Source organism: Kribbella sindirgiensis (assembly GCF_004331435.1).
Taxonomy (GTDB): Bacteria; Actinomycetota; Actinomycetes; order Propionibacteriales; family Kribbellaceae; genus Kribbella; species Kribbella sindirgiensis.
Genome location: NZ_SJKA01000021.1, coordinates 1 through 56072 on the forward strand (window position 1 = coordinate 1; position 56072 = coordinate 56072).

Annotated in this window: 55 protein-coding genes and 1 tRNA gene (1 of these 56 running past the window's edge); 24 read left to right on the top strand and 32 right to left on the bottom strand. The window is 68.0% G+C overall.

Annotation, left to right across the window (positions count from 1 at the left end; translation table 11 throughout):
• The first annotated feature begins 208 nt into the window (after positions 1-208).
• Positions 209-1075: an MBL fold metallo-hydrolase gene (locus E0H50_RS36570; RefSeq protein WP_165547425.1), complete on the top strand. Its 867-nt coding sequence runs from the start codon at positions 209-211 to the stop codon at positions 1073-1075.
• 563 nt (positions 1076-1638) lie between these two features.
• On the opposite strand, the gene E0H50_RS36575 is transcribed toward E0H50_RS36570, so the two are convergent.
• Complete coding sequence (locus E0H50_RS36575; RefSeq protein ID WP_131295609.1) at positions 1639-4659, bottom strand: PQQ-dependent sugar dehydrogenase; 3021 nt, start codon at positions 4657-4659, stop codon at positions 1639-1641.
• Between the two features lie 172 nt (positions 4660-4831).
• Here E0H50_RS36575 and E0H50_RS36580 point away from each other — a divergent pair, with 172 nt between their 5' ends.
• Together E0H50_RS36580 and E0H50_RS36585 are read left to right on the top strand one after the other, a co-directional pair.
• Positions 4832-5731, top strand: a complete 900-nt coding sequence (locus tag E0H50_RS36580) for a GIY-YIG nuclease family protein (RefSeq protein WP_131295610.1) — start codon at positions 4832-4834, stop codon at positions 5729-5731.
• A gap of 9 nt (positions 5732-5740) precedes the next feature.
• On the top strand, positions 5741-6373 hold the full coding sequence (locus tag E0H50_RS36585; protein WP_131295611.1) for a SecDF P1 head subdomain-containing protein: 633 nt from the start codon (positions 5741-5743) through the stop codon (positions 6371-6373).
• 10 nt (positions 6374-6383) lie between these two features.
• On the opposite strand, the gene E0H50_RS36590 is transcribed toward E0H50_RS36585, so the two are convergent.
• From E0H50_RS36590 to E0H50_RS36600, 3 genes are all read right to left on the bottom strand, one after another.
• Positions 6384-7124 carry a TrmH family RNA methyltransferase gene (locus E0H50_RS36590; RefSeq protein WP_131295612.1) on the bottom strand — a complete coding sequence of 247 codons (741 nt, stop codon included), beginning with the start codon at positions 7122-7124 and terminating at the stop codon, positions 6384-6386.
• A 29-nt stretch (positions 7125-7153) separates the two neighbouring features.
• Positions 7154-7450 (bottom strand): DUF4287 domain-containing protein, encoded by a 297-nt coding sequence (locus E0H50_RS36595; RefSeq protein WP_131295613.1) that lies wholly within the window; start codon positions 7448-7450, stop codon positions 7154-7156.
• A gap of 69 nt (positions 7451-7519) precedes the next feature.
• A complete protein-coding gene (locus E0H50_RS36600) occupies positions 7520-8890 on the bottom strand; it encodes a pyridoxal phosphate-dependent decarboxylase family protein (RefSeq protein ID WP_131295614.1) in 1371 nt (456 codons plus the stop codon).
• A 46-nt stretch (positions 8891-8936) separates the two neighbouring features.
• Here E0H50_RS36600 and E0H50_RS36605 point away from each other — a divergent pair, with 46 nt between their 5' ends.
• The gene (locus tag E0H50_RS36605) at positions 8937-10106 is read left to right on the top strand and encodes an MFS transporter (RefSeq protein ID WP_131295615.1); all 1170 of its coding nucleotides are present in this window, start codon (positions 8937-8939) and stop codon (positions 10104-10106) included.
• Here the strand turns inward: E0H50_RS36605 and E0H50_RS36610 are convergent.
• Positions 10036-11244: an MFS transporter gene (locus E0H50_RS36610; RefSeq protein WP_337590391.1), complete on the bottom strand. Its 1209-nt coding sequence runs from the start codon at positions 11242-11244 to the stop codon at positions 10036-10038. The two genes, E0H50_RS36605 and E0H50_RS36610, sit on opposite strands and share 71 nt — an antisense overlap.
• A gap of 27 nt (positions 11245-11271) precedes the next feature.
• Between E0H50_RS36610 and E0H50_RS36615 the strand changes: the two genes are divergently transcribed.
• The 5 genes from E0H50_RS36615 (at position 11272) to E0H50_RS36635 (ending at position 14301) form a co-directional block, all read left to right on the top strand.
• Positions 11272-11344: transfer RNA gene (locus E0H50_RS36615), tRNA-Thr, on the top strand.
• Positions 11345-11480: 136 nt separating this feature from the next.
• Positions 11481-12383: a 1-aminocyclopropane-1-carboxylate deaminase/D-cysteine desulfhydrase gene (locus E0H50_RS36620; protein WP_131295616.1), complete on the top strand. Its 903-nt coding sequence runs from the start codon at positions 11481-11483 to the stop codon at positions 12381-12383.
• Between the two features lie 65 nt (positions 12384-12448).
• Positions 12449-12727 (top strand): hypothetical protein, encoded by a 279-nt coding sequence (locus E0H50_RS36625; protein ID WP_131295617.1) that lies wholly within the window; start codon positions 12449-12451, stop codon positions 12725-12727.
• Between the two features lie 22 nt (positions 12728-12749).
• A complete protein-coding gene (locus E0H50_RS36630) occupies positions 12750-13604 on the top strand; it encodes a hypothetical protein (RefSeq protein ID WP_131295618.1) in 855 nt (284 codons plus the stop codon).
• Positions 13597-14301, top strand: coding sequence for a hypothetical protein (locus E0H50_RS36635; RefSeq protein WP_131295619.1), 705 nt, complete (start codon positions 13597-13599; stop codon positions 14299-14301). Before E0H50_RS36630 ends, E0H50_RS36635 begins: the two co-directional genes overlap by 8 nt.
• Here the strand turns inward: E0H50_RS36635 and E0H50_RS36640 are convergent.
• Complete coding sequence (locus tag E0H50_RS36640; protein ID WP_131295620.1) at positions 14273-14464, bottom strand: helix-turn-helix domain-containing protein; 192 nt, start codon at positions 14462-14464, stop codon at positions 14273-14275. The genes E0H50_RS36635 and E0H50_RS36640 overlap by 29 nt on opposite strands.
• Positions 14465-14493: 29 nt before the next feature.
• Positions 14494-14754, bottom strand: coding sequence for a hypothetical protein (locus tag E0H50_RS36645; RefSeq protein WP_131295621.1), 261 nt, complete (start codon positions 14752-14754; stop codon positions 14494-14496).
• A gap of 255 nt (positions 14755-15009) precedes the next feature.
• On the opposite strand from E0H50_RS36645, the gene E0H50_RS36650 reads away from it, so the two are divergent.
• The 3 genes from E0H50_RS36650 (at position 15010) to E0H50_RS36660 (ending at position 16507) form a co-directional block, all read left to right on the top strand.
• On the top strand, positions 15010-15279 hold the full coding sequence (locus tag E0H50_RS36650) for a hypothetical protein (protein WP_131295622.1): 270 nt from the start codon (positions 15010-15012) through the stop codon (positions 15277-15279).
• Positions 15280-15495: 216 nt separating this feature from the next.
• On the top strand, positions 15496-15954 hold the full coding sequence (locus tag E0H50_RS36655) for a helix-turn-helix domain-containing protein (RefSeq protein ID WP_131295623.1): 459 nt from the start codon (positions 15496-15498) through the stop codon (positions 15952-15954).
• 1 nt (position 15955) lies between these two features.
• A complete protein-coding gene (locus tag E0H50_RS36660) occupies positions 15956-16507 on the top strand; it encodes a PIN domain-containing protein (RefSeq protein ID WP_131295624.1) in 552 nt (183 codons plus the stop codon).
• A gap of 366 nt (positions 16508-16873) precedes the next feature.
• Here the strand turns inward: E0H50_RS36660 and pflA are convergent, their stop codons facing one another.
• The 3 genes from pflA to E0H50_RS36675 form a co-directional block, all read right to left on the bottom strand.
• Positions 16874-17647, bottom strand: a complete 774-nt coding sequence (gene pflA / locus E0H50_RS36665; protein WP_131295625.1) for a pyruvate formate-lyase-activating protein — start codon at positions 17645-17647, stop codon at positions 16874-16876.
• Positions 17648-17649: 2 nt separating this feature from the next.
• Positions 17650-19908, bottom strand: coding sequence for a formate C-acetyltransferase (pflB, locus tag E0H50_RS36670; RefSeq protein ID WP_131295626.1), 2259 nt, complete (start codon positions 19906-19908; stop codon positions 17650-17652).
• 95 nt (positions 19909-20003) lie between these two features.
• Entirely contained in the window at positions 20004-20759 is a 756-nt protein-coding gene (locus E0H50_RS36675; RefSeq protein ID WP_131295628.1) for a ribosome hibernation promotion factor, read from the bottom strand.
• Positions 20760-20925: 166 nt separating this feature from the next.
• Between E0H50_RS36675 and E0H50_RS36680 the strand changes: the two genes are divergently transcribed.
• Positions 20926-21186 (top strand): hypothetical protein, encoded by a 261-nt coding sequence (locus E0H50_RS36680; protein WP_131295630.1) that lies wholly within the window; start codon positions 20926-20928, stop codon positions 21184-21186.
• A gap of 3 nt (positions 21187-21189) precedes the next feature.
• On the opposite strand, the gene E0H50_RS36685 is transcribed toward E0H50_RS36680, so the two are convergent.
• On the bottom strand, positions 21190-22776 hold the full coding sequence (locus tag E0H50_RS36685) for an ABC transporter permease (protein ID WP_131295632.1): 1587 nt from the start codon (positions 22774-22776) through the stop codon (positions 21190-21192).
• The gene (locus E0H50_RS36690; RefSeq protein WP_131295634.1) at positions 22773-23666 is read right to left on the bottom strand and encodes an ABC transporter ATP-binding protein; all 894 of its coding nucleotides are present in this window, start codon (positions 23664-23666) and stop codon (positions 22773-22775) included. The genes E0H50_RS36685 and E0H50_RS36690 overlap by 4 nt, the downstream gene beginning before the upstream one ends.
• A gap of 280 nt (positions 23667-23946) precedes the next feature.
• Here E0H50_RS36690 and E0H50_RS36695 point away from each other — a divergent pair, with 280 nt between their 5' ends.
• Both E0H50_RS36695 and E0H50_RS36700 read left to right on the top strand, forming a co-directional pair.
• Positions 23947-24633, top strand: a complete 687-nt coding sequence (locus E0H50_RS36695) for a hypothetical protein (RefSeq protein ID WP_131295636.1) — start codon at positions 23947-23949, stop codon at positions 24631-24633.
• 89 nt (positions 24634-24722) lie between these two features.
• Complete coding sequence (locus E0H50_RS36700; protein ID WP_238151615.1) at positions 24723-26060, top strand: serine/threonine-protein kinase; 1338 nt, start codon at positions 24723-24725, stop codon at positions 26058-26060.
• Positions 26061-26139: 79 nt separating this feature from the next.
• On the opposite strand, the gene E0H50_RS36705 is transcribed toward E0H50_RS36700, so the two are convergent.
• From E0H50_RS36705 to E0H50_RS36725, 5 genes are all read right to left on the bottom strand, one after another.
• On the bottom strand, positions 26140-26481 hold the full coding sequence (locus E0H50_RS36705) for a hypothetical protein (protein ID WP_131295638.1): 342 nt from the start codon (positions 26479-26481) through the stop codon (positions 26140-26142).
• Positions 26482-26610: 129 nt separating this feature from the next.
• Positions 26611-27435 (bottom strand): alpha/beta fold hydrolase, encoded by an 825-nt coding sequence (locus E0H50_RS36710; RefSeq protein ID WP_131295641.1) that lies wholly within the window; start codon positions 27433-27435, stop codon positions 26611-26613.
• 55 nt (positions 27436-27490) lie between these two features.
• Positions 27491-29845, bottom strand: coding sequence for an ABC transporter permease (locus E0H50_RS36715; RefSeq protein WP_131295643.1), 2355 nt, complete (start codon positions 29843-29845; stop codon positions 27491-27493).
• A gap of 74 nt (positions 29846-29919) precedes the next feature.
• Positions 29920-30684 carry an ABC transporter ATP-binding protein gene (locus tag E0H50_RS36720; protein ID WP_131295645.1) on the bottom strand — a complete coding sequence of 255 codons (765 nt, stop codon included), beginning with the start codon at positions 30682-30684 and terminating at the stop codon, positions 29920-29922.
• A gap of 75 nt (positions 30685-30759) precedes the next feature.
• A complete protein-coding gene (locus tag E0H50_RS36725) occupies positions 30760-31257 on the bottom strand; it encodes a nitroreductase family deazaflavin-dependent oxidoreductase (RefSeq protein WP_202868494.1) in 498 nt (165 codons plus the stop codon).
• Positions 31258-31474: 217 nt separating this feature from the next.
• Here E0H50_RS36725 and E0H50_RS36730 point away from each other — a divergent pair, with 217 nt between their 5' ends.
• Positions 31475-32383, top strand: coding sequence for a universal stress protein (locus E0H50_RS36730; protein ID WP_165547426.1), 909 nt, complete (start codon positions 31475-31477; stop codon positions 32381-32383).
• 110 nt (positions 32384-32493) lie between these two features.
• Here the strand turns inward: E0H50_RS36730 and E0H50_RS36735 are convergent, their stop codons facing one another.
• Genes E0H50_RS36735 through E0H50_RS36760 form a run of 6 tightly spaced genes read right to left on the bottom strand, consistent with a single transcriptional unit; the run spans position 32494 to position 39935 of the window.
• Positions 32494-34626, bottom strand: a complete 2133-nt coding sequence (locus E0H50_RS36735; RefSeq protein ID WP_131295649.1) for a glycoside hydrolase family 31 protein — start codon at positions 34624-34626, stop codon at positions 32494-32496.
• A 1-nt stretch (position 34627) separates the two neighbouring features.
• Complete coding sequence (locus tag E0H50_RS36740) at positions 34628-35728, bottom strand: glycoside hydrolase family 15 protein (RefSeq protein ID WP_131295651.1); 1101 nt, start codon at positions 35726-35728, stop codon at positions 34628-34630.
• The gene (locus E0H50_RS36745; RefSeq protein ID WP_131295653.1) at positions 35728-36978 is read right to left on the bottom strand and encodes an ABC transporter substrate-binding protein; all 1251 of its coding nucleotides are present in this window, start codon (positions 36976-36978) and stop codon (positions 35728-35730) included. Before E0H50_RS36745 ends, E0H50_RS36740 begins: the two co-directional genes overlap by 1 nt.
• A 14-nt stretch (positions 36979-36992) precedes the next feature.
• A complete protein-coding gene (locus E0H50_RS36750) occupies positions 36993-37796 on the bottom strand; it encodes a carbohydrate ABC transporter permease (protein ID WP_131295654.1) in 804 nt (267 codons plus the stop codon).
• Positions 37789-38739 (bottom strand): carbohydrate ABC transporter permease, encoded by a 951-nt coding sequence (locus E0H50_RS36755; protein ID WP_131295656.1) that lies wholly within the window; start codon positions 38737-38739, stop codon positions 37789-37791. Before E0H50_RS36755 ends, E0H50_RS36750 begins: the two co-directional genes overlap by 8 nt.
• The gene (locus E0H50_RS36760) at positions 38736-39935 is read right to left on the bottom strand and encodes an ROK family transcriptional regulator (RefSeq protein ID WP_238151608.1); all 1200 of its coding nucleotides are present in this window, start codon (positions 39933-39935) and stop codon (positions 38736-38738) included. The genes E0H50_RS36755 and E0H50_RS36760 overlap by 4 nt, the downstream gene beginning before the upstream one ends.
• A 216-nt stretch (positions 39936-40151) precedes the next feature.
• On the opposite strand from E0H50_RS36760, the gene E0H50_RS36765 reads away from it, so the two are divergent.
• Together E0H50_RS36765 and E0H50_RS36770 are read left to right on the top strand one after the other, a co-directional pair.
• Complete coding sequence (locus tag E0H50_RS36765; RefSeq protein WP_202868495.1) at positions 40152-41261, top strand: peptidase MATCAP family protein; 1110 nt, start codon at positions 40152-40154, stop codon at positions 41259-41261.
• A complete protein-coding gene (locus tag E0H50_RS36770) occupies positions 41258-42256 on the top strand; it encodes an ATP-grasp domain-containing protein (protein WP_131295658.1) in 999 nt (332 codons plus the stop codon). The genes E0H50_RS36765 and E0H50_RS36770 overlap by 4 nt, the downstream gene beginning before the upstream one ends.
• A gap of 7 nt (positions 42257-42263) precedes the next feature.
• Here E0H50_RS36770 and E0H50_RS36775 read toward each other — a convergent pair whose 3' ends face one another.
• Genes E0H50_RS36775 through E0H50_RS36800 form a run of 6 tightly spaced genes read right to left on the bottom strand, consistent with a single transcriptional unit; the run spans position 42264 to position 48798 of the window.
• Positions 42264-43022 carry an SDR family NAD(P)-dependent oxidoreductase gene (locus E0H50_RS36775; protein WP_131295661.1) on the bottom strand — a complete coding sequence of 253 codons (759 nt, stop codon included), beginning with the start codon at positions 43020-43022 and terminating at the stop codon, positions 42264-42266.
• Entirely contained in the window at positions 43019-44461 is a 1443-nt protein-coding gene (locus E0H50_RS36780) for an ABC transporter substrate-binding protein (protein ID WP_131295663.1), read from the bottom strand. The genes E0H50_RS36775 and E0H50_RS36780 overlap by 4 nt, the downstream gene beginning before the upstream one ends.
• A gap of 9 nt (positions 44462-44470) precedes the next feature.
• Positions 44471-45340: a carbohydrate ABC transporter permease gene (locus E0H50_RS36785; protein ID WP_131295665.1), complete on the bottom strand. Its 870-nt coding sequence runs from the start codon at positions 45338-45340 to the stop codon at positions 44471-44473.
• Positions 45337-46242, bottom strand: coding sequence for a carbohydrate ABC transporter permease (locus E0H50_RS36790; RefSeq protein ID WP_131295667.1), 906 nt, complete (start codon positions 46240-46242; stop codon positions 45337-45339). Before E0H50_RS36790 ends, E0H50_RS36785 begins: the two co-directional genes overlap by 4 nt.
• A gap of 7 nt (positions 46243-46249) precedes the next feature.
• Positions 46250-47074 (bottom strand): aldo/keto reductase, encoded by an 825-nt coding sequence (locus E0H50_RS36795; protein WP_202868501.1) that lies wholly within the window; start codon positions 47072-47074, stop codon positions 46250-46252.
• A gap of 5 nt (positions 47075-47079) precedes the next feature.
• The gene (locus E0H50_RS36800; RefSeq protein WP_131295671.1) at positions 47080-48798 is read right to left on the bottom strand and encodes a GH39 family glycosyl hydrolase; all 1719 of its coding nucleotides are present in this window, start codon (positions 48796-48798) and stop codon (positions 47080-47082) included.
• A gap of 158 nt (positions 48799-48956) precedes the next feature.
• Between E0H50_RS36800 and E0H50_RS36805 the strand changes: the two genes are divergently transcribed.
• Positions 48957-49637 carry a GntR family transcriptional regulator gene (locus tag E0H50_RS36805; RefSeq protein WP_202868496.1) on the top strand — a complete coding sequence of 227 codons (681 nt, stop codon included), beginning with the start codon at positions 48957-48959 and terminating at the stop codon, positions 49635-49637.
• A gap of 83 nt (positions 49638-49720) precedes the next feature.
• On the opposite strand, the gene E0H50_RS36810 is transcribed toward E0H50_RS36805, so the two are convergent.
• Together E0H50_RS36810 and E0H50_RS36815 are read right to left on the bottom strand one after the other, a co-directional pair.
• A complete protein-coding gene (locus E0H50_RS36810; RefSeq protein WP_131295672.1) occupies positions 49721-50536 on the bottom strand; it encodes a slipin family protein in 816 nt (271 codons plus the stop codon).
• A gap of 354 nt (positions 50537-50890) precedes the next feature.
• Positions 50891-51778: a dienelactone hydrolase family protein gene (locus E0H50_RS36815; RefSeq protein ID WP_337590392.1), complete on the bottom strand. Its 888-nt coding sequence runs from the start codon at positions 51776-51778 to the stop codon at positions 50891-50893.
• On the opposite strand from E0H50_RS36815, the gene E0H50_RS44325 reads away from it, so the two are divergent.
• Positions 51672-52286, top strand: a complete 615-nt coding sequence (locus E0H50_RS44325; RefSeq protein WP_131295674.1) for a TetR/AcrR family transcriptional regulator — start codon at positions 51672-51674, stop codon at positions 52284-52286. The genes E0H50_RS36815 and E0H50_RS44325 overlap by 107 nt on opposite strands.
• Before the next feature lie 199 nt (positions 52287-52485).
• On the opposite strand, the gene E0H50_RS36825 is transcribed toward E0H50_RS44325, so the two are convergent.
• Complete coding sequence (locus tag E0H50_RS36825; protein ID WP_131295676.1) at positions 52486-52794, bottom strand: hypothetical protein; 309 nt, start codon at positions 52792-52794, stop codon at positions 52486-52488.
• A 139-nt stretch (positions 52795-52933) separates the two neighbouring features.
• Between E0H50_RS36825 and E0H50_RS36830 the strand changes: the two genes are divergently transcribed.
• The 4 genes from E0H50_RS36830 to E0H50_RS36845 all read left to right on the top strand — a co-directional run.
• On the top strand, positions 52934-53263 hold the full coding sequence (locus E0H50_RS36830; protein WP_131295678.1) for a cupin domain-containing protein: 330 nt from the start codon (positions 52934-52936) through the stop codon (positions 53261-53263).
• Between the two features lie 307 nt (positions 53264-53570).
• The gene (locus E0H50_RS36835) at positions 53571-54209 is read left to right on the top strand and encodes an aspartate/glutamate racemase family protein (RefSeq protein WP_131295680.1); all 639 of its coding nucleotides are present in this window, start codon (positions 53571-53573) and stop codon (positions 54207-54209) included.
• 118 nt (positions 54210-54327) lie between these two features.
• Positions 54328-55794: a sulfatase-like hydrolase/transferase gene (locus E0H50_RS36840; RefSeq protein WP_131295681.1), complete on the top strand. Its 1467-nt coding sequence runs from the start codon at positions 54328-54330 to the stop codon at positions 55792-55794.
• Positions 55791-56072 carry the beginning of an extracellular solute-binding protein gene (locus E0H50_RS36845; protein ID WP_131295683.1) on the top strand. The gene runs 978 nt beyond the window's last position, so the window shows 282 of its 1260 coding nt (coding positions 1-282); it begins with the start codon at positions 55791-55793; its stop codon lies beyond the right edge, outside the window. The genes E0H50_RS36840 and E0H50_RS36845 overlap by 4 nt, the downstream gene beginning before the upstream one ends.

Here is a 56072-nt window from a genome sequence, read left to right on the forward strand (position 1 = left end):
ACTCAACAAGTCCAGCACCACCCGCCGCCGCGCCTGCGACAACCTCTCCGCCACAACACCCTCCAAACTCAGGCGTTGCGACAATCCCCTGAAGCTGCCTACACGGAGTGACCATTTCTATCCCCACCACGACCGTTCACCGCACACCTGCACCCCGCCGGGGGCAGGTGACAGGGTCTGGGCGGCGTACAGGTGGGAGGGTGGGGTGATGATCTATCGGTTCTCGGTTGGGCGGTTGGAGTGTGTGGTGGTGAGCGACGGTCAGCCGGGGCCGCCGTTCGAGCCGCCGTTGGAGGAGTTCTTCACACCTGAGTCCGGCGTACCTGACGACGTACTGCGGGATGCGAGTCACGGCCGCTCGACGCTGACTTGCGGATACAACTGCCTGTTCGTGAGCACCCCGGACGGGACGGCGGTGATCGACACGGGGTTGGGGGCGAGTTTCCTCGGGTACGGCGAGTACATCGAGCCGCTCGTCGGGCAACTGGACGGCGGCATGGCCTCCGCCGGACTGTCGCGGGCCGACCTGGCCGCGGTCGTGTTCACGCATCTCCACCAGGATCATTCGCGCGGCGCGATCTGGTCGGGTGAGCTGACCTTCCCCGCGGCGACCGCGTTCGCGCACGCGTCGGAGGTCGCGTTCTGGTCCGGCTCCGTCGACCTCCCATCGGCGCAGCCACACCTCGAGGCCGCTCGGGAAACCATCCGGCTGTTCGGTGACAAGCTACGGCCGTTCGAGTACGACGCCGAGATCCTGCCCGGCGTCCACGCCCTCTCCGCGCCCGGCCACACCCCTGGGCACTCCGCCATCCTCCTGCAGTCCCAGGGCGAACGCCTGCTCTGCGTCGGCGACACGTTCTATGACCCGCTCCAACTCACCAACCCGGCCTGGGCCACCCCATGGGATCTGGACGCGCCCGCCTCGATCAGCACCCGCCGCCAACTGCTGTCCCGCGCCGCCGACGAACAACTCCTGATCCACGCCTACCACCTCCCGTTCCCCGGCCTCGGCCACGTCCAACGCAACGGCTCCGCCTACACCTGGCACCCCGTCGACGTACCTGACAACGGGTAGCCCTCCCGCGCCCCCAACCACCTGACACCCACGCCGACGCCCGCGTCCCACACCTGGCACGCGCACCACCACACCTCGCACCACCACACCTCGCTCCCAGCACTTCGGCGGCGGCTCCGGCGCGCCATACCGACAGGTTGCCGAGGGCGGGAGACAGGTACTGGGCGCCGCGGACAAGAAATACCAGGTCCTGGCCCACGACAATCTGTCTCATGCCCCCGCAACTCACCCACACCTACGGCAGGGCAGCTGGATGATCCCCCAGAGTTGATGGGGCGGTCGGTCACGGTGGAGCCGAGCAGCGAGAGCCGAACGCCCCGCGCCCCGTCCGCCTGGCGCCGCTGTGTTCGCTCTCCTGGTGTGCCACTACCCGTTGGTCGGTACATGCTGCCGGCAACCAGACCCGCACCCGCCGCGCAAGCCTCGCCGGGGATGTCGGCCCGATGGGTGGGTACGGGCGAAACAACCGCTAGTGGAGGCAGGTGCGGAGGGAGGTGATCAGGCGGGTGGCGCGGGGATCGCCGCGGCCGAGCATTCGGTTGGCGGCCGGGGCGACGATCGAATTACGGGAGGACCCATTTCTGGTTGAGGGCGCTGTTGCAGGTGTTGAGGATCAGCTTGGTGCCGTTGGCGGACGAGCCACCGGTCGCGTCGAGGCAGAGGTTCGCCGCGGCGTTGACGAAGGCGCCGTTCGGTTGGGGGATCCAACGTTGACCAGGTGAGTTGTCGCAGGTCCACAACACCGCGGGCGTGTTGAGAGCGGTGGCGCGCGCGGACAAGCACTTGCCCATCGTGCGGATGGTGCCGTCGACCGTCGACGGTGTCCACTGCTGGTTGACGGAGCCCTTGCAGGTGTAGAGCGTCGTCGGCGTACCGTCCGCGGTCAACGCCTGGTAGACGTCGATGCACTTGCCGCCGATCCCGGTCGCGGGCCCGGTGTCCTGGAACACCCCGAACTCCCAGAACGAGTAGTAGCTCCCGGCAACAGCCCGCTTCGTCATGACGAGCCGGACGTACCGCGCGTAGTTCGCCGTGAACTTGATGTTGTCCGTCCCGCCGTCGCCGCCCACGCTCGACGCCACCGTCTTCCAGGTGCGCCCGCTCCCCGAAACCTGGATCTGGAACGACTTCGCGTACGCCGTGGACAGCCAGTTCGTCATCACCCGGTTGACGACCTGCACCGACCCGAGGTCGACCTGGAACCACTGCGGATCCGACCGCGCGCTCGACCACGCCGTACTCATCGAACCGTCCACGGCCTTCGACGCCTCACGCCCGGCCAGATAGACGCTCGAGGCAACAGCCGGCCGGCCTCGGGCGAGGTTACGTTTCAGGCCGAAGGCGGCCGTGTACGTCTTCGGCGTCGCCGGTGCGACGAGGTTGTGGTCACGTGGCCCGCCGTCGGACCACAGGCCGAACCGGTACAGCAGGTTCGCCGCGTTCGGCGTCGGATCCGTCGCCACCGAGACGCTCGAACCGATGATCGTTGTCACGCCGAGCGGACTCGTCCCGCTCTTGTCGGAGACCGTCACCGGCAAACCGGCCGGCGTCGTCGCGTACGTCGTCTTCACCGTCTTCGGGTCCAGCCGCACGCTCTTCGAATCGGTCAGCCCCTGCGCGTCCCGCGCCGTCAGCTTCAGCTCCAGGTACGACGGATACTCGTGATCCGGCGCCGTGAACGAGCCGCTCGCCGCCCCGGTCAGCGAGGTGATCGTATGCGTGTGGCAATCGCTCGGGCAGTGGTGCATGATCAGCGACCACGTCAACGCGGACGGCGGCAATGTACCTTGCTCGGGATCCGTCGCTGACCCGGAGAAGTTGATGGCATCGCCAACCTTCCAGGTCAGCGCCGGACCAGGTGCCGTGATCGTCGCGGTCGGCGCCGTGTTCGCGACATTGATCTGTGTGGTCGTCGTACTGCTCGTCTTCCCGTCGGACACCCGCAATCGCGCGGTGACGGTCCCGGTGGTGGTGTACGTGTGCTGCGCAGTCGCGGCCGTCGAGTCGTCGTACACGCCGTCACCGTCGAGATCCCACGCGTACGTGAGCGGATCACCGTCGGCGTCGTTGGACGCGGTCCCGTCGAACGTCACCGTCAACGGCGTCGGTCCGCTGGACGGGTCGGCCTGGATGACGGCGGTCGGCGGGTTGTTCGTGCCGTTGTAGACGTAGCGCAGGATCCGGCCGCCGTCGTAGTCGACCGTGAAGAGGTCGCCACCAGGACCCGACTGCAGGCGAGTCGCGCCGTATCCGGAGGCGAAGAGCTGGATGTTCGCGGGATCCGGGAGCCCGTTGCTGCCCTTCATCATCGCCCACACGCACTTGCGGCTGTAGTCGCTGAAGAACAACGCCCCGTCGTACGCCGCCGGGTAGTTGCCGCCCTTGTAGAACGAGAGGCCGGAGATCGACGAGCTGCCGCTGGTGCAGGTGTTGGCGATCTTGTCCGCGTGCCGGTAGGCGTAGTACGGCGCCGCGACCGCGGACGAGCCCGCGGCGTACAGGTTCTCGCAGATGTTCAGGTTCGCGCCGTCGTACCCGGGCTGGCGGGCGGCGCCCTCGTAGCACGGCCAGCCGAAGTTGGTGACGCCCGCGGTCGGTACGACGACGCGGTCGATCTCCTCCCACGTCGAGTAACCGACGTCGCCGATCCACAGCTCGTTCGTCCCCGGCCGGAAGGTGAACCGCATCGGGTTCCGCAGGCCGTCGGCGACGATCCGGCGGGCGTTCAGGTCGGCGCTGCTGATCAAGGGGTTGTTCGGCGCGGCCTGTCCGGTCTCGGGATCGATGCGGATGATCGAGCCGTCCAGCGTGGCCGGATCGCCCGCGGTCCGCAGGTCCTGGGCACGCAGCGCGCCGCCTTCGGCAGTGGGCGGGGTCAGTGTCGCGCCGACCGGCGCCTGACCGTCGGCACACGGATTGTCAGGCGTCGTATCGGATGCGGTGTAGCCGTCCTGCCCGTAGTCGACGTAGTTGAAGCTCGCGCCGTCGCCACCGCCGGCGTACAGGTACCCGTCCGGGCCGAATTCGATCGAGCCGATCGAGTGGCTCGGGTACTGCTGGCACCAGTCCTCGACGAGCACCTGCTCCGCGCCGTTCGCGTTCAGCACCGAGACCCGGGCGCTGACCTGGCAGCCGTCAGCGGTCGGGCCGGGCGGCGACGGGCACGGGTCGGCGTCGGTGTCCGGCGTACCCCACTTCGGCGTCGGCCCGCCGATCAGGCCGTCGTGCGTGTACAGGACGTAGATCCGTGGATCCGTCGGGAAGTCCGGATGCAGCGCCAGGCCGAGAAGTCCGCGGTCCCAGTAGTTGTGCACCTCGGTCCGCAGGTCGGCGTACACACTCGGTGTCGGATCGTCGAGCGAGTCGAAGACCTTGATCAGGCCGCTCTTCTCGGCGACGAACACCCGGCCGTCCGGCGAGAACGCGACGTTCGTCGGACTGTTCAATCCGGTGAACACCACCTGTTCACCGAAACCGGTGGGCGTGACAGCAGCGCGTGCCGGCGTGATCGCGACCAGCGGCAGCAGCAGTACGACGCACAACGTGGACAGCGCGCAGCGCAGCCACCGGGCAGGAATCCTCACAAAAGCCCCCCAGGCCAGAAATCCGGTACCCGTCCCCTCACAACCCCCTGCGGGCACTCGGACCGCGTCAGGATGACCTCCACCGGTGACGCGGCGCAAGACCCGGCCAGCATTCGTTTCAAACAATCCACCGCGCGGTCACTCCACCGATCGGACCGGGCACACTGGGCTGATGATCCGCACTGTCCGGGAGTTGCCGACGGGGCCCGGTGTCTATCGTTTCCGGGACGAGGCCGGGAAGGTGCTGTACATCGGGCGGGCGCGCAATCTGCGCCGTCGCGTGCAGTCGTACTGGGTGAACCTCGGCGACCGTCCGCATCTGCGGCGGATGGTACGGCGGATCGCCCGCGTGGAAGGTGTCTGGTGCGACTCCGACCACGAAGCGGCATGGCTCGAACGCAATCTGCTCGAACAGTCCAAGCCGCGCTGGAACCGGATGGAGGGCGGCGCGGAGGTCGTCGGGTACATCCGGCTCGCCGACGGATCCAAGCCCGGCTTGCGTTTCGAGCACACGGTCAGCGGCGGCGGGCCGTACTTCGGGCCCTACCTCGGCGGGTTGCGGATCCGGCAGGCGATCTCGGGGCTGCATCGCGTGCTGCCGCTGCAGTACACGGTCGCGGGGGACGGGTCGGCGGAGGAGTTCGGACGGTTGTTCGGCATCGGGCCGGCGGATCGGGAGGCGTTGGCGCAGACGGCGATCGCTGTGCTTTCTCGTGACCCGGCCGCGGTGGCGGCGTTGCGCGATGCCTTGGTCCTGCGGCGAGATCGGGCCGCGGGGGAGCTGCGGTACGAGTTCGCGGCCAAGGTGCAGGGGGAGATCGAGGCGCTCGAGTGGATCTGTTCCGAGCAGAAGGTGAGTTGGCTCGAGCCGCGGGACGCGGACGTGTACGGGTGGGCGGACGGCGTACTCGTGCGGTTCGAGGTGCGAGGCGGTCGGATGTCCACGTGGACGCAGCGCGCGGTGGGCGAGGCGACGGCGCGGTCGCGGGTGGCCGCGACGCCTGAGCTGTGGCGACCGTTCGCCCGGCGCAACGCCGAACTGGCCGCGCGTCTGCTCAAGGTGACTTCCTGACTACCTAGCATGTTCTTTCATGACACAGCCGCCGAACCAGCCTTATCCGGGGCCGCCGCCGTATGCGCCGGGTCCGCCGAAGCGGTCGCGGGGCCGGTGCTCATCGTCGGCGGTCTCGTGCTGCTGCTCGTCGTACTGATCGTCACCGGTCTCGTCCTGATCATGAATCGCGGTGACGGCAAACCGGCTGCTGTGTCCGAGTCGACCCCACCGGCCCGAACCAAACCGTCCGATCCCAAGGCCGTCGAGTTCCGCCGCGTACTCACCTCGAAGCCCGGCCGCTGCGCGACCCCGTCGCCGGCCGGTACGGCGTGTGACGACCAGGGCAACCTCTACACGCTGGGCAAGGTCGAGCTCGACGGCAGCAACGTGTCCGAGGTGAAGGCCGGATACGACCCGGCCCGGGGCACCTCCTGGTACGTGAACCTCACCCTCGACGCCCAGGGCGCCAAGCTCTTCGGCCAGCTGACGGGCAGCATCGCCAAGCAGCAGCCCCCGGCGAATCAGTTGGCGATCGTCATCCACGGCGAGGTGGCCGCCGCCCCGGCCGTTCAGTCCGAGATCACCGGCGGCCAGGTCCAGATCTCCGGCGGCTACACCCGCGCCACCGCCGAAGCCCTCGCCAAGAAGATCACCGGCTGACTTGTTCGGATCAGCGGTTGGTGACCTCGAAGGCGACCACCGCGGCGGCGACCGCGACGTTCAGGGACTCGACGCCTGAGTGCAGGGGGATCTGCAGGTCGGAGTCGGTGGCGACCGTAATGCCGTTGGTCTCGCCGCCGAGTACGTAGACGGCGCGGGGGGCGAGCTCGGTCTTGAACAGCGAGTCCTGCGATCGGGCGGACAGCCCGTACACGTGGTACCCGGCGGTCCGCAGTACGTCGACTGCCGCCTTCGCCGTCGACGTGTTCACGATCGGCGCCTGGAACGCGACGCCGGCCGACGCCTTGATGACGAGCGGCCCGACGTGCGGCGTACCGGCCCGGGGGAGGATCACGCCGTCGAACCCGGCGCCGGTCGCGGTCCGCAGAATCATTCCGACGTTTCCCGGATTGGTCACGCCGTCGAGCAGGAAAACGTTGGTCGGCCGTTTTCCGCGAGCCCGCACGAACTCCTCCAGCGGGGTCATCCGGGGCGCGTCCACGTCCGCGACGACGCCCTGGTCGTGCTTACCGTTTCCGGCCAGCCACTTCACCCGGCTGGCGGTCGCCCGCTCGACCGGCGTCCCGTACCGCTCGGCCGCCCGCAGGATCTCCTGCATCGAGTGACCGGTCGCGTTGTCGGCGAGCACGACCTTCGCCACCGACAGGCTCGGGTCGTGCAGCGCCTCCAGTACGGGTTTGCGCCCGTAGACGGTGATCCACTTGTCACGAGGCGATTTCTTCGAATCCACCCGCCTACCGTAGCGCCGGGTTCGTCGGCCTACCGTAACGCCGGGTTCGTTGCTTTCCCGTCCAGCCAGAGCATGTTGCTCGGGTCCGCGTGCGGGCCGGTGCTGCCGACGTGCTTGTCGCTGATCTGCGCGCCGTTCTTGATCACCTGCACCAGCGCCATCCCGTGACCGCGGCCGAGGTCGTAGTCCGCCTTCAGCCAGTCGAGGATCGTGCCGGCCTTCACGTCGGCCGAGCCATATCCGCGCTGGTGGGCCTCGTCGACCAGTGCCCGCGGGGTCTTTCCGGTCTTTTCCTCGATCTTGTCCAAGTACGCCTGGAGCGACATCGTTTCCTCCTGGGGTGGTTTCCGTACACCCCTGCGTCGGGCGGCTCGTGCGGAAATCGACACCGACGATCAGGAAACTTTCCGCAACACCGCGAGCACAGTTTCCGCCGCGCGGTCGATGTCGGCCGGTCCGGTGGTCCAGTTGGAGACCGAGATGCGCATCGCGGCCCGGCCTTGCCAGGTGGTGCCCGACATCCAGCAGGTGCCCTCCTCCTGGACCTCCGCGACCACGCGCCGGGTGAGCGCGTCGTCATCCCCGAAGCGGACCAGGACCTGGTTGAGGACCACGTCGTTCAGCACCCGTACGTCGTTGGCCGCCAAGATGCCGGCGAACCGTTGCGCCATCGCGTGGCAGCGGTCGACGATCTCGGCGATCCCAGTACGGCCGAGCGCCCGAATCGCGGCGTACACCGGAATGCCCCGGGCCCGCCGCGAGAACTCCGGGTTGAAGTCGAGCGGGTCGCGTTCGCCGTTCTCGTCCTGGATCAGGTACGCGGCGCGGATCGACATCGCGGCGCGATGGGCCTCGGGATGCGCGCACAGGACGAGGCCCGAGTCGTACGGCACGTTGAGCCACTTGTGCGCGTCGGTCGCCCACGAGTCGGCCAGCTCGATTCCGTCGACCAGCCCGCTCAGCTGCGAGCTGACCGCCGCCCAGAGGCCGAAGGCGGCGTCGACGTGGACCCAGGCCTGCTGCGCGAGCTCGCAGATCTCGGTCATGGGGTCAATTGCTCCGGTGTTCACGTTGCCGACCTGGGCACAGACGATCTGCGGCCCGTCGTCGGCCAGTGCCTCGGCGAGGGCGTCCGGGCGCATCCGGCCCTGTTCGTCGACCGCGATCGGCACGATGCAGCTCGTCCCCAGTCCCAGGAACCGCAGCGCCCGGTCGATCGTGTCGTGCCGCTCCGCCCCGGCCAGCACGCGGATCGGAGGCGCGCCGATCAGGCCGTCCCGTTCGACATCCCACCCGGCACGCTGCAGTACCTCGTGCCGCGCGGCCGCCAACCCGGTGAAGTTCGCCATCTGCGCACCGGTCACGAAACCCACCGACGTACCGCGCGGCAGCCCGAAGAGCTCGACCAGCCAGCCCGCGGTGACGTCCTCGACCACGGCGGCCGCCGGCGATGCGGCGTACAGACCGGCGTTCTGGTCCCATGCAGTCGTGAGCCAGTCCGCGGCCAGCGACGCCGGCGTGGCGCCGCCGAACACGAACCCGAAGAACCGCCCGCTCCCGCTCGGCAGCAGCCCGTCCTCGACCCCCTCCGCGAGCCGCACGACTACGTCCCGCGGGTCCGTCGGCCCGCTCGGCAGCGGCCCGCCGAGCCTCTCGTGAAGGTCCTTGGAGCTCGCCCGCGGCCCGACCCGCCGCTCCGGAAGCCCTTGCAGGTACGCCGTCGCCCGCTCGTACGCCTCGCTGAGCGGCCCCTCCCAATCAACCATGCCTCTTTTGTACGCCTGAGAGGTCGGCTGGCCGTACAGTGCGCCCATGCAAATCCGGAGCCGGTGGTCGGCGATCGTCGGCTATTCCCTGGTCGGCGCGGCGACCCAGCTGGTCTGGCTGAACTTCGCGGGCGTCACCACTGTCGCCGCGTCCCGGTACGGCGTGTCCGAGAGCGCGATCGGGTGGCTCGCCCAGGTCTTCCCGCTGCTGTACGTCGTCCTCGCGATCCCGTGCGGCCTCGTGCTGGACCGCTGGTTCCGCGGCGGGCTGCTCGCGGGCGCCGTACTGACTGCTCTGGGCGCCGTCGTGCGGCTGATCGGCGACGACTTCGGTTGGCTGCTCGCGGGGCAGATCCTCGCGTCGATCGCGCAACCACTGGTCCTGAACGCCGTCACCGGCATCACCGGCCGCTACCTTTCCGAGAAGGATCGCCCGACAGGCATCGCCATCGGCACGGCCAGCATCTTCGCCGGCATGGTCATCGCCTTCCTCCTCTCCGCCGTCTTCACCACGTCCGCGTCCATCCCCGCCATGCTCGCCCTCAGCGCCACCTTCTGCGTACTGGCAGCAATCGTCCTCGCCATCGCCGTCCGCGGGCCGCTCGAACCCCACACCAGCCCCGACCGTGGTGCGTTGGCAGCCGCGTGGGGCGACCCGTTGATCCGTCGCCTGTGCGTGCTCGCGATCTTCCCGTTCGGCGTTTTCGTTGCCATGAGCACCTTCGCCCAGGCGCTCCTCGAACCAGCCGGCGTCGGCGGCGGAACCGCGAGCACGATTCTCCTGCTCCAGGTCATCGCGGGCGTCGTCGGCAGCGCGACCATCCCGATCCTCGTCGTCCGCCGACGCGCCGAGTCCGGCCTCCTCGTCACCAGTCTCACCGTCACCGCCGCAGCCTGTGTCCTCCTCGCCCTCGCCCCGGGCGCGGTCGTCGGCTTCGTCGCGATCACGGTGATCGGCCTGGTGCTACTCCCTGCCCTCCCGATCGTGCTCGAACTCGTCGAGCGCCGTACCGGAGAAGCCGAAGGCACCGCGGCCGGCTTGATCTGGATGGCCGGCAACCTCGGCGGCCTGGTCGTGGCGGTCGTCGTCGGCCTGCTCGTCGATCACCCGCTGGCGGCGTTCCTCGTGTTGGCCGCGATCGCGCTCATCGCCGTACCGGGGGCTCGCGCTCTTCGCGCCCCGATCGCCGCAGTGCGATCGCAGTCGCAGCTGTAGCGACCAATCCACCCACGCCCGCGGTGACGAACGTCGTACGGGCGTCGGTGCGCTGGAGGAGCAGGCCGCCGAGCACGTACGACATCCCGGCCGCGAGCCCGATCGCGCCGTACAGATTGCCGAACACGCGACTGCGCAGCTGCGGCGGTACGACGCGTTGCAGGTACGTGTTGACGCCGACGTCGATGCCCGCGATCCCGAGCCCGCGGATCACCTGCAGCGCGAGCGCCGCCCAGATCGCCCACGCGAGGCCGGTGACCAGGTTGCCCGCGCTGCTCACCGCGAACCCGAGGAGGATGAGGACCGGCATCGTCAGCCGGCCCGCGTACCGCGCCAGGATCGCGAAGCCGACGATCAGCCCGATGCCCACCCCGGCGTACAACGTCGCCGCCGCCGAATCGCTCCCGCGCAACTCGTCCTTCGCGAGGAACACCATCGCGACGTCGTCCACCCCGTTGAACGCGACGGTGGCGAAGAACCCGATCCCGATGACGCGGATCTGGGCCGTTCTGAGGATGTACCCGAGCCCGTCCCGCGCGTCCTTGAGCACACTGTGGCCGGTCGCCTCGGTCGGCGGGATCTTCGGCAGCCTGGCGAGCAGACCAGCGGACACGAAGAACGTCGCCGCGTCGACCAGCAGAATCCCGCGTACGTCGGTGACCAGGAACAACCCCGCCGCGACGATCGGACCGACCGCCTCCAACCCGCTCGTCCCCGCCCCGAGCGCCGAGTTCGCCGCCTCGAGCTGATCGTCCCGCACCAACGCCGGCATGGCGCTCCGCGAAGCCGCCTGAAACACCTGCGCCGTAACACTCCGAACCGCCACCATCACCAGCAACACTTCGAGTGGCGGCAGAACGAGGGCCATGGCGACCGTCAGCGCGCCCTGGACGAGATCGCACCCCACCATCACCCGCCGGAGATCGAACCGGTCGCCCACTACCCCCGCGAACGCCCCGAACAACCCCGGCACAAAGTCCCCCGCCAGCAACAGCAACGCGACCGCGATGGCCGCCCCGGTCGATGCCTGCACATAAAGCAGCAACGCCACCAACCCCAGCGAGTCCCCCAACACAGAGACCGCCCGAGCCCCCCAAAGAGCCCCAAACGCCCCCGACCCCCGCAGCACCCCCCACACAATCCTCTAGTATGTATCCGCACACCGGCCGGTGTGGCGCAACTGGCAGCGCACCGCTCTTGTAAAGCGGGGGTTACGGGTTCGAATCCCGTCACCGGCTCTCTGACCTGGGCATATACCCTCGGGCATGCTCCTGGAGGTCTGGGCATGGCCGAGCTGGTCGGCGACCTCTCGCGGCGTCTGCCCGGCGCCCTCGAGAATCGTGGCGGTCGTCGGTGCCGTGTCATGCTGGCGTGGTGGAGGATGGGCTGCTTGCGGAGCTGCGGTTGCCGTCGCCGGTTGTTGAGATCGACGATGACCGGCTGACCGCTGCGGGGGTGCGGGTTCTGCTGAAGCGGGATGATCTGATTCATCCGGAAGTGCCCGGCAACAAATGGCGGAAGTTGAGGTACAACGTCGCGACTGCTCGGGAGTTGGGGTTCGAGACGCTGTTGACGTTTGGCGGGGCGTATTCGAATCACCTTCGGGCGACTGCGGCGGTCGGGTCGTACTGCGGCTTCAGCACGATCGGTGTGGTCCGGGGTGAGGAGCATCTGCCGCTCAACTCGTCGCTGCGGTACGCCGTCTCGCGCGGTATGCGGCTGATGTACATGGACCGTACGACGTACCGGGCGAAGGCCACGGACGTTGTGCTCGAGGCGCTGCGTGAGGAGTTCGGCGACTTCTATCTGATTCCTGAGGGTGGTAGCAACGCGGACGCGGTCCGGGGATGTGCAGAGTTGCCGGCGGAGCTGGATGCCTCGGTCGACGTTGTGTTCTGTGCGGCCGGTACCGGCGGAACGCTCGCAGGTGTGGCCGCCGGTGTGCGGACTGACCAGGTCGTGATCGGCGTTCCGGTCTTGAAGGGTGGCGCATTCCTTGAGGGCGAGATCGCTGGGCTGCAAGAGCAGGTGTACGGCGCTCGGAGAGGGTCGTGGCGGCTCGAATGTGACTACCACTTTGGTGGCTACGCGAAGCGGACGCCTGAGCTCGGCGAGTTCATCGACGACTTCGAAGTGCGGCACGGGCTGAGACTGGACTGGGTGTACGAAGCGAAGATGATGTACGCAGTGTTCGACCAGGTGGCTCGCAACGCGTTCCCGAGAGGTACGACGATTGTTGCCTTGATCAGCGGATCTGGCGAGGTTCCAGAGATCTGACGGTCAGCCTTCGAGCCAGTCGAGGCGCCAGTCGCGGATTCAAGATCTGGGGGTAGGAAATGACGTTGGGTGAAGTCATCGAACGGCTCGCAGAATTCAACCGCGAACATACGATCTACGCGGCCAAGCCATGGACGGTCGATTCGGAAGCCCGCGTCCAACAGGATCCGCATTCGACAGCTCCGTTAGACGGATTGGACTACCTCCTGGACGTCTACACCGCACTGGATGTCATCGAGGTTTGGAGCGAACATCGAGATGGAGCGCGCCCGACCATCGCTGAGCGATGCGCGGCTGTGGTGTGTTACGCGAATCATGACGACTACTTGATTCCGGACCAGTAAGACATGTGCCCCAACATGAGTCATGGCGCACGTAGCTTCGCGGCATTGGAGTTGGCTGAGCGGGGCATGGATCACGGCGCGCGCGCCGGGCGTGGGGGATGCCGAGAGAGTTCTGGCGGAGCAGCATGTAGATATGGCGGCGAGGGATTTGGTGTTCGGGGTGGGGGACAGGGTTCGGACGTGGGGACGGTTCGTGGCCGGGGCGGACGGTGACTGGTTGGACTTGGCCCGCGTGCATGATTTGACGTGGAAAGCACCGGGCTGGAAGTCAGATCGGTCGGTTCGGTTGATCGGGGCAGATGGCGAGGCAGTCGCTGCCGGCATCGCAGCGAACCGAGGTCTGGGCGTCTCGGTGGTTGGAATCTGGGGCGACGAGAGCATCGAGGTCGAGGTCCTGTCGGCTGAGATCCCTGCTCGGGAGGCGGGTGCAGTTCGAAGGGACCCGCCGTGCCCGCCGCCGCCCGGTGGCTGGCGGCACGACGTGGTCGAGCTGGACGTTGACCTCCGCGACCGCGAGTCGTCCGGACCGATCGTCCACCTGGCGATCTTCCGATCCTCCCCGGAGCAGGAAGTGTTGGTCGTCGCTGCCACCGATGTGGACGCGGTGATCCGGCAGCTGTCGCCGAAACTGCCACGGCAGTTATGCGTGGTGCCCAGCCGGTTCACCCGCGCTCAGATCAACGAGGTGTACGACGTCCTGCACGCCCACTGGCGAGACTGGCGCCTGGAATCGTTCGGCACCGGCTCGGATGAGCAGGCTCAACCGTTCATCGCGGCGATGATGTTCCGGGTCACCGCTGAGATGGCTGAATGGGCCGACGCACTGCCCGAGGGCCTGGTCCGCCTCGAACCGACGCTGAGCCCGGCCCATGGATAACAGCCATTACGAGGCGTTTCTCGCCTATACCGACTACGACCCCGAGTACGTCGAGGCCGAGCAGTATCTCGCGAAAGCGCTACAGGTCGACCTTGACGACGACGAGCACTTCGGCGACGACTGGGTCATCGAGCCAGCAGACTGGATGCTCGCGCGATGCCGAGCGGTCGTGGAGTCTCAGCCGAAACCCGACGTACTCGACGCGCTCGTTCTCGGGCTGCACGGTTCCTATCAACGGAAGGCCGTGCACGACCTGCTGACCGCCATCGCGCGCCAAGCCGTCACGCTGTGGCGGGCAGGCGACCAAGGCCTCAGAGTCCGCGACCTGATCCGTGACACCGCACATGCCTACAAGTACGGGACCAGAGCGACGGATCTCGACTTTGTCCTGGAATTCTGCGACGAACCCACCTTCGCGGCAGAAGGCGACGACCACGAGGATCTCCGCGCGTACTGGTTCGACTCCTTGATCAAGATCAAGCAGCCGACCGTCGCCGAGTTCGCGCGCGCCATCGCGCGCACCGATCTCGGCCGCTGGGAAGACTACCGCATCACCGGCGCTCTGCGCATTATCGGCAGAGTCTGGGAACCTGGCGACGCCGAACTCTGTTCCCAGATCGCCAGCGACTACCCAGACGCCGAAATTCGCCGCGACGCGAAACGTATCCTCAAGCGCCACGGCACCTTAGGGAGCTAGGCAGCGTCGCCCGTACAGCGATCCGGTACGCCGTCGCGCGCGAAACGCCGTACTTCGCGGCGAGTTCGTCGGCCGGCGTCCCGGCGGAGAACTCGCCGGCCAGATTGTCTTCGAGCTGGGGCGTGAGCTTGCGGGGCCGGGAGCGCGGTCTTGCCGGACTCATGGGCCGACGCGACCGCTCCTGCTTGTAGATCAGCTCGACTTGACCGAGGACAGCAGCGACGCCTTGGCCATCTCGGTGGCCGGTCTGGGTTTGCGGGTGTCGAATGGGATCGGCCCGCCGACCACGTTTACGTGGATCCCGGCGTCGGTGAGGTCGGTGAACAGCTGGAGCTCGGACAGGACGACGACGTCGCCAGCCCGCAGCCGCAGCCGGCCCTGCCGGGATGCCGTAGCTGGTGAGGGTGTGGACCTGGCGGTGCAGGTCCTGCTTCTTGGTCGAGACGCGGGCATACCCCACTCGATCCCCGTACCGACTGGCTCGCTGTCGCTGTCGGGAGTCGACACTGCCGCCGCTTCGGCGAGGGTGTTGAGAAACGATCGATTCGCAACACGATCGTCGCCACGTGAGCCTCAGCGACTACGTCGCGGACATCAGTCCGCAGATCTGTATTCACCGGTCACTTAGGCGCTCCGAATGGAAGAGGGTTCGACCACGCCGCGGGAGTCGGGGAACGAGAGTCGTTCTCGGGCTGTGAGGGGGTCCGCATGAAGCGCGTCATCGGAGTTTTCGTCGCCGGAATCGGGCTGTTCCTCCTGCTTCCGTTCGCGGCGTACACCACCGCCGGGGACTACGTGATCCTGGCGCCCCAGGCGACGCTGTCCGAGGGAGGCAGAAGCGCCACCGCGGCGTACACGATCATCAACCTGACGGATCGCACGTCAGGTGAACCCAAACTCACGACGAATGACCCGAACGCCGACACCGACACGAAAGCCGCCAGGCGTGGGCTTGTAATTAGTGTCAGCATGGTTTGAACCTGAGGTAAGGCAGCTGATCGGCGCGGTGCCGATACGCCCGTATGCCGGCGTCAAGGTTACCTTGACGCTGCTACGGTGCGTGATGCCATAGACACTGGGTGACAGTTCAGGCTCACCCAGGCCACGCAGGGTTGCGGTTGCTGCGTTTATTGCGGATACTTCAGTTGTCGACCACCGATGAGCACCGGCGATCGATCACAGGAGGAGTTAGTTATGAGCCCCGCAGAACTAGCCGCCGCGCGGCCAGACGCCGCCCAGGTTCATTCCGCAGATATCGCCATGCGGCGAGTCAAGCGCTACTTGGCCAGTCACGCCGAGGAGAGCGATATTCGCGTGGTGGTCGGCGGCGATCCTGACGACACCTTGGCTGTTCCGCGGAGCGCTATGGAGCTTCTGGCCAAGATCCTTGCGCACATGGCCGCCGGCCAAGCCGTCTCGGTGGTCCCTGCCCACGCTGAGCTGACAACCCAACAGGCGGCATCCATGCTGAACGTCTCTCGGCCCTACCTTATTGGCCTCTTGGATGCCGGAGCAATCGAGTATCGCAAGGTGGGGACGCATCGCCGTGTACGAGCCGATTCCCTGATGGACTATAAGCGCAAGGACGATCATGAGCGTCGCGAGGTCGCCGATGAGCTGACTGCGCTCAACCGGGACATGGGCCTGTACTGACGTGTCGTTCATCGTCGTATACGACGCCAACGTTCTCTATCCCAACAGCCTGCGCGATCTGCTAATCCGGGTCGCGCAGGCTGGTCTTGTTGAGGCGAAGTGGACCGACGAGATCCTCGACGAGACTTTCCGGAACCTCAAGCTCAACAGGACCGATCTCGATCCCGCTAAGCTCGATCGCACGCGTGAGTTGATGAACCGAGCTATCCGGGATGTCCTGGTCACTGACTACGAACCTCTCACTGAGATCCTGGACCTACCGGATCCCGATGACCGGCATGTCCTCGCCGCAGCGATCAAGGCCCGTGCGCAAATGATCGTGACAGACAATCTAAAGGATTTTCCCCAGGAGAAGCTGGCGCCGTGGAACGTCGAAGCTCGAAGCGCTGACGACTTCGTGCTCGATCTCATCGACCTGAATCAGCAGGCGGTCTACGCCCAGGTGCAGCGGATGGCCGACGCCTGGCAGAACCCCCCAGGCAGCGTCGATGATGTTCTCACGTCCCTCGAGCATGTCGGTCTGCTCGGAAGCGTCGCCACTCTACGTGCCTGATCGCTCGGTCGAACTTGCAGACCGCAGCTGATCGAGACTGCCGATGGGGTGATCCCGCGCCCGACCGGGCACCTGGGTCTCCGGCACGCGCAGGTGGCACTCCGGGGGATGGGTGCTCCAGCGCTTGCCAGCAGCACCGCCATCCGGCGCCCGGTTGGCACCGACGGTCTCGTAAGAGGCCCGGCTCGGCGGACACCCGCAACTCGGATATGCGGGTACCCATCAACGACTACGACCACGCGATCGCCAACGTTGATGCCTCTGACGCCGCACGTCGAGTCATATGGCGGCAAGTCGGGCCCAAACCGTGATCGACGTCCGGGTCTTTTCGCCGCCACTGCCTCTTGGTGCAGTCGAACCCTCTGGTCAGGTGACGGTGAGGCCGCGGGTTGCGAAGTGGTGGCGGGCGGCGGCGGTTTGTTCGGGGGTGGGTGTGGGGTGGCCGGTGAGCGGGAAGGTGAGGCCGAGCTCCTGGTACTTCGGGATCGCCAGGGTGTGGAAGGGGAGTACGTCGACCCGCTCCACGGTCCCCAGGCCGGCGACGAAGTCCGCCAGCGGCGCGAGGTTCCCGGGTGCGTCGTTGAGACCGGGGACGAGGACGAACCGGATCCAGATCCGGCGCTCGAGGCCGGCCAGTCTCCGGGCGAACCGGAGCGTCGGAGCGACGTCACCGCCTCCGGTCACCTGCGCGTACGTCGCGGGTACGAACGACTTGATGTCGAGCAGCACCAGATCGGTGTCGAGCAGCAGGTCGTCGGTCGCCCTGGCGCCGAGCGCCCCGGACGTGTCGAGGACGGTTGACACGCCGTCCTCCTGGCAGGCCTTGAAGACGGCCGCGGTGAACTTCGGCTGCAGCAGTGGCTCACCACCGGAGACGGTGAGCCCGCCGCCGGTCCGGTCGAGGATTCTCCGGTACCGCTGCACCTTCTGCATGACCTCGGGCACCGTCGTCCGCGCGCCGTCGCGCTCGGACCAGGTATCGGGATTCTGGCAGTACAGGCACCGCAACGGGCAGCCCGCGAGGAACAGAACCAGCCTGGTTCCGGGCCCGTCCACCCCGGTGGACAGGTCCCAGGAATGCACCGCTCCGGAGCACGTCGCGCCGGCCGTGGCGGTGGCCGGCGCGACATCCAGGCCCATCGTCAGAGCCCGGCGTGGAAGGTTCGGTTCACGACGTCCAGTTGCTGTTCGCGGGTCAGCCTGACGAAGTTGACGGCGTACCCGGACACGCGAACGGTGAGCGAAGGGTACTTGTCCGGATGTTCCATTGCGTCGAGCAACGTCTCGCGATTCAGCACGTTGACGTTCAGGTGGAACCCGCCGACGTCCATGTAGCTGTCCAGGACGCCGGCCAGGTTGGCGATCTGCTCGGATCGCGTCCGCCCGAGTCCGGCCGGTGTGATCGACGACGTGAGCGAGATGCCGTCGCGCGCGTCGTCGTACGGCAGCTTGGCGACGCTGAGCGCGGCGGTGAGCATCCCGTGGTGGTCGCGGCCGTTCATCGGATTCGCTCCGGGTGCGAACGGTTCGCCCGCCCGTCGGCCGTCCGGGGTGTTACCGGTGTTCTTGCCGTAGACAACGTTCGAGGTGATGGTCAGGACGGACTGGGTCGGCTCGGCGCCGCGGTAGGTGTGCTGGGCGCGGACCTTGGCCATGAACGTCTGCACCAGGTGTACGGCGATGTCGTCCACGCGGTCGTCGTCGTTGCCGAAGGTGGGAAAGTCCCCTTCGGTGACATAGTCCACCACCAGGCCGCGGTCGTCCCGGACCGGCCGGACCTTCGCGTGCTTGATCGCGGACAACGAGTCCGCCGTGACCGACAGGCCGGCGATGCCGCACGCCATGGTCCGGTGCACCGGGTAGTGGTGCAGCGCCATCTCGAGTCGTTCGTAGGCGTACTTGTCGTGCATGTAGTGGATGACGTTGAGCGCGTCGACGTAGGTTCGCGCGAGCCAGTCCATCATGGTGCCGAGACGGTCGAGTACGTCGTCGTACCGCAGGACCTCGCCGGTGACCGGTCGGGCAGCGGTGGCGATCTGCGCACCGCTGATCTCGTCGCGGCCGCCGTTGATCGCGTACAGCAGCGCCTTGGCGAGGTTCACCCGGGCACCGAAGTACTGCATCGCCTCGCCGACCGGCGCGGCCGAGACGCAGCAGGCGATCGCGGCGTCGTCGCCGTACCGCGACCGCAGCAGCTCGTCGCTCTCGTACTGGATCGAGCTGGTGTCGAGCGAGACCTGGGCAGCGAATTCCTTGAACCCGGCCGGCAGCTCCGGTGACCACAGCACGGTCAGGTTCGGTTCGGGCGCGGGGCCGAGGTTGTACAGCGTCTGCAGGAACCGGAAGGAGCTGCGGGTGACCAGCGGCCGGCCGTCCGCGCCGATTCCCCCGATGCTTTCGGTCACCCAGGTCGGGTCGCCGGAGAACAGGGCGTCGTACTGCGGGGTCCGCAGGAACCGGATGATCCGGAGTTTCACCACGAGCTGGTCGACGAGCTCCTGCGCTTCGCTCTCGTCGATGACGCCGGCGTCCAGGTCGCGTTGCAGGTAGATGTCCAGGAACGTCGACGTCCGCCCGAGCGACATCGCGGCGCCGTTCTGTTCCTTGGTGGCGGCGAGGTAGGCCAGGTACAGCCACTGGACGGCCTCGCGTGCGGTGGCCGCGGGGCGCATCACGTCGAAACCGTAGGAGGCGGCCATCTCGGCCAGTTCCCGCAGCGCCCTGATCTGCTCCGACAGCTCCTCGCGGTCCCGGATCACGTCGGCGGTCGAGCGCCGCTCGTCGAGCGCGGCCTTGATCTGCTCGCGTTCCCCGATCAGCCGTGCGACGCCGTACAGCGGGACGCGGCGGTAGTCGCCGATGATCCGGCCGCGGCCGTACCCGTCGGGCAGACCGGTGATGATCGCCGCCTTGCGGGCCGCGCGGATCTGCGGGGTGTACGCGTCGAACACACCGTCGTTGTGGGTCTTGCGGTAGGTGCTGAAGATCCGCCGTACCGATGGATCGAGCTCACGGCCGTACGCCTGCAGGCTGTCCTCCACCATCCGCAACCCGCCGTACGGCATGATCGCCCGCCGGAGCGGGGCGTCGGTCTGCAGACCGACGATCACCTCGGCGTCGCGGTCGATGTAGCCCGGCTGGTGGCTGGTGATCGTCGAGGGCGTGACCGCGTCGACGTCCAGAATGCCGCGCTCGCGCTCGGCCGGGAACAACGCGGACACGGTGGACCACACCCGCAGCGTCCGGTCGGTGGCCGGCAGCAGGAAAGAGCTGTCACCCAGGTACGGGGTGAAGTTGTGCCGAATGAAATCGGGTACGTCGATGTGCTCCCGCCACCTGCTCCCTCCGAAGGACCGCCACGCCTCGTCTGTCCTGGGCTGTTGCTCGATGGTGTCAGTCATGACCTCTCACCCGTTGTCGTCAGCTGTCGGATTCAGACTCCGCGACAGCGACCCACCGCCCGTAGAGCCGAAAGACCCACCGTCGCGTCCATCGGTCACCAGCCGCGCCCCGGGAGCGTCGTCGAGGTCGACGACGGCAGGATCAGGCCGAGCCGGGAGTCGTGGCGCACGTAGAGGACATGGCCACGGCGCCGGTCCGGGTCGCGGTAGAACACGAACGGTTCGTGCCCGGCACGGAGGCGTTCCCTGGCTTCCGCGAGGGTGAGCACCGGGACGCCGGTGGGGCCGAGCACGGCGTATCCGTCGTCGTCCGTGCGGTACGTCAGCGCGTCCGCGCCGTCGGTCCCGGTGAAGAGGTAGAAGTTGTGGTCGAGCAGGTCCATCTCATAGGCCGCCTCGTCGGGCGTCAGCGGTTCGAGGGCGAAGGTCTTGCGCCGGATCACCGGGCGATCGCCGGAGACCGGTCGTGGCGGTTCCGGTGCGCCGCCGTGCCGCCATTCGTGCTCGGTGGCGACGGCAAGCCATCGGTGCCGCGTGCGGGTCCGGGCACGGAGCTGGATCAGTTGGCGCTGCAGGCGGTCCACGACGAGATCGGCTGCCTCCTGGAGTTCGGTGGCGTCGACGCGGGCGCGCACCGGCGTACCGTTCACGTCGACGGACACCTCGGCGCGGGCGGGGTGCTCGAGCGCCGGGTTCGGCTCGTAGGTGAGCGTGACGTGTACGTGCAGGACCCGGGCGGAGACCTTCGCGAGCACCTGCTCGATCCGTCGGAGCGCGTAGGCGGCGGCGCCGCGTGGAACGGTACCCCGCGCCGTGTACTGGATCGGGACATCGTTCGGTTGCGTGGTCATTCGAACCCTCCTGAGAGTTGGCTGCCACTACCAGCCTCCGTCTCGGACGCATCCACAGAAGGGTCCTGTGTCACTCGGGAACCGGACCTTCACCCGGGACAGGGCCCGGTGTTTCGGGACTTTGGACCCTGACCTGACGGTCGGGAGACGGCGTTCCATAGCTGGCGTGAGAACTCTCGTGGACCCCAAGGACACCGTCGCACTGCAGACCCGCCTGCGGCACCTCGCGGAGCAGTTGTCGCTCGAGTACGCCGGTTCTGTCGCGCCCGGCCGGGTGCTTCGGCTGGTGTTCACGACCGGGCACCGTCTGCGTCGCCAGGGTTACGGCTGTGAAGACCTCCTGCGCGTCACCAAGTCCAGCGTTCGCGCCGACCTGACCACGCTCATCGGCGCCGGCCTGTCGGCACGCAGCCTCGCCACCGCCTGACTGTCAGTAACCGAAGTCGCGGCGCGCCAGGCCTGCGAAGCCGGCGGTGAGTACCGCGGCGGCGAGCGCGCTCATGATGAGGAGCGGCGGTGCGGTGACGGTGTCGAGCGGGGCCTGCGGGAGGTGGACGAAGGGCGACGCCTGCCGGCTCCAGTCGGGCAGGTTGAAGGAATCGGCGAACATGGCGACCACCGCGCAGTACCCGACGAAGGTCCAGGCGACCGAGGCCGCGGCGCGGGGAAGCCATCCGATGGCCAGGACGGCGACCGCGACGAGAAGCCATACCGCGGGTAGTTGGACGAGAGCGACGCCGGCCAGGCGGAGGGCCTGGGCTGGGTCGGAGATCGCGATGCCGTAGGCGAGTCCGTGCCCAAGTCCGGCCGCGGCGACAGCCACCGCGCTTCCTGCGAGCGTGACGGTGACGTGGCCGCCGAGCCACGCCCGGCGGCTGACCCGGGTCGCAAGCACCGGTTCGGCGCGTCCGGACGTCTCCTCGTGCCGGGCCCGCATCGCTCCGGCCACTGCTGACGCTCCGGCGAGCAGCGCGCTGATCAGGATCACCAGAGCGAGGTACGAGTTGACGACCTCGGCCGCACCTCCGGGCAGGTACTGCGCGATCTCCGGGTTGTCGGCGACGTACTCCTCGACGGAGTCGGCGAACGAGCCGTAGGCGATGCCGAGCACCAGCAGCCCCGCGGTCCAGCCGATGATCGAGCCGCGCTGGAGGCGCCAACCGAGCCCGATCGGCGATCGCAACGCCCACGAAGCGGTCGCGCGGCCCGGCCGGTAGGGCAACAGGCCGTCGCCGAAGTCACGCCGGTCCAGCAGGATCAGGGCGACGCGCACGAGTACGGCGCCGGCCGCGAGCGGGAGCACCAGCGGCCACCACCGGTCGCCCGCGTACGGGAAGGTGCGTTGTCCCCAGCCGATCGGGGACAGCCACGACCAGACCGGGTTGCCGATGTCACCGGCCGCGCGCAGCACGAACGCCGTACCGATCGCGATGCCGACAGCGCCGTACACCGACCGGGGATTCTCGAACACCTGCACCGCCACCGCGGTCATCGCGGCGAAGGCGATCCCGGCACCGGCGGCCGCGGCGCCGAGCAGGACCGATCCGGCCACCGGCAACCCGGTGCCGGCGGCGGCCCCGAAGACCACGATCGCGACGGCGAGGTCGGCGATGCCTGCCACGCACAGCGCGGCGACCAGGGGAGCGTGGCGGCCCGTCCGGGTCGATCTGATCAGCTCTCCGCGGCCGGTCTCCTCGTCGGTACGGGTGTGCCGGCCGACCAGGAACATGTTCATCAGGCCGACGAGGATCGCGAGGAACCCGAAGATCTCGAAGACGACCTCGCCGCCGATCGTGTCGAGCAGCCGCTCGGGCCCGCTCATCGCGAGCAGCGCGGCGTTGCCGGTCATGGTCGCCCGCAGCTTGGCGAGAGCTTCCGGGGTGCCGTACAGGTCCTGGCTGCCGACCGACTGGTAGCCGACCAGCAGTCCGGAGCCGATCAGCCACCAGGGGAGGCCGCGACGCTCCTGCCGCAGCATGAAGCGCACCAAGATGCCTGCGCCCGCGGTGGTGGTCACGACTTGTCCGCGCCGTCGTAGTGGCGCAGGAACAGTTCCTCCAGGGTCGGCGGCGTGCTGGTGAGGCTTCGTACGCCGAGGCCGGACAGGTGCCGCACCGCCTCGTCCAGGTGCGCGGTGTCCACGTCGAACACCGCGTGCCTGCCGTCGACGGTGAGGTCGTGAATGCCGGTCAGCCCGGTGATGCCGTCCAGCGGGCGGAAGGTCTCGACCGAGATCGACGTCCGGGTCAGGTGCCGGAGTTCGGTCAACGTGCCGGACTCGACGATCCTGCCGAGCCGGATGATGCTGACCCGGTCGCACAGCGCCTCGACCTCGGCGAGGATGTGACTGGACAACAGAACGGTCCGGCCCTCGGCCTTCACCTCCTCGATGCACCGCTGGAACTCCGCCTCCATCAGCGGATCCAGGCCGGACGTCGGCTCGTCCAGCAGCAGCAACTCGGCGTCGGACGTCAGCGCGGCGATCAGGCCGACCTTCTGCCGGTTGCCCTTGGAATAGGTCGAGGCCTTCTTCCGCGGGTCGAGGTCGAACCGCTCCAGGAGGTCGTCACGGCGGCGCCGGTCGAGCCCGCCGCGTAACCGGGCCATCAGATCGATCACCTCGCCTCCGGTGATCGCCGGCCACAAGGTGACGTCGCCCGGCACGTACGCGAGCCGCGCGCGCAGTGCGACGCCGTCGGCCCACGGATCGCCGCCGAGGAGACGGACCGTCCCGGCGTCGGCGCGCAGCAACCCGAGCAGAACCCGGATCGTGGTGGTCTTACCCGAGCCGTTCGGTCCGAGGAAGCCGTGGACCTCGCCGGTTCGTACGTCGAGGTCGAGCTCGTCCAGGGCCCTGGTCGTCCCGAAGGTCTTGACCAGACCGGTCAGCGAGATCGCGGACGTCATCGGTGTCGTCCCACACAACGCGGCATCGGGGCCTCCCCAGTCGGTGAACAGCCGTCCAGTACGACGATCCGCGGCGCCCCGGGCACCGGCAAGGGCGCTTGGTCCCGATCCCGCCGGGACCTTCGGGTCCCGGGCCCGCCGCCGACCCGCCGGCCGGCGCCCCGATCCGGAGCCGGTCGGCCCTGCTCCGGATTCGTCGACCGCGCGAAGCTCGGGGCGAGATATCGATCGGCTCCGGCGGGTGCGACCGGCACGCGCGGGGCCCGGGGGGAGACAGACCATGACCATCCCGAAGTACCCAGGTTCAGGTACCGGTTCGCCTGCCGGTAGCACTGGTCCGGGCGGACCGCCGAACCCGCGAAAGGCGTGGCCGTTCGTCGCGGTCGCACTCGCGGCGGTGGCCCTGCTCGCCGTGTTCGTGGGGGCCGCACTCACCGTCGGCGGCGACGGTCCGAGGCCCGGGCCGACACCGACGACGGTCGGCCCGACGTACTCGCACTCTCCCGATCCGGCTGTACCCAGCGGGGAGATCTGGCAATGGGCGCTGGGCCGCAACCTGTGGACGGATCCCGGCCTCGCGGCGTACGCCGAGGACCTCGGCACCGACTGGGGTGATCCGGGGACCGACGCCAACGTTCACTCGCGAGGGTTCCAACTCACCGCCGACAGTTCGGGCACTGTCACAGCCGTGACTCTCTACAACGACGAATCCGCGCTCGGCTACCCAGCCGGGGAGACCAGCTTCAGCGCCTACCAGGGTTCGCTGCCGATGGGTCTGACCTGGAACACGACGGCAACCGACCTCGGCGTCGTCTACGGCGCGGCAAACCAGACCGGCGGCTACGGAACCGAGATCGCCTTCACCTACGTCACTCCTGGCGGCGAGCAGGTCAGGCTCTCCTTCGCCGCCCGCCACGAGCGGGACCTCCCGGGCTCACCGATCCACAGCATCACCGTGAGCCGCTGACGAACGAAGCTCGGCGCTCTTTCGCCCAGGTCAGGTGTGGGTTGATCTGGGGGATAGCCTGGCGGTCGGGTCATGGAGTGCGGTTGCCGGTGGAACGGCAGGGGTACGGGAGTGGGATGCTGGTCGCGGAGCGGTACCGGTTGGGCGCGTCCTTGGGGCGGGGCGGCATGGGGGAGGTCTACCGGGCGACGGACGAGACGCTGGGGCGCGAGGTCGCGGTCAAGCTGATGCTCCGGTCGGGGGAGAACACCTCGGCGGTGGAGCGGTTCCAGCGGGAGGCGCGGGCCGCCGCGCGGCTGACCGATCCGCACATCGTGGCCGTGTACGACTTCGGGCAGTACGACGGCACGTTCTACCTGGTGATGGAGCTCGTCGAGGGCCGGTCGGTCGCGGCGGAGCTGGCCGAGAGCGGCTCGCTGCCGTGGGAGCGCGCGATCACGATCGTCGAGCAGGCCGCGGCCGGGCTTGCCGCCGCGCACGCGCAGAACGTCGTACACCGTGACATCAAGCCCAGCAACCTGCTGGTCGCGGCCGACGGCACCGTGAAGGTCGCGGACTTCGGGATCGCCCATCTGCCCGGGGCCGAGACCAAGGAGCTGACGGTCACCGGGGAGATCCTCGGTAGCCCGCACTACCTGTCGCCCGAGCGCGCCAGAGGTCTGCACGGCGGCCCGGAGTCGGACGTGTACGCGCTGGGCTGCGTGCTGTACCAGTTGGTCACCGGGCGTCCGCCGTTCGTCGGCGACCACCCGACCGCGGTGCTCTACCAGCACGTCGACACACCACCGATCCCGCCCGCTCAGCTCCGTCCGGAGCTGGCCGGCGCCTACGACGGCGTACTGCTGCGGATGCTCGCAAAGGCGCCAGACGACCGTCCGACGGCTGAACAACTCACGGTCATGTCCCTCGCGGCAGAGCTGTTTCCCACGGTCCCGCTCCCCGCCGAACCACCGGACGAGCCGGGCACCGTCCCACTGGTCGTTCAGCCGGCCGGCCGCAGAAAATCGCTCCTGATCGCCGCCGCTGCCGTACTCGTCCTGGCCGGCGCGATCGCGGCCGGCATCGTCCTGCGCAACGCCGGAGACAACCTGCCGCCCACTGTCGACGTCGGCCCACGCCCTAGTACCAGCGCCCCGGCCCCTGCACCGACGACCGCACCAACCGCCACCGAGCCCACGCAGGGCGGCGAAACGACGCGGATCACCCCGTCCACCACACCTTCGGACACCCCGAGCCCCACCCCGACCACACCCACACCAACTCCCACGCCGACACCCACACCAACACCAACACCGACGCCTTCCCCGACCCCAACCAAGACGTCGACGTCCCCCACCCCGTCGTCGACACCGACATCGACTCCCTCCCCCTCGCCGACCCCGAAGACCACCAACACCCCCTCACCGTCATCCACCCCGACCCCGTAATCGCCAGCGGTGGCCGGGACGTGTTCGTCTCGGTCCTTGGCGGCGCGGTTTGCGATGGTGACTACAGCTGGGCCGAGCATCAGGGACAGGGCGGCGACGGCGCAGGCGAGCGCGAAGTCGTCCGCCGCCTTCCTCGGGCCTGTACGGCGTCCGCCGCCAGATACAGCGCGCCTGTCGCGAGGGCCGGGCCGCTGACAACCGACAACGATCCGAGCCCTGGGATGCCGCTCAGCCCGATCGCGGCAGCGGTGAGTGCGCCGAGCATGACCGTGGTCCACGCGATCCGCTGCCAGGCGACGATCGACAGGCCGATCAGTGGCACGAGCCACGTGGCGGTCAGACCCGCCGCGGGCCAACCACCGGGGTCCGCGAACGCTTCGGCGGCGATCCACAGGGCCCCGACGACCGTGAAGACCGCCATCAGCACGAACCCTGATCGCCGCAGGAACCGCGCCACCATTCACCTCCGGCCGGTCTGCCAGAGCGGAAAGCCACCACCGCACCGGGCCGTCGGAAGACTCTTGACGGGCTGGACGGCGCGGCTCTGCGTTCAGGTCTGGGCCGGGTCGTCGTCGGTGCGGTCGCTGTCGAGGAAGGTGCGGATGTCGTGCGCGATCCGGCGGCTCTGGACACCCAGGTGGCCCTTGCGGGGATAGATCAGGGTGGTGCCGCGCGGGATCAGTTCGGCGGTGTGCTCCAGCAGTTCACGGCCGTAACAGGCGTCGCGGGCGCCACCGACGACGAGTGTCGGTGCCGTGATCTCGGTCAGGCGATCACGAAGGTCGAAGGCGTCCTCGGCCTCGAGTGTCGTCAGCAGGTCGGTGTCGGGGCGGCCGAGGGCGAACGGCCCGAGGAACCAGCCCAGCATCCGCACGACCCGGCGGGTGGTGCGGTGTGCACCGATGATCGACATCATCGCGGCGGACGCCGCGCGGAGCCGGCCGGCTCGCAGGGCGTCCGCGGTCTCGCGCTGACAGCTGTGCCCGAACGGTCCCAGCCGATAGGCGGCCGAGACGACGACCAGGCGGCGTACGACCTCGGGATGATCGGCAGCCAGTTGCAGTGCCACGCTTCCGCCGGTGGACACCCCGACGACGTCCACCGGCTGACCGAACCGCTGGTGCATCACCCTCGCGTAGTCGCGGGCGAGGTCGGCCATCGAAGTGCCGGGAGACAGCCCGCAACGCCGGTTGAGCCACCACACCTCGCGGCCGTGCGCGAGCAGTGCACACTGGCCGCGCTGAAAGCGGAGGTCCAGGCCGTGAGGCGGCCGATGGTGCGCGGTCAGCCCTGGCAGGAACACCAATGGCGGCCCGTCGCCGATGCGCAGGCACGCCATCGCGTCGGCGACCTCGACGTCGTGACCGTGGCGCATGGACTGTCACCTCCTGTCGGGTTCGGGAGGCAGCTTCGACCGCTCGGCGGGCCTGTCATTCGACGACTCGTAGGGCGGCGGGGATGTCCATTCGCTGCTGGCGCCGGAGACCGAGCAGGGGAGCGAGCGCGACGATCGACGTGCCGAGGAGAAGGACGGCGACGACGGTCGTGGTCGAGAGAGTCGGTCGGACCATCAGGTCGGGGGTGACCTCGCCGAGGCCGGAGGTGATGTACCTGAGTGCGGCATACCCGCCGGCGATCCCGGCGAGCGTTCCGAGCAGGCCGATGACCGCGTTCTCGCCGACCGCGATGCCCATCACGACCCGTGGCGGGAGACCGAACGCGAACATCGTGGCATGCTCGCGGGTGCGTTCGTCCGCGGTGATGCCGGCCGTGTTGAACGCGATCAGCAGAGCGAGCAGCAGGGTGGCTATCTCGATCACGCGAAGGATGCCGGTGAACTGGGCGAGGGCGTTGTCCAGGACGTCGGCGAAGGCGGCGGCCGAATCGACGGAGGAGACCCCCGGCTGCCCGAAGACGGCGCGTTCGAGCTCGTCGACGCTCCCCGCGGGCATCACGAGGACCTGGTTGGCGGTGCCGGTCAACCCGAACTGTCCGGCGCCGGCGACGTCGAGATAGGCGAACGTCCGCCAGGGGTCGGGATGGAGTGCGCGGACCGGAATCCGGCTCGTGACGAGGCGGAAGCCGTCGGCGGACCGGACCGGGTGCCGAAGCTCGACCACGTTGCCAGGGGCCAGACCGAGGTCCTGGGCCGCCTTCTCGGACAACACGATCCCGGTCTTCGGGCCGCGGTCGCCGAGCAGCGTCGGGGTCCAGATCTTGTTGGTGAAGTCAACGACCTGGACGACCGACTCGATGTCGGCGCCTTGACCGAGCAGCGTCGCCGGCACCGCCAGTTGAGGCTGCGACGCGGCGACGGCAGGTTCCTCGCGGAGCGCTCGCAGCGGCGCGGAGTTCAGCGGATAGTAGGTGTCGAGGGTGACGACGAGGCGCCCGGGGCTGCTGTGGCCGACTTCGTCGGTATGCGCGTCTCCGGCAGCGGTGAAGGTGTCCAGGAGACCCAGGACTGCGACCAGAGAAGTCATGGCGGCGGCGATGCCGAGGGCCGTGAACACCGTTCGGCGGGGCGTGCGGAGCACGTTGCGCAAAGCCATCGACAGGTAGGTGCGTCCGGGGAGCCGTGTCCTGGAGAGCAAGGTCAGCAGGCGTCCTGCCGGCCGCGCCGACTTGTACGCACCGGTGCGAATCGCCTCCACGGGATGCATGCGTACCGCTCGCACGGTGGGGACGACCGCGGCGATCACCGGGAGGACGAGTCCGAGTGCGGCGGCCTGAGCGAAGCGGCCGACCTGGAAGCTGGTGACCCAGATCGGCAGCGGAAGCAGATCGGCCATGACGTCGCCCATCGCCCTGCCGATGAGCCAGCCGACACCGATCCCTGTCAACACTCCGACGACGGCGATCTGGACGCCGACGAGCATCGGCCGGACCGCGAGCAGTCGCGGTGGCACGCCGAGCGCCATCCCGACGCCGATCTCCCGGCGCTGTGACTCGATCATCCGGCTGATCAGGTTGAAGGTGGCGAACGCCGCACCGAACAAGATCAGGAACGCGAAGACGTTCCAGGTGGTCTGGTCGTTCTGGGCGTCCTCGTACAGTGCTCGGTGAACGGGATCCTCGGCGCGAGTGCTGACCGTTCCGCCGACCGGCGCGAGGGCGGCGGTCAACTGCCGGCGTACGGCCTCCTGATCGGTGCCGGGCCGAACCCGCACGACGAGGTCGTTGACCTGGCCGACGTGCCCGGTCACTCGCTGCGCCACGGTGATCGGCGCGAACACGACCGCGTAGCCGGTCTCGCCGAGCACCATCCCGCTGCGGCCGGTCACCTGGAAGTACTCGGGGGTGTAGCCCGTCCCGACGTACTCGAGGGTCGTGCCGGTGCTGAGCCGGAGCTTGCCGTTGGGCGGCAGCCCGTGGCCGGAGGCGAACTTGGCCTCGAGTACGGCGATGTCGAGGGCGGGATCACCGGCCGCGAGGCCCTGACCGTGCTCGACGTGCAACGCGTCGACCGGCGAAACCCCCGACGGCATGCCGACAACCTCACCAGGAAGGAGCAGTTGGTCCGTGCCGGTCGACGCATCCACCAGAGTCGGTGCGATCAGGCGCTCGACGGCCACATCGACCACGGGTGCGTCCGGTATACCTTCGACTGCTCGGAGCAGCGATCCCTGCGGAACGAACGCGCCCGCGGGCAGCTTGACCCGCAGATCGTGCATCCGAAGGCTCGCGTAGCTGCGGTCGTTCGACTCGAGCCGCCACGCCGTCGTGCCGCCGAGGCCGGCGTAGGCGCCGGTGCCGAGCGCGATGACCAGAGCCAGCGCTGTCACCAGGAGCCAGCGCCGGCGCAGGTCACGCCATGACCAGACGACCCAAAGGCGAAGCGATCCGGTGGGCATGACGACTACCAGCGGAGGTCGGCGGTACGGCTCTTGCCGCCGACGGGTGGGCCGTCGCTGACGATGCGGCCGCTCGACAACTCGATCACCCGATCGGCGACCCGGGACAACTCGCGGTTGTGTGTCACCACGAGCACGGTCTTGCCTGCCTCCGCCTGTTCCTGGAGCAGTTCGAGGATCTGTACGCCGGTTCGGAAGTCGAGCTCACCTGTCGGCTCGTCGGCCAGCAGGATCGGGTTGTCGGTGGCCAACGCCCTGGCGATCGCGACCCGTTGCTGTTCACCACCGGACAGTTGGTGCGGGAAGTGATGCAGGCGATCGGCCAGACCGACGCGTGACAGGCCGTCCCGGGCGATGTCCGCGGCCGCCGGACGGGCCGCGACGTCGGCGCCGAACTGTACGTTCTCCAGGGCGGTCAGCCCCGGGAACAGGTTGAACGTCTGGAAGATGAAGCTCACGGAACGGCGCCTCAGTGCGAACTGCTCACGCCGTGACGACCTGGTCATGTCACGTCCGTTGAGAGCGACTCTGCCGTCGGTCGGCGTGTCGAGCAGACCGATCATGTTGAGCAGCGTGGTCTTGCCGCTGCCCGAAGGGCCGAGCACCACCACGAAAGCGGCCTCGTCGACATGCAGATTCACCTCCGTCAACGCGGTCACTGTGCTGTCACCGACGACGTACCGCTTGGCCACGTCGTCGAGATCGACCCTCGTCCCCGTCGACAGGTCAGGGGACGACGCTCGCAAGTGGGTGGCGATGTCCTGGTCCATCTGTTCACCGTCCCAGCCCGGGACGGTCGGCGGCAGTGACCAAAGTCCTTCGGGAGCAGGGACCGTGGCGGTTGCCTACTGGTCGGGGGTGACGCGGAAGACCGGATAGTCCGCCGCGATCCGCTCGAACTCGGTCAGCGGGGCCGTGCGGTCGACCGGCAGATGGGCTCGCGCGCCGGGGGCGAGTTCCAGATATCGCTGCAGGATCGCTGCCCGGGCGGCCGGTTCGACCTCCACGAGACGGACCGTCTCACGATGACCGGCGCGAAGTACGGCCCGTCCTCCGGCGGCGCGGACGTTGCGCACCCAGTTCGTGTGATCGCCGAGCATGCAGACCAGGTACCGCTCGCCGTCGTACCGCGTCAGCACCAGCGGGAACGAGATCGTCCTGCCTGTACGCCGCCCGACGACCTCCAGCGTGACGGCCTGCTTGGGCGCCGCGATCCGGTACGCGTACTGGACGGCCCCGATCCGGTTCAGCACGCGCGCAAGCCGGTTCGGCCGGCCACCCCGGTACATCCACCGGTCGAGCCGGTGCAGTACTCCCACGGACTGGGTCTCGGCGCGCTTCATGACTCCTCCGCTGCGGTGCATAGGTCATTCGAGATGTACGTGGCGGCGTCGTCTTCAGCTCAGCGCGATCAGCGCGGTGTCCACAGGGCTGATCGGCCCCCTGGCTCGGGACCAACGGCCGATGCAGGCCACAGGGCGGATCCCGGGACTTTGGTCCCTGTCCCCGGGCGCCGGAGCGCGCTGTGCTGGAGGTGCAGACGGACGGGAGTTGATCGTCATGGACGAGATCGTTGTCGGCGTCGACGCTGCCTGGCGCCGAGCCGGAGCGCTTGACTGGGCCTTGCGGGAGGCCGGGCGGCGGCGCATGCCGCTGCGTGCGGTGCATGTGATGGACGATCGCAGGGCGCTCGTCGCGCCGGTGCGGATCGACGGTCAGGTGATCATGGCGTCGCCGATCCCGAAGGTGGACCGGCGGGTGGTCGACGAGGTCGAGGAGTACCTCGCGGCCGTCGGTCAGGGCCTGGAGTTGGACGCCGATGTCGTGATCGGTGCGCCGGACCGGCGGCTGGCCGACCTCAGCACCGATGCCGGGCTGACAGTGGTCGGCCGGCGTGGTGTGGGCGGCTTCACCCGGCTGCTGATCGGGTCGACCTCGGAGTACGTCGTGCACCACGGCGACGGCCCGATCGTCGTCGTACCCGAAGGATGGCAGCGGGACCGCCACGCACACGCGCCGGTCGTCGTGGGCCTGGACAGCGACGACGAGAACGTCGCCGCGCTGGAGTTCGCGTTCGAGATGGCCGCGCTGCACGGGGCGCCGCTGTGGATGGTGCTCGCCTGGGACATTCCCGCGGCGTACACCTGGGACATCGCGTCCGCCGGCGAGCTGCGCGAGGACTGGGAGCACCTGGCGCAGGACCGGCTGGACAGCATCGCGGACCAGTGGCAGCACAAGTATCCCGACGTCCACCTGCTCCGGAAATTGCGGCAGTCCCACGCCGCGGCCACCTTGCTCGACACCGCGGAGTCGACCTCGGCGCAGCTGATCGTGCTCGGCGGCCGGCGCCATCGGTTGCCCGCCCTGATGCTCGGGTCCGTGGCGCGTGGCGTCCTGCATCACGCGACGGTGCCGGTCGCGGTGGTCCACGAGCGGCCGGCGCCCGGACGCGCTCGGCCCACCACCTGACCAAAGGGGGACGAGGCGCGGCGACGCGGGAGTTGTACGGTGCCGTCGCGGACAACTTGCATCCCGGTCACTCACGTCGGTGAAACCGGCTCGCGCGGTGTGGCAGCAGGTCACGCCAGTACGCCGGGCCTGCGGCTGTAGACCGGGATGATGTCGATCGGCACGTCGCGGGTGACCATGCCGCTCTTGACGGGCTCGTTGGTCCAGACGTCGTACCAGGTCCCTTCGGGCAGATAGGTCGTCCAGGTAGTGACGCCGGGTTCGAGGACCGGGTTGACCAGGAGATCGTCGCCCAGCTGGTACTGGTACGGGTGGTGCCAGATCTCCGGGTCGTCGGCGTGGTCGAAGAACAGCGGCCGGAGCAGGGGCCGGTCCGTGGTGACGGCGCGACCGGCCTGTGCTGCCAGGTACGGGACGAGCTTCTCCCGGAGTACGGCGTACGCGCGGAACACCGGCACGACCCGGTCGTCACCTGTGGTCTCGGCGACGTGCCACGGCGTCCGGTCGCGCAACGGTCGTTGATGGTGGTTGAACTCCGAGTGGTACTGCATGATGGGCAGGAACGTCGACGCCGCGGTCGCCCGCAGGTAGAGCTCGGCGTCGGGCACCGGTCCGGAGAAGCCGGCCAGGTCCCAGCCCCAGTAGACGATGCCGCACGACGCCGCGGTCAGGCCTGCGGTGATCGACGACCGGAACGCCTCCCAGGTGGAGTCCTCGTCGCCGGCCCAGAAGATGCCGTGCGCCTGCGAGCCGGTGAAGCCCGCGCGCGAGAACGTGACCGGCGCCTTGCCGGCCGACCGGAGCAGGTCGCCGAACGCGCGCGCGTAGTGCACCGGGAACAGGTTGTTGCCGTCGTCCCCACGCCGCCCGTCGGCGTACCGCAGGTCGTGGCCCCAGGCGTGCTCGCCGCCGTCGGTCTTGAAGCCGTCGACGTCGAGGTCCTCGACCAGGTACCGGCGCTTCTCGGTCCACCAGTCCCGCGTGCGCTGCACGGACAGGTCGGGCATCAGCGCCTTCGGGAACCACCAGCCGCGGTTGTGGTACGCCGTACCGTCCGCCTCCAGCACGGCGTGACCCTCGCGGACCATGGCGGCGGCGTCCGCGGCGACCTGACCGGTGCCGAACTCGCTCTTCTGCAGGGGTATCTGCCAGAGGATCACCTTGATGTCGCGACGGTGCAGATCGTCGATCATCGCGCGCGGGTCCGGCCAGGCGCCGTCGGGCGGGTAGCCGAAGTCCGAGGCCTTGTGCGCGCTGCCGTCCGGCGTCACCTCGTACTGCGCGTCGCGCCAGATCGTGATGCCTTCCTCGTCGCTCCACGCCTCGATCACCACGGTCCCGACCGGGATACCCAGCTCGCGGTGCTTGTCCATCCGGGCCGTCACGAGGTCCTGCGTGTTCCACTCGTTGCCGGAGGCCCACAATCGGAACACCCAGTCCGGCAGCTCCTCCGCCCGGCCGACCTCGTCCAGGAACGCACTCAGTACCTCGGTCGGCGGTCCTTCGTAGATGCCGAGGTCGACGACCGGTTCGTGGCCGAGGGCAACTTCCACCGTGAGGCCGGTGTCGTCGGAGGAGAACCACGTACGGCGTGAGGTGCGCACGTGGAAACCCCAGCCGCCGTTGACCACGTGTGCGAACGGCATCGGAAGGTAGGTGCGGCCGTGCGCGCCCTGTGCCTTGTACTGTTCGAAGACGACGGCGTCCAGGTCCCGGCCGCGCTGGTCCAGATGGTCGTAGCGCTCGCCGAAACCGACCAGATGATCGGTCGGCCGCAGAGGCAGTCTGAACCGCGCCCGGTGCACGCCTGCGGCCGACACCAACCACTCCACAGCGCTGACGCGATCACCGCCACCCAGCACCTCGCCACCCGCGGCCGTCCACTCGGCGGGCGCGACTTCGAACCATCCGCTCGTCTCGGTGCCCGCACGGAAGCGGTAGCGGACCGGTTCGGTGATCGGCGGGGTGACGACGGACCAGCTGTCGTCGGAGCCCAGCGCCTTCGCCTGGGCCTCGCTCAGGTGGCCCTCACCGCCTGCAAGTGCTGCCGCGTCGGCCGCGGTCGCCTGGGCCGGTGTCAGCTCGAGTGTCGTCGTACCCCATTCGCAAACGACCGACGTGACGTCGGGGGAGGCGACGACGCCGAGCCGGACCGGCTCGCCGACGAGCGGAAGGACCGGGACGCGCTGGTCCGGGGAGCTGGCGTACGGGTGCTCGATGCCGTACGGGCGATGGGTGATCATGTCAGGCCTTCTCGGAGAGGATGCCGAGTTCGTCGGCGAGGATGAGGTACATGCCGTGCGACCACAGCAGCGGAGTGGCAACGGTGCCCCAGCGCGCGATCCACTCGTCGCGCGAGCCGGGGTGCAGCAGGTGGTGGGGCACCTGCTCAGGCAGATCGCCGTCCGGCGTCGCCTGATCGGCGATCCAGCGCAGCAGCCGCCACGCCCCGGCGGAGTCGCCGGCAGCGGCGAGGTTCCAGCCGAGCAGCGCGGACAGCAGGAGCCACTGCCCACCGCCGTAGAACACGTCGGCGGTGAACCGGTGCACCCCGCCGTCGGCGTCGAGATCACGGGCGACGGCCGCGAGCGTCGCCGTACCGGCTGCTCCCGACACCAGACCGAACGGTACGACGCAGGCGGGCAGGGACCCGTCGACGGCCGCCGTCCCCAGCCACTTGGTCAGGTGCCCGTCGTGCATGCCCTCGGCAACGACCAGGGAACGGATACGTTCGGCGACGTCCCGGACGGCGACCTGCGTGTACGGCGCGATCGCGGCGAGTCCACCGTGGATCGCGCCGAGTGTCGACACGTGCCGCTGCTCGACGTGCTCCTCCCACCAGTCGTAACACGGCCGGTCCCAGAACGTGACCAGGTAGTCGACGGCGACGTCGATCCCGCCACGCCAGCGTTCGAGGTCGAGCCCGTGCCGGGCCGCGTGCGTGACGACCGACCACAGCCACGTCCCGTAGCCGTCGGTCTGGAAGTCCCACCACGGGTCCGACCCGTCCGCGCCGTCGAACGTGAAGCGGGTCGGCAGCATCGCCGAATCCGGAGGGGTCTCGGCCCGGGTGACGGCCGCGCGCAGGTCGTCCACCTGCGCGCGACGGCTCCGGAGTACCCGGTCGACCCAGTCGTGGAAGCGATCCGCCGACGGCACGTCGCCGTACCGTGAGATCCCCTCCGCGGTGAACGACCCGTCCCGCAACCACGCATATCCCTTGTACGCCGAGAAGGTGGGCGCAGCCGGATACGCCCCACCGGCATCCTGGTACTTGGTGATGACCGCATGACTGTACTCGGCCAGCTCACGCAGCCTGCTCAGATCCACGACCTCCGGCGCCATCACTTCTTGAGCAAGCCGTTCACCTTGGACTGGGCGTCGGCCAGTGCCTTCGCCACCGTCTTCCGGCCGGCGGCCGCGGAACCGAGTTCCTGGGTGACCGCGTCCTGCATCTCCTGCTGGCGCTCGATCACCGGCGGCAGGATCGGCTCCTCCAGTGCGGTGAAGACCGCCTCCCGGTTGGCCGGCTTCGGCTGGTCGAGGTACGCCTTCAGCTTGCTCTCGTCGGCGACCGGCGGCAGTTCCCACGAGGACGCGAGCCGGGTCTTCGTGGTCTCGTCGGACGAGGACAGGTAGGTGATCCACTTCTGCGCCGCGGCGGCGTTCTTCGAGGCGGCGTTCACCACCAGCCCGTTCGCGAACATCGCCGACGCCTTCTTGGTGTTGCCCGGCTCGACCACGACGTCCCAGTCGAACTTCGCGTCGTCCAGTGCGGAGAACATCCAGATGCCGGTGTGCCACATCGCGAGCTTCCCGGACTTGAACAGCTTGGAGTCGAAGTCCGGCGTACCGGCGCCGTCGGCCTCGGTCGGCATCGTCCTGCCCACCTTGCCGACCAGGAACTCGGCCGCTTCGACACCCTGCGGCGAGTTGAAGGTGGCCTCGGTCCGGTCCGCGTTCAGGAACTCACCGCCGTTCTGCGCGAGCACCTTGTAGAACTCGTTGTACGACACCGGCTGGTAGTCGCCCCAGGTCTTGGTCGCCTTGTTCGTCAGCTTGGCGGCCGCGGCCTGCTCCTCCTTCCAGGTCCAGTCGGCGGTGGGTTCGGCGACGCCGGCCTGCTTGAACAGGGTCTTGTTGTAGAACAGCACGACGTTCGAGAACGACTCCGGTACGCCGTACTGCTTGCCGCCGGAGTTGAACGCGTCGTACAGCGTCTTCTTGTACACCGACGAGTCCACGTTCTGCAGTTCGGCCAGCGAACCGTTCGTCGCGTAGGTCACGAAGTTCTCGTAGTTGAGCTCGAAGGCGTCCGCCGCGGTGCCGCCGGCGACCGCGGTCTGCAGCTTGGTGAAGTAGTCGGCGTACGGCACGGTCTCGACCTGCACGGTGATGTCCGGGTTCGCCGCCTGGAAGGCGTTGACGATCGCGGTCAGGTCCTTCTCGTGACCGTCGTTCGACGAGAAGTTCATGTACCGCACGGTGGCTTTGCCGTCCGGTGCGGCGGCCTCCTTGGTCGCGGATCCCTGCCCGCAGGCGGTCAGCGCGAGCGCGGCGGTCAGACCGATCGCCGCGAACTTGAGTAGGCGCATGGGAGTGTTTCCTCTCACTTGATACCGGTGTGTGCGACACCGGCGATGATGTGGCGCTGCGCGAGCAGGTAGACGATGGCGATCGGCACGATCGAGACGACGGAGCCCGCCATCACGACGTCCCACTGGGTGGTGAACTGGCCCTGCAGGGTGGACAGGCCGAGCGGGAGCGTCATGAACTCCGGCGACCGGATCACCACCAGCGGCCAGAGGAAGCTGTTCCAGCTGCCCATGAACGCGAAGACGGCGACGGTCGCGAGCGCGGGCCGGATCAGCGGCAGCACGATCGTGGTGAAGATCCGCAGGTGCCCGGCGCCGTCGATGGTGGCCGCCTCGTCCAGTTCGGCCGGTACGGCGGTGACGGCCTGGCGGAGCAGGAACACCCCGAACGCGGACGCGATCGTCGGCGCCAGCAGAGCGAAGTACGTGTCCTGCAGGTTCAGGGTCTTCATCTCGATGAACAGCGGTACGACGAGCACCTGCAACGGGACCATCAACGTGGCCAGGTAGCAGCCGAAGATCACGTTCTTCAACGGGAAGTGCAGTCGCGCGAAGCCGTACGCCGCCATCGATCCGGTGATCAGCTGGAACCCGGTGGAGGCGATCGCGATCAGCAGCGAGTTCACCAGGATCCGCCAGATCGGCATCGCGTCCAGCAGCGTGTGGTACGCGTCCAGGGTCGGGTTGTCGACGATCAGCTTCGGTCCGTCGGCCGGCGACCCTTCCGGGGTGATCGAGGTGATCACGGTCCACAGGAACGGGAAGAGCATGATCGCGGAGCCGGCCACCACCGCGGCGTACAACCAGAACCTACGCATAGTGCACCCACTTCCGCTGACCGCGGATCTGGACCACTGTGATCACCAGGATCACCGCGAACAGGATCCAGGACAGTGCGGACGCCTCACCGGCGCGTCCGTACCGGAACGTCAGGTCGTAGATGTGCCCGACCACGACCTGGCTGCTGCCGGACGGCCCGCCGCCGGTCATCACGTACACCTGGTCGAACACCTGGAAGCCGTTGATCAGCGAGATGACCACGACGAAGAACGTCGACGGCGACAGCAGCGGCAGCGTGATCCGCCAGAACCGTTGCCGGGCGTTCGCGCCGTCCACCAGCGCGGCCTCGTACACGTCGGACGGGATCGCCTGCAGCCCGGCGAGCAGGATCACCATCACGAACCCGAGGTCCTTCCAGGCCGACGACAGGATCACCGCGGGCAGCGCCCACTGCGGATCGGTCCACCAGCCGGGGCCCGGTACGCCGAAGACGCCGAGCACCTCGTTGACGAGGCCGTTCGCCGGGTTGAGCAGCCACTTCCACACCAGCGCGACGACGACCCAGCTCGTCACCACCGGCAGGAAGTACGTCGCCCGCAGGAAGGCGCGGCCCTTGAGCCGCTGGTTCAGCATCAGCGCGAGGCCGAGCCCACCGGCGTACACGAGCGGCAGGTAGCCGGCGACGTAGATCAGGGTGTGCAGGAAGACCCGGCGCGTCATCGGGTCGGTCAGCAGGTTCGTGTAGTTGTCCAACCCGACCCACTGCATCGGCGAGATCAGGTTCCACTTGTGCAGGCTGACCCAGAGGCTCGACACCATCGGCACCAGGGTGAAGACCAGCAACGGGATCGCGCTGGGCAGCAGGAAGAACAGCGCCCAGCCGAGCTTCTTCCAGCCGCCGCGCCGCTGAGCGGGTATGGGCTGCGGCGGTGTGTGCGGCCGCCGGTCCCGCCGGCGCTCGGTGAGTGTCGGCGTACTCATGACGCCCCCAGTCGCGCGCGGACGAGACGGCTCTGCTCGCCGCCGTTTCCCGCCGAGTCGAAGGGCGAGGCCAGCACGAGCGAGGCCGCGCCGCGCGCCCACTGGTCCTCCGTCCAGGGCTCGACGAATACGGGCACCGCTTTGCGGGCCGGCAGCAACGATCGCCGGAAGGACGGCTCGAACCCGGCGTTCCAGTACTCCCATCCGTCCACCCCTTCGCCCAGCAGGACGACGACCTCCGGGTCGACGGTGTGGATCACGCCGGCCAGCGCGCGTCCGAGCAGGTCGCCGGCCTCGGCGTACACCGTCCGCGCGGACTCGTCCCCGGACGCGGCCGCACGCAACAGGCCGGCGAGCGTGCCGCGCGGTCCCAGCGCGCCGCGGCCGCGGGCCGTCCGGACCAGGCCGTCCGCGCCGATGTACGCCTCCAGGCAGCCGGTCGATCCGCAGGTGCACGGCGGCGGCTCGGTGCTGGGGTCCCAGACCGGGATGTGGCCGATCTCGCCGGCGCCGCCGTTCGCGCCGCGATAGATGCCGCCGTCGACCACGATCCCGCAGCCGATCCCGCGACCGATGGTGACCACGAGGTACGACGAGTGCTCGCGGCCGATCCCGTACAGCCGCTCGGCCGCGGCGAGGGTGTTGACGTCGTTGTCGACCAGCACCGGCGTACCGACGGCCTGGCGCAGCACCGGCCCGACCTGCGCGGCCCGCCAGCCGAGCGTCGGCGCGTCGACGATCCCGGAGGCCTGTGAGTCGACCGAGCCGGGGACCCCGACGCCGACGCCGAACAGCTGCTCGTCGAGGTCGGCGACCTCTTGGGTGAGGATCCGGCCGAGCCGGTCGAGGGCGTCGGCGGCGCGCGGATCGAACTCGTGCGAGCCGGACGAGCGCACGCTCCCGTCGAGCTCGACCGTGACCACGGCGACGTGATCGGCGGTGACCTTCGCGCCGAGCGCGACGCCGGTCCGGCTGACCAGCCCGAGCAGGCGGGCGGGCCGGCCGCCGTTCGACGGCACCGACTCGAGCTCCTCGACGACGCCGCGGGCGATCAGGTCCTTGGTCACCTGGGTGACCGTCGCCGGGCTGAGGCCCAGGTTGCGCGCGATCGCGGTCCGCGACGTGGGTCCGCGGGTGCCCAGCATCGCCACGATGCCGGACGGCACCAGATCGCCGCGGGGACTCTGACCGGTCACTCTCGCCTACTTCCTTCGGTACTAAATTTAGTCAAAAACTAAGCAGTGCTACTCAGGACTGTCAAGGGGTCGAGATCTTGGCTGCGGCGCCGAGCAAGAACGCTCGTGAGTGTGTTCGGGATTGTCGGTGGGTACGTCTGGTAGATGGGTACTTCGCGGCAGCGGCTTGGGGTCGCGCTTGAGATTGATGGTCGGCTTGTTGAGATCGAGCGGGGCTTGGACCTGCTGATCAACACGACGCCGGTCAATGCGGCCGAGGCTTGGGCGGACTTCGAGCGGTGTGACTTCGGTACGGCTCCTACGCTCAGGCTCAGGCCGCTGGAGTTCGAGCCGGATCTGGTACGGCGTGAGCTCTACGGTCTCGAGATCGAGAACATCGACGACCCTGCGTTGCACACGCTCTTCCGGGCGAAGCGGGACGAGATCGCGCGGCAGATCACGGCATTGGAGGATCGCGATACGTCACGGTTCGTGTACGGGTCGCTGCAGTTGTACGGCGGGGTTGCTCAGCCTCTCGTGGCGACAGCGGAGGAGCTGCTCGCGATCATCCCGACCCAGGCTCCCAGCACCCGAACCGTCACGGCCGGTGCGTTCGCGGAGGCTGCTCGTGCGGAGTTCGATCGGTATCGCGCCGTGTACGAGGGCTTTCCGGCGAACGTCGCGGTGCGCGACGACGTGTCCGAGCTGATGGTGTCGTTCGGCCGGCTGCTCATCCCGGAAGCCGCCACGTTCCGCGCGGACCGCGTCGAGCCGTTGCTGCACCACGAGGTCGGCACCCATGTCGTCACGTACCAGAACGGCGCCAGGCAACCCCTGACGCTGCTCTCGATCGGACTGCCCGGCTACGACGAGACCCAAGAGGGCCTTGCGGTACTCGCGGAGTACCTGAGCGGCGGCCTCGACCCGCGGCGTCTCCGCGTGCTCGCCGCACGGGTGGTCGCCGTCGCCAAGATGGTGGACGGTGCCGGGTTCCTGGACATCTTCGAGTCGTTGCGGGCGGAACACCGGATCCCGACGAGAACCGCCTGGACCATTGCCATCAGGGTGGTGGTCGGAGGAGGCTCGGTGAAAGACGCGATCTACCTTCGTGGCATCACCCGTCTCCTCGAATCCCTTGCGGAGGGCAACAGTCTGGGCGTGCTCTTCGCCGGCAAGTTCGCGCTGGACCACATTCCGTTGATCCAGGACCTGCTCGACCGCGAGGTCCTCGAAGCACCGTGGATCCGTCCTCGCTGGCTCGACGTGCCCGGGGCGCAGGAGCGTCTCGACAGACTGCGCGCAGGCGTGTCGGTGACGGATCTGTACGAAGGAGGTGCGGTGGCATGAGGCTGGCCTTCTTCGTCAATGACGTCGCCACCGAGATCGACGAGTACACGACTACCCGTCTGGCCAGGGCCGCGTCCCAGGCCGGGCACGAGGTTTGGTACGTCGGGGTGTGCGACGTCGAGCTCGGTGAGAGCGACGGGCAGTTGGTGGCCCGGGCCCGTGCCGCGGAGTTCGACAAGGACGACACGCTCGAGACCTTCATGGAGCGCATCAAGGAGGGCGACGCGGAACGGATCGTCCTGGACGACCTCGATGCCTTGTTCTTGCGGAACGAATCGATCGACGACTTGCAGAAGCGGCCGTGGGCCAGTCCACTGGGCGTCGTCTTCGGGCAGATGCTCAAGGCGCGAGGCGTCACGGTCGTCAACGACCCGATGTCCTTGATCCGGGCGACGAGCAAGCTCTACCTGGAGGAGTTTCCCGCGAAGATCCGGCCTCGGTCGCTGGTGACGCACGACCCCGAAGCGATCGAGCGGTTCGTCGCCGAGGTCGGCCACTCGGTCGTCAAACCGCTGTACGGCGCCAAAGGCCGGAACGTGTTCATGATCGAGGACGAGGACGAACCGAACCTCACGCAGATGACGGAGGCGGTACGGCAGGACGGCTACGCGGTCGTCCAGGAGTTCGTCGACGGCGGCGAGGACGGCGACGCCCGGATCTTCCTGCTCGAGGGCAAGCTCCTCGAGCGCGACGGGAAGCCGGCCGCCTTCCGGCGCGTACCCCAGGGAAACGACCCGCGCGCCAACATCAGCAAGGGCGGACGCCCGGTACCGCTCGAGATCGGTGCCGCGGAACGCGGCATCATCGAAGCGATGAGCGCCAAACTCGTGGCCGACGGCATGTACTTCGTCGGCATCGATGTGATCGGCGACAAGGTGGTGGAGATCAACGCGGAGAGCCCCGGCGGCATGCAGAGCGTCGAAAGGCTCTACGACGTCGACGTCTGCCCAACCGTCATCGAAGCCCTCGAACGTCGGACCAAAGCACGCCGCTGAACTGATATCAGTGCATGTAGAGGCCGCCGTCTGCGTTGAGCGTGTGGCCGGTTATGTAGGTGGATTGGTCGGACAGGAGGAAGGCGATCGCGTAGGCGATGTCGTCGGGTTGGCCCAGGCGGGTGGTCAGGAGGTTGTCGATCAGGGCTGCTCGGCGGGTGGGGGTCAGGGGGCCGCCCATGATGTCGGTGTCGATGGGGCCGGGGGCTACCGCGTTGACGGTGATGCCGAAAGGGCCTAGTTCTCTGGCCAGGGCTCTGGTCAGGCCGATGACGCCGGCCTTGGCGACCGAGTACGGAGTCTTGCTGTAGGTGCCGCCGCCGAGTTGGGCTGAGGTTGAGGAGACGCTGACGATTCGTCCGTAGTTGTGGCGAACCATGGATTCAGCCACGCGGCGGGTTACGTAGTGGACGCCGTTGAGGTTGGTGTTGATGACTCGGTGCCACTCGTCGGAGGTCAGTTCGAGGTACGGGACGGGGGAGCTGACGCCGGCGATGTTTGCCAGTGCTGCCAGGGGTGGGAGGGCGGCTTCCAGCTCGTCGATCGCTGTGCGGACCTCTGTTTCGTTCGAGACGTCGGCGCCGACGGCGTACGCCGTGACGTTGTACTGCGCGGTGATCTCCGCAGCGAGTGATTTGCCGCCGACGGCGTCGATGTCGAGGATGCCGATGTTCCAGCCTTGGCCGGCGAGGAGCAATGCGGTCGCGCGGCCGATGCCCCGTGGGGAGGCCGCGCCGGTCACGACCGCGGTGCGGTCGGCGGTCATTTGGCGGCTCCGTAGTCCTGGCCTGGTTTCCAGTCGGCGAAGACGTAGTCGGACTCTGAGACCTTCGCGCCGGCTGCCTTGGCCTTCGTCAGGGCCTGGGCGCGGTCCGCGGTGGTGGCGTCGCTCAGTTTCTTCAGTTCGGCCTTGAGATCCTTGATCGATCCGCCGAGGTAGCCCTGGACGATGTTGCCGACGTGCGGCGTGACGGGTTTGCGGAGTGCGTCGACGCGCGCGATGGCGGGGTTCTTCACGATCGCCTGCGGCATCAAGAACACGTTTTCCTTGCAGTACTCGACGCCCTTCTTGTACGCGTCGACGACGTTCGCCGACGCGACCTGGTCAAGGTTCAGCGGCGGCTGGTCCATCGCCTCGACCATCCCCTTCTGGTAGTCGTCGGACATGAACGACGCGATCAGCTGTCCGGCCGCGTCGGGATTCTTGCTGTCCGCGGAAACGAAGTACGTCGCAGCGGGACGGCCGCGGTAGCACCACGGATCCGTACCGGAGGTCGGCACCAGGATCTGACCGGAGGCGAGCTTGTCGACGATCGTCGGCGCCAAGGCCTTGGATCCACCGGCACACCAGATGCCGTCGATGAACGTCCCGACCGCACCGGAGGCGTACCGGGTCCGGGCGTCGACGACACCGAAGTTGTTCGAGCCGGGCATGATCAGCTTGTCGTCGTTCAGCTGCTTCAAGAACTCGATCACGCCTACATAGGCGTCGTGGTGGTACGCGTACTCGCCGGTGGTGAACTGCAGGCCTTGATAGCCAGGGAAGCCCGCCGCCTGGGCCATGTCGTCGACCTGGTCTCGGATGCGCCCGCCGTCGGCGCCGATCGCCAGCGTGAGCGGCTGAATCCCGGCCGACTTGAGCTTTCCCAGCGCGTCCTTGAAGGCCGCGTAGTCCTTCGGCACGTTGTTCGGATCGAGCCCGGCCTTGGACCAGTGGTCCTTGTTGACCCACACCAGCGTCGAGCTCTGCCGGAAGCTGAACATCGGGAACCCGTACAGCTTGCCGTCCAGCTGGGTGATGCCCTCGGTGAACGCGTCCTTCGGCAGCTTGGACTTCACGTCGGCAGGGATCGTCACCTCGTGCACCCATTTGCCACTCACCAGGGCAGGCAACGGGAGCCCGATCACATTGGAGTAGACGTCCGGCATCTTGTTGGCCTGGTGCGCCAGCTGGAACGCCTGGGTCGCCTTGGACGCGTCGTAGTACGTATGGCCGACGTTGGTCTTCAAGGCCGGCGACTGGGTCTTGGCCCAGTCGTCGTTGAGGCGCTTGAACGAACTGAAGTGGTCCCACCAGTCCAGCGTTCCGGTGGCACCCCCGCTCGTGCTTCCGCTCTGGGTGCTCGAACCGCTGCATCCGGTCGCGGCGCCGATGGCGGCGAGTACCGATGCGCCGAGCAGACTGCGACGTGTCATCTCGGTCATTTCCACTCCTTAGGACTTGACTGCTCCGGAGATTCCCTCGACGAAGTAGCGCTGCAGGAAGATGAAGAGCACGACCACCGGGACGATCGAGATCACCCCGGCCGCGGCCATACCGGACCAGTCGGTCGCGGTCTCGCCGACGAACGCCTGCATGCCGACGCTCACCGTCCGGAGATCGGGCCGGCTGAAGGTGAACACCAGCGGCAGGAAGAACGCGTTCCAGGTCGTGATGAAGGTGAGCACCGCGACGGTCGCCGTGACCGGCATCGCCAGCGGCAGCATCACCGAGAAGAAGGTACGGACGAACCCTGCGCCGTCGACGACCGCGGCTTCCTCCAGCTCGCGGGGGATCTGCCGGAAGTACCCGTAGTACAACAGGATCGCCGACACGTACGCCCCGCCGCTGAGCGCGAGGATCATGCCGCCCAGCGAGTCGATCAGGTGCAGCTGCATCGAGATCTTGACCACCGGGATGATCGTGTAGCCGGTGGGGACGAACAGCGTCGCGATCAGTACGCCGAGGAAGAGCTTGGACCCGCGGAATCGGTAGCGGGCCAGGACGTACCCGGCCGTCGCGCAGCGAATGGTGACGATCACGACCGTGACGAGGGTGGTGACGACGGTGTTGATCAGGTACCGGCCGAAGTGTGCGTCGTTCCACGCTCGCGAGTAGTTGTCCCAGACGAACGTCGAGGGCCACAGCTTCAGTCCGCCGGTGAACATCTCCATGTTGTCCTTGAGCGATGCCGACAGCATCCACAGGAACGGGAAGATCCAGAGCACCGCGATACCCACCAGGAAGAGCGCGGCGATCCACCACGGCGCCCGGTGCAGCAGGCGCCGTCGCCGATCCGTGCGTACGACGGCTTGCGCTGTCATCGCTGGTCTCCTCTCAGCCGGCGCCCGGCGTACACGCCCCACAGCTGAAGGGCTCCGACGACGGCGACCAGCAGACCGAAGATCACCGCGGCCGCGGAGGCGTGGCCGAGCTGGGGGATCGAGGCGGCGAAGGCCCAGCGGTAGATGTAGATCTCGATGATCTCGGTGTGGAAGTACGGGCCGCCGCCGGTCAGCGTGTACATCAGGTCGAAGTTGTGGAAGGTCTCCTCGACGGTCAGCACGGTGATGATGATCAGGAACGGCTTCAGCATCGGCAGGGTGATGTGCCGGAAGAGCTGCCCGGTGCCGGCGCCGTCGATGCGCGCTGCCTCGTACAACTCGTACGGAATGGTCTGTAGCGCCGCGAGCCAGTAGATCATCGTGACGCCGAAGAACTTCCAGACGTACAGCACGGCCGCCGTCGGCAGGGCCAGGTGCTGATCACCCAGGAAGTCGACGCCGCCGAACCCGAGCTTCATCAGCGCTGTGCTGATCGGACCGCTGGCCGGATCCAGGATGAAGCGCATCACCACGCCGATGATCGCCGTCGTGGTCACCACAGGGATGAAGAACGCCGAACGCAGCAGACCGATCAGCGGCAGCTTCGGCGAGTTGAGAACCATCGCCAGCAGCAGGGTGAGCAGCACCCGCGCCGGCACCACCAGGAGCATGAAGAACAGCGTGACCTTGAACGAGTTCCAGAACAGCGGATCGGCGAAAACCGCGCGGTAGTTGCTCAGTCCAACGAACTTCTGACCGCTGTCGAAACCGTTCCACTCGACCAGCGAGTACCAGTAGCTCGCGATGATCGGGTAGATGGTGTAGACGCCGTACAGGACGACCGTCGGCACCAGGAAGATCCAGATCCAGGTGGTCCTGAAGCGCACAGATCTGCTCGTCATGGCCGGGCTACCTGATCTGGCTGAGCGCGAACGTGCGGGGATCGTTGCCGATCCGGTGACCGCTCTCCGCCGCGGTGATCGACGCGATCTCGTCGTCGGTCAGTGCGAAGCCGTCGAGCTCGAAGTTCGCACGGATCCGTTCCGGAGCAACCGACTTGGGGATGATGAGGTGCCCTTGTTGGAGGTGCCAACGGAGCACCACTTGGGCCGGCGTCACGTGGTGCTCCTCGGCGATCGACGCCAGGACCGGAAGGTCGAGGTCGTGGCCTTGACCGAGCGGCGAGTACGCCGCGATCGCGATCGACCGCTCGCGGCACAGGGCCGTCAGTTCGCGCTGCTGATAACTCGGATGCAGCTCGATCTGGTTGATCGCCGGAACGACCTCGCTCTCCTTCGCCAACCGGTCCAGGTGCTCGGGCAGGAAGTTGGACACACCAATCGCCCGGACCCGCCCGTCGGCGTAGATCCGCTCGAGCGCACGCCAACTGTCGACATAGCGATCTACGGTCGGGTGCGGCCAGTGCACGAGATACTGATCCGCGTAGTCCAGGCCGAGTCGCTGCAGCGTGTCGTCGTACGCCGTCAGCGCCGTCTCGTAGCCGTGCTCGCCGTTGCGCAACTTGGTGGTGACGAACAGCTCGTCGCGCGGGAGCCCGCTGGCCCGTACGGCGGCGCCGACGCCGGCCTCGTTGTTGTACGCCGCCGCGGTGTCGATGTGACGGTACCCGATCTCGATCGCCTGCTCGACCACGCGCTGGGTGTCGCCCGGCGGGACCTGGAAGACGCCGAAGCCGCGCTGCGGGATCCGGACGCCGTTGTTCAGTGTGATCATCACGATCAGCTGCTCGGTTCGAGGATCAGCAACGATGCCGACGGCAACGGAAGGGAGACCTCGAGCGAGACGTCGCCGTCCGCCGTGAGACTGCGTTCCGGCTCGAACTCCTCGAGACCCTGCCGGCTCTTGATCGTCGCCAGCTGTTCGGCGGTCGGGTCTTGGGGTGAGCCGAGCTGCTGCCAGACAGTGAAGGCATTGCTGTGGTCGGCGTCGATGCGCAGGTGCCGCAACCGGTACGAACCGGCCGGCAGGTTGCGAACGGTCACCGTCACCGGCGTCAGGCCCTCGCTGGTCTGGTACTGGTCGTCGATGTGCCGCCAGACCAGCACGGCAACGCTCCCGTCCTCCGAACGCGACGCGAGGGCGTCGACTTCCTCAGGCATGCTGCTGCCGTCGGTGCCCTCGAGTTCGCCGACCTGCCACGCCGCGTCCGACGTCGTCCGCAGCCGGTCCCGGCCGAGCAGCGACAGCATCCGATAGGCGTTGAGGAACGGTTTTTCGACACCACCTGCCGTGAGGAAGGACCGAGTGCCTTCGAAGTAGCGTTCGGCCTCGAAGTAGAAGCTCCACGAGGTGGCGTAGGCGACCAGGGCCGGCTCGGTGGCGTTCAGGTCGAGGATCTTCTTCATCAGCTTCGCCTGGAAGACCGGGTAGTACTCGGTGTTCTGGAAGCTGTAGTTGCGGTTGTCGTAGCGGCCGAAATGTGCCGGCACCGCCGCGTCGCACTCGTCGACGATCACCGGCAGGTCGGCGTACGCGTCGTACGACCCGATCAGGCGGTTGAACTCGCGCAGGTCGTACAGCATCTTCGTGGACGACGGACTGAGCTGCTCGGCCGCCGGCTCGGCGAACGGGCGGTAGTCGCGGGTCGGGAAGTGGCAGCCCTTGGTGTGGTACGAGATGAAGTCCAGCGGCTCGTCGCGGCGCGAGGTGTAGTCCAGGAAACCTTGCAGAAAACCGATTCCGCCACTGGTGACCGCCGGTCCGCCGACCTTGGCCTCGGGCAGCACGCCGCGGATCGCCTGGACCGTCGCCGTGTAGAGCTCGTTGTACTGGTCGAGTGTGCCGCGCCAGTAGTCGATGTCCGGCTCGTTCCACAGCTCCCAGAGCCAGGTCTTCACCTCCGCCTCGCCGTACCGGTCGATGCAGTGCTGCACCGTGGCGCTGATCAGGCCTGCCCACTTGGCGTAGTCCTTGGGCGGATATCCCCAGGCACCGGCCTCGTAGCTCGTGTAGGCAGTCGGACTCGGTACGACGGTCAGCTCGGCGGCCTCGGGTGGCAGCAGGTCGCGCGGCGTGAAGCCCAGCTCCACGAGTAGGTGGTGTCCGGCGCCGACGATCGCGTCGTACGCCTGGTCCAGCAGCGTGAAGTCGTAGTACGGGTTGCCGTCGGCGTCCTCGTGGTAGACGTTGCCGGAACTCCAGTGCGGGATGCCGAATCCGCTGCCGGAGCAGTACATGTAGTGCGGCCGGACGAAGTACCCGGCGCCGGAGAAGTCGGCGAAGGTCTGCAGCAGGCGTTTTCCGGTGGGCGTGTACGTCCAGTTGAACTCGTCGTACCCGAAGCTCTCCCAGATGCGCGTCAACGGACCGTCGGTCTGGGCGGCGTCGACCTCGATCGTGGCCGCGGAAACGTGCAGTGCGTCGGGTTTCCGGGGAGCGGCCGGCGGAAACGGCCCGAGTGCCCTGCGTCCAGTGTGAACCGGTGTGTCGGTGGTCATCGGCGTTATGACCTCTCTCTGCCTGAGGGGGAGGTTCCCGAGTCTGCTCGGCACTTCGTTTACTGTCAATGGGTAACTGTTTACAATCTACAGTGACGCCTGGGAGGGGTTAGAGTGCATCGGATACTGGCGGTAACTGGCCTGAGGAGGTGGTCGGCTTGATCCCCGACGATGTCGTGTCCCCGCTGCCGTCGCAGCGCGCTCTCGGTGATCTGGTCACCGACGTGCTCCGGGAGATGATCACGGGCGGGCGGTTCCAGCCGGGCCAGCATCTCAAGGAGACCGAGCTGGCCGACGCGCTCAAGGTCAGCCGCGGGCCGATCCGGCAGGCACTGGCCCGGCTCGAGGAAGAGGGGCACGTCGAGCTCCGGCGGCACCGCGGGGCCTTCGTCAGCACGCTGACCAGGACCGACGTCGAGGAGGTGCACACCCTCCGTGGCGCGATCGAGAGACTCGCTGCCGGCCGCGCGTGCACCCGGATGCAGGACGCGGGATTCGCCGAGATGGACGCGGTCCTGGAGCAGATGAAGAGCGTCGACACCAAGATCGATCCGGAGGACGCCGTCCGGCTGGACCTGCAGTTCCACGACATCATCTACGCGTACTGCGACCACGGCCGGGTGCAGCGGGTGTGGGAGTCCATCCGCGGGCAGGTGACGGTTTTCCTGCGAGCCCGGAACGCGAGTTTCCCGGATTTCCTGGAGGTCGGCTACAGCGAGCACAAGGAGCTGCGGGACGCGCTGGCCCTCGGTGACCCGCAAGCCGCGCAGGACGGGATCGACAAGCACATCCTCGGGGCGTACGAGCGGCTGAAGCGACTCAACCTGCCGGACCGCTGACGTTCGACAATCAGCCGGATCTGAGCAACGCGTTCAGGCGCCTGCGACCTCGAACCGCCAGCGGGCCGGCTCCGTCGACGAGATCAGGCCGGTGATCCGTTGACGCTTTCGGCCACGGACCGCGGTGCAGGACGGGCGGCGGCCGCGGACTCGCGGTTCAGGAAGGTCCCGAGCTCGCCAATGGTGCTCATCAGCGGCGCCGGGAAGACAACCGTCGAGTTCTTGTCGACGCCGATCTCGACCAGGGTCTGCAGGTTGCGCAGCTGCAGCGCCAGTGGGTGCGCCATCATCGTGTCGGACGCCTGCCCGAGCGACGCGGCCGCCAGGGCCTCGCCTTCCGCGGCGATGATCTTGGCGCGCTTCTCCCGCTCGGCCTCGGCCTGGCGGGCCATCGCGCGCTTCATGGTGTCGGGTAGCTGGATGTCCTTCAGCTGTACCAGCGTGACCAGGACGCCCCATTCGGTGGTGGTCTCGTCGAGGATCTCGCGGATGTTGGCGTTGATGACCTCGGTCTCGGAGAGTGTCTCGTCCAGTGTGTGCCTGCCGACGACACCGCGCAGGGTCGTCTGGGCGATCTGGTCGATCGCGGCGGCCACGTTCTCGATCGCGAGCACGGACTTCGCGGCGTCGACGATCTTGTAGTACGCGACGGCGGAGATGTCGACGCTGACGTTGTCCTTGGTGATGATGCCCTGGGACTGGATCGGCCGGGTGACGACCCGCAGTGAGACTCTCCGCAGTACGTCGACGAACGGGATGATCAGCCGCAGGCCGGGCTCGCGTACCGCCTTCAGCCGGCCGAGCCGGAACAGGACGCCTTTCTCGTACTGCGTGACGATGCGGACGCAGGACAGCAACACGAGCAGCACAACGGCGACGGTGATTGCCACGATGGTCATCTTTGGTCCTCTCCTGACGGGCCGTGCCCGCGGATGCTTCGATCAGCCTCTACATCAGCGTTCGTCGGCCGGGCCCGGGACGGCAGAGCCGACAGACCCCTTGCGAGGGAGCGGCCGATCGCCGGAAGCAGGAGGTTCGGCCCTGGAGATCGGGGTCTTCCGGACCTGGTAGCAGTCAGGTCGAGAGCGACAAGATCAAAGGCATCGTCCGGCTGAGGGATCGCCGAAGCCACGGGCTCGGAGAGGGGCCGGTCATGAAGCGCACACAGGTGAGGGTCCAGCGCCCGCAACGACCACGCCGTCCGTTGACGGTCGATCTACGGACGCCGTCCGGCCGCATTCTGCGCTTCTGACCTACGGCTTGAGTTGCTGGTCGAAGAAGGACAGCACGCGGTCTACTGCTTCCTGCTGACGGTGCTCGGTCAGGGTCGAGTGTTTGCGGCCGGGGAATTCGACCGCGACGAACTTGTCACCGAGCTCACGGCGCAAGGTGTCGAAACGGTCTCCGACCGCCGGGTCTCCGGCGTAACGCAGGCCGAGCACCCGGCATCCGGCCGCCACCTTCGCCTTGACTGAGGCGAGATCAGCGGGGCTGAGTCCGAGGTCGGCCTTCCGCGCTCTGCCGACAGGCGCCGGTGAGGCCGGCTGGGCGAGTACCGGTGCGGCGATCGGAGCGTCGGCGAGCATCGCGAGCGCGAAGCCGCCGGTCATACACATGCCGACGGCGCCGACGCCGGGACCTCCGAGTTCGGCGTGCAGGTCACGAGCCAGGGACCTCAGCCAGCCGGCCACCGGGGTCGTTCGCTGGAGTGCGAACATGCTGAACTCCCGACTGACGCAGATCTGGGCGATGCTGCGGACCGATTCTCCCACTGTCGCCGCGGCGCCAGGTCGGCCGAAGAGCGACGGCATCACGACCGTGAAGCCGCGTGCGACCACCTCCTCCGCGAACGCGAGGACTCCGGGGGTGATGCCCGGGATCTCGTGGATCACGATCACAGCGGGTCCGGTTCCCTTGCGGAAGGTCGGATGCGTCGTCCCCGAAAAGCTGTGGCTACCGGCCGCGGTGTCGTGCAGCGGTTGCAGAAAGTAGGGTTGGGTCTCCTGGCCGGCAGGTTCTGGGAAGGGTGCAGGGGTGGATCCACGGGCGCAGCGGACGATTGACGCGTTGTTGGGTGCTGCGGAAGATTTGTTCGCGGCTCGGGCTGTGGCTGACGTTACGGTTGAAGAGATCGCTGCCACCGCTGGTGTTGCGGTTGGGTCCGTTTACAACCATTTCGGGTCGAAGGCCGGGCTGTACGCCGCTTTGGTGGAGCGGGCGGTTGTCGTGGATCGGCAGTTCATGGATCTCGCGTACGTCGAGGGCCGCGCGCCGGTCGAGCAGTTGTACGCCGCGGCGGACGAGTATCTCGCCTTCTATCTGGCCAATCCTGAGTATTTCCGGATGCTGGCGTTTCCCGCGGAGCCGGGGAGCTATGCCGCGGGGCAGGAGCTCGCGGACCGGTTGGCGGACTCGGTGGACGAACAGAACCGGCGGATGGTCGACGCGATCAAGCGCGGTATCAAGGCCGGCACGATCCGCAAGGTCAACGCCCAGGAGATGGCGATAGTGCTGTGGTCCTCGTGGAACGGGATCATCAGCCTGGGCTGGCGGCAGGACCGCCTGCAGCGCACCCCGCGGCAGTTGAAGCGCCTGCTCCGGGCGGCAACGGATGCCTTCGCCCGCGGCCTCCTGGTCGAACCCGACTGACATTGCGGGCGGCAACGGCCGGTGCTAGTGTGCGGACGCTTCTTGCAATGATTACAAGAAGGAGGTCGCGGTGTGTTGACGGTCCCACGCGGCTCAGCAACCCCGAACCAACCTCACCACCCACTTCCTCACCGCAATGCGCGAGGAACACCACCTCCGCAATTCCTCCCGAGCCGCCCTCCTCTGGCGCCCCAGTGCGCTAGGTCGAGGGATGTTCGATGCGGTACTGCTCGGCGAGGTCGTCGAAGTGGCCCGGGGTGGCTTCTGTGAGGGCGGTGGGGTGGCCGGTGGCTTGTTGTACGCCGGCTGTTAGCTCGGCGGCCCTTTGTCGGGTCGTGTAGATGCCGAGTACTAGGTCGTGGTTGTCGGCCAGGGTGAAGGCCCACGGAACTTCGCACGGGCCGTTGTGTTCGGCGACCGGGCACAACGCGCGCGCGGCCGGCTCCTGCATCGCCAGGGCCTCGTCGGTGCCGGCGAAGCCTTCGATCCTGATCTCGAACGTCATCACGTCCTCGAAACTATCGACTTACCGCGATCCATCACATCAGGGACAAACCGGAACACCGCCCTGACCACACCTCAGACCACAGTCGTACGACGGGCCCGCGGGGGTGGAGTCTTTGGCGGCCGGGTGCGACCATCGGCTGATGGAGGTCTTGCGGGTCGAGGAGTTGGCGGCTGTACACCTGGAGCTGGCTGGGGAGAACGACAGCGGGCGGAGTGCGACGACGTTGTACAGCCGGCCCGGGGCACGGTTGCGGCAGACGCTGATCGCGCTGGATGCCGGGCAGACACTTGGCGAACATCAGAGCCCTGGAGATGCCTCGCTGATGTGCCTGCACGGAAACGTGCTGCTGCGGGCAGGTGACGTCGAGGTCGAGTTGCGGGCGGGAGATCTCGTGGCGGTGCCCCCACAGCGTCACGACGTACACGCCCGTGCTGCGTCTGTTCTGCTGCTATCAGTAGCCCTGCACTGAGCCCGACGCGGGCAATCCCGAACAAGACAGCGTCTCGCCGGTGCTCTACCTGTCGAACCGCCGCCGGTTCCTCGAGTCGTGGATTTCGGCGACCGAACGCAGCCGTGATCCACGACTCGCGGCTCCCGGGGCCAACCAAACGCCACGACTCGGCGTGATCCCCGGACAGGGCAGTCGTTCCGGTCGGCCGCGCAGGCGGGGCGGCCGGGGACGTCTCAGACTGTATGCAAACGATTGCGCTCACTGTCGGCGACGTGCCAAGGTTGGCGCTGACATGCGGCGCGATTGACCTGTGAGGAGCGGCCAGATGGTCCGTATCGCCTTTCTTCATACCGGGGCTGTCGTCATTCCGACGTTCGCGACGCTCGCGGCCGAGCATCTGCCTGGCGTGGAGGTGCAGAACCTGCTCGACGACAAGATCGTCGCTGATCTGGGGTGCGGTGCCGCGGCTGAGCAGGTCGCGCGGCGGCTCGCTGATCTTGGTGGTGCCGCGGTCGCGGCCGGCGCCGAGGCGGTGATGTTCACGTGCTCGTCGATCTCGCAGTACGCCGGGCCGCTGGCTGATCGGCTTGGCGTGCCGGTGTACCGGGTCGACGAGGCGATGGCGGACGAGGCTGTTCGGGTGGGTGATCGGGTCAGTGTCATTGCGACGCTGCCCACGACTGTGCGGCCGACGGCCGCTCTGCTGCGGGAGCGGGCCGGGCTTCAGGGGCGCGATGTGCAGATCGATGAGGTTGTCGTAGCGGGTGCGTTCGAGGCGGCGGTTGCGGGGGACCGGGCTCGTCACGACTCGCTGGTGGCCGAGGCCATCAAGGCGGCGGACGGTGACGTGGTCGTGCTCGCGCAGGCGTCGATGGCGTCGGCGGCCGAGGGGCTCGACCTCGCCGTCCCGGTCCTCACCAGCCCCGAACGCGGCATCCGCCGCCTGGCCGAACAGCTGACCTGACGCCCGCCGGGCCGTAGCTCAGCTGACCTACCGCACCCGCTCTTGACGTCGGCGGACGCCTGCGGCATGGTTTACAGCGCTGCATTACAGCGCTGTAAATCGAGCGGAGAGCAGGTAGATGCGTCCCGACATCGTCATCGTGATGACCGATCAGCAGCGGGTGGGACTGACCCGGCGGAGCGGGTATCCGGTGGACACCATGCCGTTCGTCGACAGCCTGGCGGACCGCGGAACGGATTTCCGGAACGCGTACACGGCCGCGCCGGCCTGCGTTCCGGCGCGGACCAGTCTGCTCACCGGGCGGTTCCCGAGCGCCCATCAGGTCCGGCAGAACAGCAACGCCCAGCACGCACGGTTCGCCCAGGACCTGGTCGACGTACTGCGGGCCGCCGGCTACCAACTGCACTTCGCGGGGAAGCCGCACATGCACCGCGACGCGCAGGACTTCGACACCTACGCCGGTCCGTACTTCCACACCCACGGACCCGAGCGGAACGCCGAGGAAAACGCTTTCGACACCTGGCTCGAGCACCTGGACCACGGCGTCTCCGACGAGCCGACCCCGTTCGACGTACAGAACCAGCTGCCCTACCGGATCACCACCGACGCACTGCAGGCGATCGACGAGGCCGACCCCGGCCGGCCGGGCCTGTTCTGGGTCTCCTATCCCGAACCCCACAACCCGTACCAGGTCCCGCAGCCCTACTTCGACCTGGTCGGCCCCGAAGACGTTCCCGACCGCACCACGGGGCCGGATGCAACAAAAACCAAAGGTGGCAGCTACGCCTGGCTGCGCAAGCTCCAGGAGGAGAAGCGACCCGGGTACGACGACAACTGGCGCCGGTACGCCGCCAACTATCTCGGCATGCTCAACCTCCTCGACGACCAGATCGCCCGCCTGCACGAGGGACTCGCCCGACGCACCCGGCCGCGCCTGACGATCGTCCTGGCCGATCACGGTGACTACGTCGGTGAGTACGGCCTGCAGCGCAAAGGCGCCGGCCTGTCCGAGTTCCTGATGCGGATCCCGCTGATCATCACCGGCGACGGCGTACACCCGCAGCAGCGTGACGAACCGGTCTCGATCGTCGACGTCCTGCCCACCATCTGCGAGGCCGTCGGCCAACCGATCCCCGACGGCGTCCAGGGCCGCAGCCTGCTCCCGCTCACCCACGGCGAGGATGCACCCGAGGAGGAGTTCGGCAGCATCATCGCCGAGCACGGGTACGGCGGTCGCGCGTACGACGTGACCGCCCGGCCACCGCTGCATTTCGGGTACGACGGCCCGACCTTCGACGAGTTGAACACCGTCACGCAATCCGGCGCCGCACGAATGCTCCGCAGCGGCGACTGGAAGCTGATCGTCCATGCCGACCTGCCCGGTGAGCTGTACGACCTGGCGCAGGATCCCGCCGAGCTCGGCAACCTCTTCGACGACGACGCCCATGTGGCCGTCCGGGCCCGCCTCCTGCACCAGCTCGCCCGCTGGCAGGCACGGCTGACCGACGACCTCCCGAACGGCAACTACACCCCGCTCCGCCTGCCCCACAACTGGCGCTGGGCCTCCCAAGGAGAACCAACATGACCACTCTCAGCCGCCGGACCCTGCTGGGTCTCGGCGCCGCCACCGCCGCGGCGATCACTGTCCCTGGCTGCTCCGGCAAGTCCGGTCCGATGCGCGTTTCCTGGTACGGCCCGGATCCGGTGACCAAGGCGCTGAACAAGGCCCTCGACGCGTGGAAGTCGAGCGGCGGCGCGGAGTACACCGCGGAAAGCGCTCCCTTCGACGACTACTGGGACAAGCTCGCCACCCAGACCTCGGGTAACAACGCCCCCGACGTCCTGCGGATGTCGATGAGCTAC

What these genes read in the sequence shown, in the direction of transcription:
- E0H50_RS36570 (WP_165547425.1), top strand. Translation starts at nt 209, where the DNA reads ATGATCTATCGGTTCTCGGTTGGGCGGTTGGAGTGTGTGGTGGTGAGC.
- E0H50_RS36580 (WP_131295610.1), top strand. Translation starts at nt 4,832, where the DNA reads ATGATCCGCACTGTCCGGGAGTTGCCGACGGGGCCCGGTGTCTATCGT.
- E0H50_RS36585 (WP_131295611.1), top strand. Translation starts at nt 5,741, where the DNA reads ATGTTCTTTCATGACACAGCCGCCGAACCAGCCTTATCCGGGGCCGCC.
- E0H50_RS36595 (WP_131295613.1), bottom strand. Translation starts at nt 7,450, where the DNA reads ATGTCGCTCCAGGCGTACTTGGACAAGATCGAGGAAAAGACCGGAAAG.
- E0H50_RS36600 (WP_131295614.1), bottom strand. Translation starts at nt 8,890, where the DNA reads ATGGTTGATTGGGAGGGGCCGCTCAGCGAGGCGTACGAGCGGGCGACG.
- E0H50_RS36605 (WP_131295615.1), top strand. Translation starts at nt 8,937, where the DNA reads ATGCAAATCCGGAGCCGGTGGTCGGCGATCGTCGGCTATTCCCTGGTC.
- E0H50_RS36630 (WP_131295618.1), top strand. Translation starts at nt 12,750, where the DNA reads ATGGCGCACGTAGCTTCGCGGCATTGGAGTTGGCTGAGCGGGGCATGG.
- E0H50_RS36635 (WP_131295619.1), top strand. Translation starts at nt 13,597, where the DNA reads ATGGATAACAGCCATTACGAGGCGTTTCTCGCCTATACCGACTACGAC.
- E0H50_RS36640 (WP_131295620.1), bottom strand. Translation starts at nt 14,464, where the DNA reads ATGAGTCCGGCAAGACCGCGCTCCCGGCCCCGCAAGCTCACGCCCCAG.
- E0H50_RS36645 (WP_131295621.1), bottom strand. Translation starts at nt 14,754, where the DNA reads ATGCCCGCGTCTCGACCAAGAAGCAGGACCTGCACCGCCAGGTCCACA.
- E0H50_RS36650 (WP_131295622.1), top strand. Translation starts at nt 15,010, where the DNA reads ATGAAGCGCGTCATCGGAGTTTTCGTCGCCGGAATCGGGCTGTTCCTC.
- E0H50_RS36655 (WP_131295623.1), top strand. Translation starts at nt 15,496, where the DNA reads ATGAGCCCCGCAGAACTAGCCGCCGCGCGGCCAGACGCCGCCCAGGTT.
- pflA (WP_131295625.1), bottom strand. Translation starts at nt 17,647, where the DNA reads ATGGGCCTGGATGTCGCGCCGGCCACCGCCACGGCCGGCGCGACGTGC.
- pflB (WP_131295626.1), bottom strand. Translation starts at nt 19,908, where the DNA reads ATGACTGACACCATCGAGCAACAGCCCAGGACAGACGAGGCGTGGCGG.
- E0H50_RS36675 (WP_131295628.1), bottom strand. Translation starts at nt 20,759, where the DNA reads ATGACCACGCAACCGAACGATGTCCCGATCCAGTACACGGCGCGGGGT.
- E0H50_RS36690 (WP_131295634.1), bottom strand. Translation starts at nt 23,666, where the DNA reads ATGACGTCCGCGATCTCGCTGACCGGTCTGGTCAAGACCTTCGGGACG.
- E0H50_RS36695 (WP_131295636.1), top strand. Translation starts at nt 23,947, where the DNA reads ATGACCATCCCGAAGTACCCAGGTTCAGGTACCGGTTCGCCTGCCGGT.
- E0H50_RS36705 (WP_131295638.1), bottom strand. Translation starts at nt 26,481, where the DNA reads ATGGCGGTCTTCACGGTCGTCGGGGCCCTGTGGATCGCCGCCGAAGCG.
- E0H50_RS36710 (WP_131295641.1), bottom strand. Translation starts at nt 27,435, where the DNA reads ATGCGCCACGGTCACGACGTCGAGGTCGCCGACGCGATGGCGTGCCTG.
- E0H50_RS36720 (WP_131295645.1), bottom strand. Translation starts at nt 30,684, where the DNA reads ATGGACCAGGACATCGCCACCCACTTGCGAGCGTCGTCCCCTGACCTG.
- E0H50_RS36725 (WP_202868494.1), bottom strand. Translation starts at nt 31,257, where the DNA reads ATGAAGCGCGCCGAGACCCAGTCCGTGGGAGTACTGCACCGGCTCGAC.
- E0H50_RS36730 (WP_165547426.1), top strand. Translation starts at nt 31,475, where the DNA reads ATGGACGAGATCGTTGTCGGCGTCGACGCTGCCTGGCGCCGAGCCGGA.
- E0H50_RS36735 (WP_131295649.1), bottom strand. Translation starts at nt 34,626, where the DNA reads ATGATCACCCATCGCCCGTACGGCATCGAGCACCCGTACGCCAGCTCC.
- E0H50_RS36740 (WP_131295651.1), bottom strand. Translation starts at nt 35,728, where the DNA reads ATGGCGCCGGAGGTCGTGGATCTGAGCAGGCTGCGTGAGCTGGCCGAG.
- E0H50_RS36745 (WP_131295653.1), bottom strand. Translation starts at nt 36,978, where the DNA reads ATGCGCCTACTCAAGTTCGCGGCGATCGGTCTGACCGCCGCGCTCGCG.
- E0H50_RS36750 (WP_131295654.1), bottom strand. Translation starts at nt 37,796, where the DNA reads ATGCGTAGGTTCTGGTTGTACGCCGCGGTGGTGGCCGGCTCCGCGATC.
- E0H50_RS36755 (WP_131295656.1), bottom strand. Translation starts at nt 38,739, where the DNA reads ATGAGTACGCCGACACTCACCGAGCGCCGGCGGGACCGGCGGCCGCAC.
- E0H50_RS36770 (WP_131295658.1), top strand. Translation starts at nt 41,258, where the DNA reads ATGAGGCTGGCCTTCTTCGTCAATGACGTCGCCACCGAGATCGACGAG.
- E0H50_RS36775 (WP_131295661.1), bottom strand. Translation starts at nt 43,022, where the DNA reads ATGACCGCCGACCGCACCGCGGTCGTGACCGGCGCGGCCTCCCCACGG.
- E0H50_RS36780 (WP_131295663.1), bottom strand. Translation starts at nt 44,461, where the DNA reads ATGACCGAGATGACACGTCGCAGTCTGCTCGGCGCATCGGTACTCGCC.
- E0H50_RS36785 (WP_131295665.1), bottom strand. Translation starts at nt 45,340, where the DNA reads ATGACAGCGCAAGCCGTCGTACGCACGGATCGGCGACGGCGCCTGCTG.
- E0H50_RS36790 (WP_131295667.1), bottom strand. Translation starts at nt 46,242, where the DNA reads ATGACGAGCAGATCTGTGCGCTTCAGGACCACCTGGATCTGGATCTTC.
- E0H50_RS36795 (WP_202868501.1), bottom strand. Translation starts at nt 47,074, where the DNA reads ATGATCACACTGAACAACGGCGTCCGGATCCCGCAGCGCGGCTTCGGC.
- E0H50_RS36800 (WP_131295671.1), bottom strand. Translation starts at nt 48,798, where the DNA reads ATGACCACCGACACACCGGTTCACACTGGACGCAGGGCACTCGGGCCG.
- E0H50_RS36810 (WP_131295672.1), bottom strand. Translation starts at nt 50,536, where the DNA reads ATGACCATCGTGGCAATCACCGTCGCCGTTGTGCTGCTCGTGTTGCTG.
- E0H50_RS36830 (WP_131295678.1), top strand. Translation starts at nt 52,934, where the DNA reads ATGGAGGTCTTGCGGGTCGAGGAGTTGGCGGCTGTACACCTGGAGCTG.
- E0H50_RS36835 (WP_131295680.1), top strand. Translation starts at nt 53,571, where the DNA reads ATGGTCCGTATCGCCTTTCTTCATACCGGGGCTGTCGTCATTCCGACG.
- E0H50_RS36840 (WP_131295681.1), top strand. Translation starts at nt 54,328, where the DNA reads ATGCGTCCCGACATCGTCATCGTGATGACCGATCAGCAGCGGGTGGGA.